This window comes from Limosilactobacillus urinaemulieris (assembly GCF_014838745.1).
Taxonomy (GTDB): Bacteria; Bacillota; Bacilli; order Lactobacillales; family Lactobacillaceae; genus Limosilactobacillus; species Limosilactobacillus urinaemulieris.
The window spans coordinates 1-57671 of the sequence record NZ_JABUXR010000005.1 but is presented as its reverse complement, the minus strand read 5'-3'; the positions used below and the strand labels follow the sequence as shown (position 1 = coordinate 57671).

Below are 57671 nucleotides of genomic sequence, written 5' to 3'. Positions count from 1 at the left end.
TAAGATAATATAATATTTGTTGACGCGCCCTTAGTGTAATGGATCGCACGTGAGATTCCGGTTCTCGAGATCCGAGTTCGACTCTCGGGGGGCGCATTTTTTATAAGGAGACTAACAAAATTTGTTAGTCTCCTTTTTTAGTAATATTTAATATAGAGGGAAACTGGGAATTAACCCATTTAAGAGCCTGATGGGCTAACCTAGAACGACGAGTGATGATAAACTCATCAGAGTCGTTCGTAGCCGAATAGGCTTGCACCGCTGCGTTAGACTCGAAGGCTCGGTTTACGAAACGAAGTGAGCCTATTTGGATTCCCGCAATTAGACTCAGTAGTTTCGAAAATTACTGGTAATAGTAAGAAGCCGAGAAAAAACGTCTTGTTTTTTCTCGGCTTCTTACTATATGTTTAATGATTTCATCAACATTTATCGTCCTATACCAGTCAGTCTTTCCTCTAAGAAAGTTAACTTCCGGTTGATCCCTATTATTAAATAATAGTAAATAAAAAAGTTGACTAAAATAGATTCAGTCAACCATTACAATATTAAATTACTTTTCTTCAGCTGGCTTTTCCTTAGCCCACTTACGAATAGCTTCAATCTTCTTTTCCTTTAATGCTCGCTTGTACTTAGGAGCAATTGGCCGACGACCTTGAACGCCGTATGGGTGTGCTTTACGCATAGCAAATGCCTCCTTATATATTAAACGTAAATTAATTAACGTTCCAATTATACCGGGCATGGATTTAAAAAGCAACCCTTCATAAAATGCTATCTCTTGTCAGGATTATCATAGCAACATTTCCTAGAGTAAAAAATTTCAAAAAATTAAACTAGACCAATTTTAAAATATCTTTAGAAAAATTAATAGATAAAAGGACTTGTAAAGTATACCAATAGGAGGTACTATATAGTCGTAAACAAAGAAGGGCCAATTAAAATGCCCAATATATGAAAACGAGGTAATTTATTATGACTAAAGATACATTCAAAGCATTCGTTAAATTTAACAATACCGACTGGACAACCCTTGATAAGGAATCAGCTGCGACTGAACTTAGTTTGATTGCTAAGGATCTTCACTAAATTAATACCAACTATGCGGCTCATTATTTCCTCTCCCCCTATCATTAATGATGCTTAGCCGTATAAACACCACGAATTGACCATAATAAAATAATGAGACCGTTAAACTCCCGGTCTCATTTTTATTTTTCATGACAAATCATTTGACCTTTTTTGACCAAACGAGTATAGTATTCACATAAGTTAGCAATTGATGCTAACAAGTGCTAAAAATAAGGGAGGCTAATCGACTATGAATTTAGTTCCTACTGTCATTGAGCAATCATCTCGTGGTGAACGTGCTTATGACATTTATTCACGGCTTCTAAAGGATCGGATCATTATGTTGTCTGGTCCAATTGAAGACGATATGGCTAATTCAATCGTTGCGCAACTTCTTTTCCTAGATGCGCAAGATTCAACAAAAGACATTTACCTTTACATTAATTCTCCAGGTGGTGTGGTTACATCTGGAATGGCAATTTACGATACCATGAACTTCATCAAGTCTGATGTTCAAACTATTGTTATCGGGATGGCTGCTTCCATGGCCAGTGTCCTAGTATCCTCAGGTGCTAAGGGTAAGCGTTTTGGTTTGCCACACTCACAAGTTTTGATTCACCAACCATCTGGTGGTGCTCAAGGTCAACAAACCGAAATTGAAATTGCTGCTACTGAAATTTTGAAGACACGAAAGATGATTAACGAAATTCTGGCCAAGAATTCAGGACAGCCAATCGAAAAGATTAACCATGATACCGAACGTGATCACTACTTAACTGCTCAAGAGGCTGTTGATTATGGTTTGCTTGACGGAATTATGGAAAATAATTCAAAGTTGAAGTAACTAATGATCAGAAAATAAGCTGAAGGAAAATTTCCTTCAGCTTATTTTCGTTTAAACTTACTTATTTGGCTAGTGCTCGGTTTCGCAGCTCATCCGCATATGCATTCAACTTTCGCAAGCGATGATTAACACCAGACTTCGAAATTGGGCCACCGGGAACTAGTTCTCCTAATTCTTTTAAACTGACTTCCTGGTGAGCAAGTCGCGTTTCAGCAATCTCGCGTAGCTTATCTGGCAAGCTTTCTAAGCCGACGCTTGCTTCAATGAGCTTAATATTTTCAATTTGTTTAGTTGAAGCGTTAGCGATCTTGTTCATATTTGCATTCTCACAGTTAACGAGACGGTTAACCGAATTACGCATGTCGCGAACTATTCGAATATTTTCAAATTGTAGCATCGAATTAGTCGCGCCAATTAGCGACATAAAATTAGCAATTTTCTCTGCTTCCTTAAGGTAAACAATATACCCGCTTCGTCGAGCAGTTGTTTGAGCATTTAAGCCAAACTTATTCATCATTCGGGCAATCATCTCATTATGTTCTTCATAGAGAGAATAGATTTCCAGATGATAACGGGAAGTCTCAGGGTTATTGACAGAACCACCAGCTAAAAATGCACCACGTAAATATGAACGAACCATCCACTCATCCTTTAACAATTCGACAGGAACCTGTTCTTTGATCTGCATCCCTTGCAAGATCTGTAAATCATCCAAAACACGTTCTGCAGAATAACGCAAACGAACAATGTACTGGTTATTTTTCTTTAGTTTCATCTTCCGCCGGACAACAATCTCGCTTTCGACGTGATAAAAGTCTTTTAATAATGAATAAATTCGCCGAGCAATGGCGGGATTTTCAGTCTGAATATTCAATACTAGGTGATGATTACTAATCCCGATTGATCCATTCATCCTGATTAAGGCCATTAGCTCTGCTTTAGCATTATCACGGTGGACCTTAATTGCTGTTAGCTCTTTTTTTACTTCGCTAGCATAGGACAATGCCAGTCACCTCCTAATCATGAACTTCATGGAGGCGATTCATTAACTCATTAACAACCTTATCTCGGTCATGAAATGCTCCATTATCCTTTAACTGTAAAAAGTTGGAACTAATAACTCGACACCCCTGCTCCCGGAGTCCCTGAAAATCATGTCCTACAGGCTGGGAAATTTCATTCCATTCCTTAAAGTCAATATAGTTATCAGGAACTGGCTGAATATTAACTAATACAGTATCAATAAAGTTTTTACCAAGATGACGGTTAAGCACCCGAACATGATCGGCGTCAGTAAAGTGATCGGTTTCTCCTTTTTGTGTCATAATGTTGCAAATATAGACTACTTCTGCCTTGCTTTTGCATACAGCTTCGGCAACATCGTGAATCATCAAATTTGGCAGAATACTTGTAAACAGGCTACCGGGCCCTAAAACAATTTGATCCGCGTTTTCAATTGCCTTAATAACCTCAGGCACTGCTTTGGCTTTGTGACCATCATCGTCATTTGATGGCGTTACCCAGACACGTTTAATCTGCTTATGAGCCTTAGTAATTTCTGACTCACCACTAAGAATTGAGCCATTCATAAATTCAGCATTCAGCGTTAATGGTTCATCAGAAACAGGAAAAACATGACCCCGGATCTCCATCATCTCTGAAAGCTCCTGGACTGCATCAAAAATATCACCCTGCATTTCCGAAAGCGCGGAAATAATAAGGTTACCAATAGCGTGACCTGCCAAAAATTGGTCAGTCGTTTTGAAACGGTACTGGAAGATCTCCTTCTGTAATTTTGGTAACTCAGAGAGCGCCACCAGAACATTTCGAATATCGCCAGGCGGGACTACATTAATATAATCTCGAAGGATCCCCGACGAACCACCATCATCAGCGACGGTAACCACCGCTGTAATATCAGCATTTTGATCGCGCAACCCGCGAAGGATAACTGGAAGACCAGTTCCGCCCCCGATCACAACAATCTTTGGCTTATGAAACATATAATCCTTCCTCTTCTTTTTTATTTTGCCTTATCAACGTCCCGATGGTGAATATTAACTTGATAACCATCAGTTTTTAAATCAGTTGCAATCTTATTTGCAATGGTAACGGAACGGTGTTGTCCTCCAGTACAGCCAATTGCAATTGTTAGACTACTTTTCCCCTCATGAATATAGCCTGGCATTGCCGTTTCTAATAGTGACTTTAAATGTGCATAAAATTCCTTTGCTAACGGGCTTTTCATCACATATTCCTGAACAGCAGCATCATTTCCTGTTAAATGTTTAAGCTCCGGGACGTAAAAGGGGTTAGGGAGAAAACGAACGTCAAGTACAATATCAGCGTCTAACGGCAATCCATACTTGAAGCCGAATGACATTACTTCAATATAGAAATTGCTCCCCTCGCCATGACCAAAAATCTTATTGAGTCTTAGTTTGAGGTTTCGTGGCGTCAAAGAAGTAGTATCAATCCGAATATCTGCCTCACTCTTAAGATTGTTCAGCAATTTTCGCTCAGCCGTTACGCCATCCAACAACCGACCATGAGGCGATAGCGGGTGTGAACGACGCGTTTCTTTATAACGAGAAATTAATTTATCATCGGCAGCGTCGAGAAAAAGTAAACTAACATCAAGATCCTCACGTTTTTTTAATTGGCGAATACTTGGCAGTACTTGATCATAAAATCTCTGGGAACGAGAATCCATCACCATAGCAACCTTATTAAATTGACTCGCTTTCTCCATCACATCGACAAATTTTTCTGCCAAGTTAGGCAGCATATTATCGAACACGAAGTATCCTAAGTCTTCAAGACTATGAACAGCAACGGTTTTCCCAGCACCGCTCATTCCGGTAATAATTACCACTCGCATCTTTTCTACCATGTTCTCCCCCTCTTTTCTACACTTATACCTAGTTATTGTATCACAACAATCCGGGTGTGTCTTTTAATAACTAAAACTAGGGTTGGGCTTATCATTTTTTACAAAGCGCTAGTTAATGATTAAAACCTACAGAAAAGGTTTCAAAGCTCGACAATCTCGAACTCTGAAACCTTCTTGTGGATTTCCCAAGAAATTGTTATGCGTTAATAATGGGCACCACTGATGCCAGCTTCCTTAGGTTATTTAGAATTTTTAATGTTGTTTTTTTCTTAAAGCGCCTTGTCTCGTTCTAACATCTTCTTCAGATATTGTCCGGTATAACTTTCTTTAACCTTTGCAACTTCTTCAGGAGTCCCGGTAGCAACAATATAGCCACCTGCTTCTCCGCCCTCAGGGCCGAGATCAATGAGCCAATCAGCTGACTTAACAACATCAAGATCATGCTCAATCACTAGGACAGTATTCCCAGCATCTACTAATCGCTGCAAGACCGCCAACAAGCGTTTAATATCATCCATATGTAACCCGGTTGTCGGTTCATCCAAAATATAGAAGCTTTTTCCTCGTGATTGACGATGAAGTTCGGCAGCAAGCTTCATTCTCTGAGCTTCACCACCTGATAGCGTAGTAGCTGGTTGACCAAGAGTTACGTAGCCTAAGCCAACGTCTTCAATCGTCTGCAGCTTTCGCTTAATTTTCGGAATTGCGCTAAAGAATTTCAATGCTTCAGAAACAGTCATGTTCAGAACCTGTGAAATATTTTTTCCCTTATATTCAACTTCAAGAGTTTCTGAATTATAACGTGTTCCATGACAAACTTCACACGGAACGTAAACATCTGGCAAGAAATTCATCTCAATCTTAATAATCCCGTCACCATGACAGGCCTCACAACGACCACCTTTTACGTTAAAACTAAAGCGTCCTTTGTTATAGCCGCGCATCTTTGCCTGATTTGTTTGAGCAAAGAGTTCGCGAATATCGTCAAAGACCCCGGTATATGTAGCAGGATTACTCCGTGGTGTTCGACCGATTGGCGATTGATCGATATTAATTACCTTCTCGATGTTTCTAATTCCACTAATTGATTTATACTTACCTGGCTTAGCAGAATTATTATTTAGTTTCTGTGCCAAAATCCGCTTCAAAATCACGTTAACTAACGTGGATTTTCCAGAACCGGAAACACCAGTTACACAGATAAACTTACCAAGAGGAAAATCGACATTAATGTTCTTTAGGTTGTTCTCGGCAGCTCCCTTAAGAATAATGTGTTTTCCATTACCTTCCCGGCGTTCTTTAGGAACCTCAATCATTTTTTTACCAGAAAGGTACTGACCTGTTAGTGACTTTCTGGAACGCATGATTTGTTTTGGTGTTCCAGCAGCCATTACTTTTCCACCATTAGCTCCAGCTCCCGGACCAATATCCACAATATAGTCCGCAGCTCGCATAGTATCTTCATCGTGTTCAACCACAATTAAAGTATTACCAAGATCACGCATTGCTTTAAGGGAAGAAATTAGTCGATCATTATCCCGCTGGTGTAAACCAATTGAGGGTTCATCAAGAACGTACATTACCCCAGAAAGATTTGAGCCAATTTGAGTTGCCAAACGGATTCGTTGAGCTTCACCACCAGAAAGTGTTCGTGCAGATCGACTCAGTGTCAGGTATTCAACACCGACATTTTTCATAAAAGTCAGCCGATCTAAAATCTCTTTCAAAATTGGCCGGGCGATTTTTTCTTGTTGTTCAGAGAATTGCACACCCTCAAAAAATGTAATTGCCTTACTAATAGGCAATTCAGAAACTTCACCAATATTTTGGCCGTTAATTTTAACTGCTAATACCCGTTGGTTAAGCCGGTAGCCATGACAAGCCGGACAAGGTAGCTCTGTCATGTACTTTCGCATTTGCTCCCTAGTAAAGTCGGAATTGGTTTCTTTGTACCGTCGTTTAATATTATTAATAACGCCCTCAAACGGCACATCGACATCCCGAACTCCGCCAAAGTCATTTTCGTAGTGGAAGTGGAATGTCTGATCACCATTACCATATAGAACCTGTTGCTGTTGTTTTTTTGAAAGTTTATTAAACGGCGTATCCATGTTGATTCCGGCAGCTTCACAGAATTGTTCCAGTAACTGCGGGTAATATTGTGAGGAAATCGGGTTCCACGGAATCATTGCTCCTTCCCGAAGTGTCTTAGTTCGGTCAGGAACTACTAGATCCACGTCAACTTCTAGTTTCGACCCCAAGCCCTCACATTCAGGACAAGCACCAATTGGAGCATTGAAAGAGAACAGTCGTGGTTCAAGCTCACCTACTGTAAATCCACAAATTGTGCAAGCATACTTTTCGGAAAACGGAATTGAGTCCCCACCGATCACATCTGCAATTGCGTAACCGTCACTTAACCTCAAAGCAGCTTCAAATGAATCAAACAAGCGAGAGCGGATCCCATCCTTGATAATAATCCGGTCAATGACAACATTAACCGTATGTTTCTTATTCTTATCAAGTTCTGGGACCTCGTCTAGTTCATAGGTTTCACCATCTACTTGAACCCGAACAAATCCTTCCTTTTTGATCTTTTCAAAGACTTTCTTTTGTATTCCGCGTTTATCACGAACAACTGGAGAAAGAATTTGAAGCCGAGTTCGTTCAGAAAGTTCCAGTACCCGGTCAACCATCTGGTCAGGTGATTGGCTGCTAATCGGAATATGATCATTGGGACATATCGGGGTTCCTACCCGTGCCCACAATAACCGCAGAAAGTCGTTAATCTCCGTAACGGTTCCTACCGTGGAACGGGGGTTATGAGATGTGGTCTTCTGGTCAATCGATATTGCTGGTGAAAGGCCATCAATTGAATCAACATCCGGCTTATCCATTTGCCCTAAGAACTGACGAGCATAAGCAGATAAACTTTCTACATAGCGGCGTTGTCCCTCTGCATATAGGGTGTCAAATGCTAGCGAACTCTTCCCCGAGCCGGATAGGCCAGTAATGACAACTAACTTATTCTTAGGAATTTTTACATCAATGTTCTTTAAGTTATGTGCACGTGCGCCATGAATAATAATTTTATCGTTTGCCACGAATAATTCACTCCCCCTTATTTTTACTATGCTTCATCCTTTTAGTTTTCTTCCCTGTTATCTGGGCCTTTAATTCCATTATCGTGTCACGAAGCGTTGCGGCCTGTTCAAAGTCCAACCGCTTGGCTGCTGTCCGCATTTGTTCAGTTAATTCTTCAACCATCTTTGTCTGATCATCATGGTTTAGCTTAGCAAAGTCTTTAGTAGTAAATTCTGTACTGTCAGCTTCTTTTCCACTATCCTCAGTTTTCGTAGTTGAGGAAATAGCCTCTTGAATTGGCTTAATGATGGTTTTAGGAGTGATCCCATGCTTTTTATTGTATGCCATCTGAATTTCCCGTCGCCGCTTCGTTTCATCAATTGCCTTTTGCATTGAATCAGTAACGGTATCAGCATACATAATTACGGAACCATTTACATTTCGTGCTGCCCGACCAATTGTCTGAATTAAGGAACGCTCATTCCGTAAAAATCCTTCCTTATCAGCATCAAGAATCGCGACTAAAGATACTTCTGGAACATCCAGTCCTTCACGAAGAAGGTTAATTCCCACAAGAACGTCAAACTTGCCTAAGCGAAGATCACGAATAATTTGTGTCCGTTCTAGCGTTTTGATGTCGCTATGGAGGTATTTAACCTTTAATCCAAGATCTTTAAGGTAGTCAGTAAGATCCTCGGACATTTTCTTAGTCAACGTTGTGACAAAGACGCGTTCATGCTTTTCGATCCGCTTATTAATTTCGCCAACCAGATCATCAATTTGTCCCATTACCGGTCGAACCTCAATCGTTGGGTCTAGTAAGCCGGTTGGTCGAATAATTTGTTGAACAACGTGATCTGTTTGTTCCATTTCATACGGACCAGGAGTAGCCGACATATAAACAACTTGGTTAACATGTTTTTCAAATTCTGCTAATTTTAATGGTCGATTATCAAGGGCACTCGGTAGCCGAAAACCATAGTCAATTAGCATTTGCTTTCGGGCCCGATCACCATTGTACATCCCCCGAACTTGAGGCATCGTTTGGTGTGATTCATCAACTACTAGCAAGAAGTCTTTGGGAAAGAAATCCAGTAAAGTGTATGGCGGCTCTCCAGGTTTTCGACCATCCATATACCGTGAGTAATTTTCAATTCCGTTACAATACCCCATTTCACGAAGCATTTCGATATCATAAGTTGTCCGTTGCTGAATTCGTTCTGCCTCAAGGAGTTTTCCTTCATCAGTAAACTTTTTAACCTGCTTTTTCATGTCATTTTCAATCTGCGGAAGTGCCCGATCCATAATCTCTTCACTTGTTAAGAAGTGAGTTGCCGGGAAGATTGAAATATGTTCCCGATCACCAATTACTTCGCCAGTCAGAGCATCAACTTCACGAATCCGGTCAATTTCATCACCAAAGAATTCAATCCGCAATGCTTTATCCTCACGTGATGCGGGAAAGACTTCAACAACATCTCCGTGAACTCTGAATCGTCCCCGTTGAAAATCAATATCGTTACGTTCAAATTGAATATTAACCAGCTCGCGGAGTAACCGATCCCGCTCAATTTCTTGGCCAACCCGTAATGAAACTACGTGATTATGGTACTCACTCGGATCACCAAGACCGAAAATACTGGAAACAGATGCCACAACAATAACATCGTCTCGTTCCATTAATGAACTAGTCGCGGAATGGCGCAATTCGTCAATCTCATCATTAATCGATGCGTCCTTTTCGATATATGTATCGCTAGAAGGAACATAAGCTTCTGGCTGGTAATAATCATAATAGGAAACAAAATATTCAACCGCATTATGCGGGAAGAACTTTTTCATTTCACTATATAATTGTCCAGCTAGCGTTTTGTTATGGGATAGAATTAATGTTGGTTTATTGACTTTCGCAATAACATTTGAAATCGTAAAAGTTTTTCCCGTTCCGGTGGCTCCTAACAGGATCTGGGCCTTTTCGCCCTTCTTGATTCCAGTGGTTAATTCCTTAATTGCTTCTGGCTGATCCCCAGTCGGCTTGTAGTCTGAAACTAACTCAAAATTTTTATGAGGTTGACGATATATCACGATTAATCCTCCTCAGCACTCGAAAATGGAAGGCAACAACTCGTTCTTCGTTACCTTCCGTCTTTCTAATGATAAATTACCTCTTTTAGTTTATCATCAGAACATGCATTCGTCTATCAATATAGAATTTCTAAACTGTCTTACTATAAAACAATCCACATCAGTAAATTAACTTTACCTTAATCATTTTCTCTACTATTGAATCACGACTTTGCTTGTACATATAATAGTAATGTTTAAATTTCATAAAAGGAAAGTTGGAGATCAATGTTTAGTAGTTTAAAGCAAAAGTGTGGGCAACAATTGGGGACTTTGTTTGTTGCCTTAACAATTATTTGCTTTTTAGGAACCGCAAGTCAGCTTCTCACCCACCTCCAAGAAGCAACCTTGCCCTTTATTCTTTGGTGGATTCTAAAAACATTTGTTAGTACAGTTGTCTTATGGGTACCAATCGCCATTGGTGCTAATCAACAGCAACGACAATTTAATCGTCAGGTAGTTGTTCTTAACCTATGGATTATTGGAATAATTACCTTCACCTGGGCGAAGTTTACTACCCAACCAGTAACCACAACTGCTCAACCTTCTCCCGAACTCTACGTTGTTCAGCAAGTATTTATCACCTGGCTCGTCTGCAGCGGGCTATACCTTTTTGCTCACCCATTACAAAAACTATGTCATCGTTGGTCAACAATTACGCGTCGTCACTGGTTGATTGGCTTTTCATTCATTTTCTTCCTTATAAACTTGATCAGCGGTTACGATGCATTTGGATTTCATCGTGGGACAAGCCTAATCTGGTTCAGCTATCTTTTTGCCCTTGGCGACTGGCTAGCAAACGATCAACAATGGCTGAAAAAATGGTCAAGCAAGTGCTATGCCGGATTAACAATCATCAGCTTACTGTTTTCCTCACTAATTACCTGGCTCAATATGAACCATGTTGATTATAGTCCGCATAGTGATCTTACCCCCAACACACACTATTTATTAGGAATTAACGCATACCAACCATTTCTTCTCCTCACTTGTTTACTAATGACCGCATGGTTTTTCCGAACAATCAACAAGAAGTCTAGAGAGTACCTTTTACCTGTTACCGGAATTCTGCTTCTTAACTTGCTCGGGTTACCGATGATCTTTACTCCATTGCTCTTACCACATGTTAATTGGCAGCTTTTGCTTTTGGTTGGTATCATAATTGCTGTCGTTTTCGCCGGAATTTTAGCGCTAATTAATTTCCTGGGAAATAAAATAACTTGGCAGTTAAATTACCATAACCTTCTTAGCCGTTTTAAACGAATCTGCCAAAACTTCTGGCCAGTTTTCTTTACCTTTATTATTCTCTGGCTGATCACTCTTGGTTCGTTTACTATCCTTTGGGGTGGTAAATTTACGATGGTTCAGTGGATGTTAACCGAACGACCAAAGATTATTACGGTAAATGTTCTTATTATTTTTGCAATTGCTTTGATCCTAATGGCAATTACTAATCGTTGGTGGTTAAGCTCAGGGATAACCATCCTTTTCTACTTAGGCTGGTTAGGAGTTTCTATCCTTAAAATTGCGACCAGAAATGAACCAATTATTCCTACTGATGTCTCAACATTAACTGCCCCTGGTGAAATGCTGGGGATGGTTAATAAGTGGATGATTGTTTTCACTTTAATTGTCGCCATCATTATTATTACTATCTGTTGGCAACTAGAAAAACGTGTCGGTAGTTCTTGCCGCTTTAACCCAATTATCCGGATTGCAATTGCGGCGCTTTCCTGTGCCTACCTCTTTAGCTTCAATTTCGCAAACCATAGTAATTCGATCGTCTATAAGCAATTGCAGAATATCGACGATACTCCATACTTTTATTCCCAATTACGGGGGGCTAAAATGAATGGTACTCTTCTCCAATTTGCCAATAACATTGACGTCCACGTAATGAATAAGCCTAAGGGATATTCAGCCGCCACAATGAAAGCTTTAGCTAACCGTTACTCTAAGTTAGGAGCAAAAATTAATCAAAATCGTACCCATAATAGTGTTGGCGACCAAAATCTGGTGTTTGTCCTCAGCGAAAGCTACTCAGATCCATCCCGGATTCCGGGAATGAAAGTCAGCGGAAACCCAATTGCCTACCTTCACCAGTTAAAAAAGCGTTCAACTAGTGGATTAATGCTTAGCTCAGGCTATGGTGGCGGAACAGCTAATATGGAATACCAGGCCCTAACTGGTCTTTCAATTGCAAACTTCTCGCCAACATTACCAACACCGTATTCACAACTAGTTCCTTACCAAGGGCGGACCTTTACCATTAACAACCTGTTTAATTACAGTATTGGAATCCACCCATTTTCCGCAAATCTTTATAGTAGAAAAACGGTTTACAAAAAGTTTGGCTTTAATAAGTTCTATCACTTCGATGGTGGCGACCAAATTACCTATACTCAAAAAATCCAACGAAGTCCCCGCGTTAGTGATGATTCTGCCTATAAAGAAGTAACGTTAAACCTTAAACATCAACCTCACGGTAAGTTCGTTCAATTAGCAACTATGCAAAATCACATGCCATATGAACCAACCTACTACACAAAAAAGAATTACCATGTTTCCGGAAAAGGATTTAAAACTCCTGATCAAAAAGCACAAATTGAAACTTATATTCAGGGAATTCACTATACTGATCAAGCATTAAAGGAGTGGATTAATCAGCTGGATAAGCTTAAGCAGCCAACTACTGTTGTTTGGTATGGTGATCACCTCCCCGGAATTTATCATGGCTTACCAATGGGAAAGTATGGTACCCAGCTCCACGAAACTGATTACTTCATTTATAATAACGCAGCCGCACGAAAGACTAACCAAAATCGTCTTACTTGGCAGCACCAACTTGTTGGGCCAAACAATTTTGCTGCAATGGCGCTTGCTCAAATGGATGTTAAAGTTTCACCCTACTATGCCCTACTAACGAAGGTTGCTGAAGATATCCCGGCAACATCATTACCGACTAACGGTACCGCAAAAAACAATTCAGCCCATCAAGGAGGAACCGACTTTGTTAACGCTCGTGGAAAACACGTTAAGCTCACTGCAAAACAAAAGAAACTTTTTCATGACTATCAATTAGTTCAGTATGACCTTACTGCTGGTCGCCATTACTTACTAAAGAATTCATTCTTAAAACAAATCGCAAAATAGATAGAAAAAGGGCGAGAAAAAACGTTAAGTTTTTTCCCGCCCTCTATATACTTATTAATCCCCGAACTTAGAGAGTCTAATCGCGGGAATTAACTGAGGGACTCGAGTCTAACGCAGCGAAGCAAGCCTATTCGGCTACGAACGACTCTGATGATTTCATCATCATTCATCGTTCTAGGTTAGTCAACCGTCCCTCCCAGAAAGTTAATTCCCAGCTTCTAATAATCTACACTACTAAATCTATTCTTCTGCAAATTCCTTCAATGCCTTTTCAAAATCAGCTAGCTTAGAATTAGCTTCATCAAGGGATGGTGCACTAGTACCGATATAGAACTTCAATTTTGGTTCAGTACCGGATGGCCGGATAGCAATCCAGGTTTCATCATCAAGGACATAGCGGAGAACGTTTGATTCGGGAATTCCAAGTTCACTAACTTGACCATCAGCGGTTGTCTTTGTCCCCTTTGAAAAGTCTTCAGTTACCATTACCTTATGACCAGCAAAGTTAGTTGGTGCTTCTTCACGGAACTTCTTCATCAAGCCTTGAATCTTAGCTGGACCATCAACACCTGGGTACATGTTGGCAACAGTCTTTTCACGGAAGTAACCATACTTCTTGAATAATTCTTGAAGGCCATCATACAATGTCATCTTCCGGCTTCTGTAATAAGCAGCAACTTCAGCCAGTAAGGTTAATGATTGAATTGCATCCTTATCACGGACAAATGGCTTAATGAGGTAACCGTAGCTTTCTTCAAAACCGAACATGAACGTGTGATCAGCCTTACCAGTTTCATACTGATGAATTTGATCCGCAATCCACTTAAAGCCGGTTAAAACATTAATCATCTCAACACCGTAGCTTTCGGCAATTTTAGCTGCAAAGTTAGTCGAAACAATTGATTTTACAGCAGCAGCATTCTCTGGCAAAGTACCTGCTTGTTTGTGAGCTTCAAGGATGTAGGCCAACATGATTGAAGCAATTTGGTTACCAGTTAACAATTGGTATTCACCATTTGGTTGACGAACTGCACAGCCAAGACGATCCGCATCAGGATCAGTAGCAATCAAAACATCTGCACCAATTTCTTTTCCTAACTTAATGGAACGAACAAATGCCTCTGGAAATTCTGGATTAGGGTGTTCCAAGCCAGGGAAATCACCGTTTGGTTGTGCTTCGGTTGGTTCGATTGTAAAGTTAGTGAAGCCAGCTTGACGTAATGCCCGTTCACCAAGCATCCGGCCAGTACCACATAATGGAGTAAAGACAAACTTCATGTCCTTACCATATTCTTTTGCCAAATCTGGATTAACGGTAACACTCTTTGCATTGGCCAAGTATGCAGCATCCACATCTTCGCCAATAATTGTTTCCGTCCCGTTATCCAACAGTTCTTGTTCATCAGCTAATTTGATGTCAAAGATATCGGTAATCTTTCGGATATAACCAGTCATCATGTCTGATTCCTTTGGTGGCATTTGACCACCATCTTCACCATAAATTTTGTAACCATTATATTCTTTAGGGTTGTGACTAGCCGTAATCATAATCCCAGCATAAGTATGTAAGTAACGAACAGCAAATGACAATTCTGGTGTTGGCCGTAAATTATCGTAAATGTAAACTTTAATTCCGTGAGCACCTAGTACTCGTGCTGAATCGTGAGCAAATTGGCGTGAATTATGACGAGAATCATAACTAATTGCAACCCCACGCTTCTTAATTTCATCCCCTAAAGAATCCATTAACGTTGCCAAACCTTCAGTTGCTTGACGAACGGTATAAACATTCATCCGGTTAATTCCAGGACCCATTAGTCCTCGCATCCCGGCAGTACCGAAAGACATTGGTGCGTAAAATGCATCTTCAATTTCCTTATCATCATGCATTGCAGCTAATTCTTTCTTTAATTTTGGTTCAAGATCAGTCCGGTCTTTCCAAACTTGGTAAGTATCTTTCCAGCTCATCAAAATTGCTCCTTTGTTTCTCATAATCTGCTATCAGTATAACTCATTATCAAGTAGCTGTGTTCGTTTACTTCATTGTTTTACTAAAGTTTTACTCCGACTAATCGATCGTTCGAATCCAGTCGATCATCTTTTCTACTTGATCATTCTCGAAGACTAAGTACTGGTCATTTCCGGCCATACTCATCGTATTATTAAATGCCAGAACTGGTTTCCCGCTTTTAAGAAACTGCCTAATTACTTCAATGTCTTTCATCCCCCGATTAACATCAAGATAGGCTTTCGCACAGTTAAGCCGGTCTGTCATTACTTGCGGAAGGATTCCCTGATATAACCGAACATTGGGGTACTTTAGGAGTGACACTAGCTTTGGTCCCATTGAAGTTCGCGCGGCAATTTCAAATTGGTAATCTGATAGGGTCGTCACAAGTTCGGTCAAATGGCTAAAGTCTTGGCTGTTCGTTAAACAAAATAGTGGACCACGAAGTTTTGACCATCGCGGCTTATTTGTTCCTAAAGTGACGTGATCAATAATATCCCGGATACTCATTCTGTTATAGTACCACCACAATTCACGGTAGCGAACTGTTGAAAGTAAATTCCAGGGCTTATCGTCAGAGTCAAAGTGAATAATTACCGGATCACTGATTCGTGCTAGTTCACTAATTATGCGGTCAATATGGTGATAGACCGCATAACCTTCTATGCCAACCTCATAATTATAGGTACGGGGCAAAAATTTGGCCTGTTGGTAAAAGAACTTACTTAAAACCGATTGATCAGCATTCTTTAATCCAGGTCGTTTACTAGCAGACAATAACTGATCAGCAATCCCCTGTTGGTGGTTAATTACTGGATTATTAAAATACACTACTCCAGCATTAATTTCACTGTCCGGAGAATTGAGATCCTTAACTGCAGCTACTGGTTCAGAAAAATCAAGGTTAAGTAGGGCAGTTATTGAATGATTAATAATCACATCACTGTCTAAATACAGTACCTTTTCTCCCGGCAAAAGCTTTGGTAACAATAATTTATTAAACGTCATCGTATTTAAGCGATTGCTAAACGAGACCTGGCTATCAGCAAAGACCGACTGATCCACTTTCAAGTCAATTACACTATCGCCAATTGAATTCAACTGCTGATTTACATTTTTAAACCACTCTTGAGGAATATCAGGATTTAAAATATAAACCTTCAAGCCACTATTATGATAAAGAAGTGATTTTAAACTAGTAAATAATTTATCAAGGTACGCATAGTTACATTGCATTGCGATTACTGGTACTGACATTTTAGTGCTCCTCCTCATTTATCATAACTATACCCTTTTAAAATTAAAAAGAAAACAAGAAAAGAGAGCGATGACATCAGCCTTAAACAGCTTCTGCCATGCTCTCCCCGTGATTAAACTATTTACTTTTCTAATGATTGAATATATTGGTAAACCTGTTGCCCTGCAATTGAGCCATCACCAACAGCTGTTGCAATCTGCCGTAATGGTGTTTCACGAACATCACCAACAGCGAAGATCCCAGGAACTACTGTCTTCATCGTGTTATCAGTCTTAACCCAGCCTGCATCGTCAAGGATGCCTAATGAGGTAAACTGCTTTGTCATTGGGACGTTACCAACATAAATAAAGATCCCATCTGCATCCATAGTTCCATCCTCACCAGTTTGATTGTTGTGAGTCTTGACACCAGTAACCTTTGTATCATTACCAGTAATCTCAGTTACGCTAGTATTAAAGATAAAGTTCATTTTATCGTTTTTCATTGCTTCATCTTGGAGCATTGGTTGTGCGCGAAGCTTATTGCCACGAACTAAAACTGTTACTTGAGATGCTAAATTAGCGAGGTACATCCCCTCCTCAACAGCGGAATCACCACCACCAACAACAATCAGGGGTTTATCCTTAAAGAAGGCACCATCACAGACAGCACAATACGAAACACCACGACCACTAAATTCTTCTTCACCAGGAACCCCTAAGTGACGTTGCTCAGAACCCGTTGCAATTACAATTGCCTTGGCAACAAATTGTTCATCCATGTCAGTGGAAACCGTTTTGGTCCCATCAGCATTTACTTCAACGTTAGTCACAGTTCCGTAGGCATATTCAGCGCCAAATTGAATTGAACCATCATACATCTGTTGTGCAAGCTCTGGTCCCTTAATGCTCTTAAAACCGGTATAGTTTTCGATCGTTGCCGTATTGTTCAAATTACCACCGTAAATTCCACGATCGAGCATTAAGACGGATAGGTTAGCCCGTGAGGCATACATTGCAGCAGTCATTCCACCGGGACCAGCACCAATTACTACTACATCATAACGGTCCTTGTTAGCCATATTATAAGCTCCTCCTTAGTACACAATTTAATTATTATTCATAATAACTTGTTTCAGTAATATTGTCTATCACTATGCTTACTTTTTATAAGTATTAAGGTGCGCTTTAAAGAAAAAAGATTCTTAAATCCAATTACCGGAATTTAAGAATCTTTTTTCTATATTACTACTGTGCCTAAAGACATTCACCGCGACCGCCACCTCCGTCTAAATAGTCCAGACTCGATTGTACCAATCATCATCTGGACTTCCTTAGTACTCGGTGGCTAATCCGTCGCGGTTCACGTTCTACTTTTTCTTATCCTCAGCTTCGAACTTGGTGCCGAGTTCTTTAATGTATTGACGGAGTTCGTCCTTAACTTGTGGATGCTTCAAACCGTATTCAATGTTAGTCTTGACCCAACCAAACTTATTACCAACATCATAACGGTCACCCATGTATTCACGAGCGAAGACCCGTTGAGTTTGGTTAAGGGTATCAATTGCATCGGTTAATTGGATTTCGCCACCCTTACCAGGCTTAGTCTTTGCTAAAACATCAAAGATCTCTGGGGTAAAGACATACCGACCAATAATTGCTAGGTCACTTGGCGCCTTCTTTGGATCTGGCTTTTCAACAAAGCTAGTAACGTTAAAGAGACCTGGTGTAACTTCCTTACTTGGGTTAATAACACCATACTTAGCAGTATCTTCATGTGGTACTCGCATAACAGCAAGGGTTGATGCGCCAGTTTGTTCGTAACTTTCGATCAATTGCTTAGTTAATGGTTCACCATCATTGTTAATGTTGTTCAAATCATCGCCTAACATTACAACAAATGGTTCATCACCAATAAAGTCACGAGCTGTTAAGACAGCATCCCCAAGACCACGTGGGTGTGATTGACGAATGAAGTAAATGTTAATATCAGTTGTTTCTTCAACTAACTTCAACATTTCATTCTTATGCTTAGCCCGTAAATTATCTTCAAGTTCTGGGTTAGAATCGAAGTGATCCTCAATTGAGCGCTTGTTCTTGCCATCAACAACAACAATATCTTCAATCCCCGACTTCCGAGCTTCTTCAACAATAAATTGAATCGTTGGTTTATCAACGATTGGTAACATTTCCTTTGCTAAAGCTTTTGTTGCTGGAAGAAAACGAGTCCCCAAACCAGCAGCAGGAATAATTGCTTTACGTACGCGTTTCATAATAATAAACCCTTTCCATGAGATTTTTTAATTCCCAATCTCTACTGTATGCATTTTACCATACTTATTCAATTTCTGAAGTAAGATCTCGACCCATCAGCTGGGAAATTGCATTTTTAATGTCCTCACCCTCATACAGAACCCGGTATAGGGCATCAGTAATTGGCATCTTAACTTGACGCTTGAGACTTAACTCATGGGCTGCTTTGGTAGTGTATACTCCTTCAATCACCATTCCCATATGTTCAATTACATCGTCAAGTTTTCTCCCTTGCCCCAATTGATAACCTGCACGCCAATTCCGTGAGTTCTTACTGGTTGCGGTAACAACAAGGTCACCAACACCAGAAAGGCCAATAAAGGTCATCGGATTAGCACCAAACGCCACACCAAGACGCCGAATTTCAGCAAGCCCCCGAGTAATTAATGCTGCACGAGCATTATCATGGTAACCGAGTCCCTGAAGTGCCCCTGCACCAATCGCAATGATGTTTTTCAGAGCAGCACCAAATTCCGCACCAATGACGTCATTATTCGTGTAAACCCGGAAGTAGTTGTTGCTAAAAAGCTTCTGAATCTTATCTGCGTCATTGATATTAGCACATGCAGCAGTTACGGCAGTCATATCCTTAATTGCAACATCTTCGGCATGACTAGGGCCAGATAATACGACAATGTCCCGCCGATTTTCTTCATTTATTTCTTCCATCAACATTTCAGAGGGCCGCTTATATGTATTTTGTTCCAATCCCTTAGTGGCATGAACAATTAATGGCCGTTGATTGTTCTGTTCCAGAATCTTATTGAGTTGGCCCGCTACTTGGCGAAGTCCCTTAGTCGGAATAACAATTAAAATAACCTGGGCACCCTTAACGGCATCTGCCATGTCAGCAGTTGCCACTAGTTTGTCTGAATAAACAAAATCCTTCATGTAATGAGGATTTACATGCTCATTATTTAATTGGTCAACCTGTTCTTGATTGCGTGACCACAGCTTAACGTCATGACCGTTTTCAACCAACATATTTGCCAATGTACTTCCCCACGAACCTGCTCCTAAAACTGCAATTTGTTCAGCCATAATTATTCTCCTTTAACAAATTAAACTTATTGATTTACATACCACGGAAGATTTGCCCGTCGTCTTCGAACGATTAAGGTAATTAATGCCACAATGAAAAAGATTAATGATAACATTTGCGACACTCGAAGCGTATTGCCAATCATTAAACTATCTGTTCGCATCCCTTCAATGAAGAATCGTCCCGCGGAATACCACATAACATAGGTTAAGAAAACTTCTCCCCGCTTAAATAAGTGGTGCCGGTGACGCAACAGCATTAATAGGACAAAACCACTAAGATCCCATAACGACTCATATAAGAAAGTCGGTACGCGATAGTGATTGCCAATATCCATTTGGTTAATAATCCACATTGGTATATGCTGACTAATCAATGCTGCACGACTAGTAATTGCCCCGAATGCTTCTTGATTCATGAAGTTTCCCCAGCGACCAATCCCTTGCGCCATAATCAAAGCTGGTGAAATAACATCCATCATTGTCCACATTGAAATTCGGCGAGCTCGACAGAAAAAGTATAGTGTAAGGATTCCACCAAGGATCGCCCCGTAGATCGCAATTCCACCATCCCAAATTGCAATAATTTCTGCAGGATGCTGCGAATAATAACCCCACTGAAAAATAACGTAATAGAAACGAGCACAAATAACTGCAATGGGTAACGCCCATAAAAGGTAATCATAGAAGTAATCCTCATTAATACCTCGTCGTTGTCCCTCATGTACCGATAGAATTAACGCGAGAACAACTCCAGTCGCAATAATAATTCCGTACCAATGAACTTGAATTGGTCCAAGATTGAAGGCAATTGGATTAAGTGCCAGAAGCGGTAAGCTTAAATTAATCATTACTTTGCTTTTCCTTTGTATCTCGTGCAGAATTCTGCTTAATTAACCGGTTCAAATTATCATCGAACGTCTTGGTAGCATCATATCCCATTGTTTCCGCCCGGTAGTTCATTGCAGCGGATTCGATGATAATTGCCAAATTCCGTCCAGTCTTAACGGGGACAGAAACCTTAGGAACAATTACTCCTTGGATTGTCTGCTTATCACCCCGATCGCCCAACCGGTCAAACTGAACATCTGGGGTCCACGTTTCCAAGTGAACAATTAGGTTAATAACATCGCTCGGCATAATTGCCCCAGTTCCGTAAAGAGTAGAAACATCAATAATTCCGATACCTCGAATTTCCATGAGGTGCTTTAAAATTGCTGGTGCTTTACCGACAAGGGTCTGTTCATCTCGAGCATAAACTTCAACCCGGTCATCAGCCACTAAACGGTGCCCCCGGCGAACTAATTCAAGCGCGGTTTCACTCTTCCCAACTCCCGAATCACCAGTAATTAAGACCCCAACACCATTAATATCAACAAGGACTCCATGCAAAGACTGTCGCGGTGCTAATCGGCCAAGAAGATAGGAAGTCATGTTACTTAAAATTTGTGATGACGTTAAGTGAGTTCCTAAAATGGGAATCTTGGCATTTTTTGCAGCAACTTGTAGTTCAGCAGGAATCGGTAAGTTAGTCGAAATAACAAAGCACGGTGTCTGGGGAGCACACATCTTTGTTAAGTACTTCTCTCGCTTTTCGTGAGTCAAATCCTTGGCAAAAGACGTTTCGGTAATCCCTAATAATTGAATCCGCATTGCAGGATAGTGTTTAAAATAACCAGCGAATTCAAGGGCCGGCCGTGAAATATCACTAGTAGTAATTGGTCGTTGAAGATATTCTTCACCCTGTAAAACTTTTAACCGAACATTATCAACAAGTTCTTTAACAGTAATATGATCTGCCACTATTTCCACTCCTTCACTAATTATTAATGTGATCGGAAATAATCACATTGCAAATCGACATAACAATTGCAATCAACATTGCTGAGCCAAAGGATGAGAAGTGAAAATAATATGATCCGACAAAGGATGATGTTAACTGTAACATCAGGGCGTTAATCACAATACTAAACAATCCTAAGGTAAGCACATTAATGGGCAACGATAGTATTAACAAAATTGGTTTTACTAACACATTCAACACTGCTAAAACAGCACTTGCTAGCAAGGCAGTTCCCACACTGTTGACATAGAACATTCCAGTCCGCGAAAAAAGACCGGCTAATGCAATAAAGAGAATTGTATCTATTATTACACGTTTGATAAATTCCATCTACGACCGTCCATTCTTCTTTATATCTTTCTCTTCAACATCAGTTAATTGCCGTCTTCCTTGTGAATCCCGTGTTTTTTGCGGGGTTGACGTTAAATCAGCAAACGTCTTAAAGAGACCAGCAATTCCGGGATGGGCTGGATCGGGTGGGATAATTGCCAGTAAAACAATGTAAACAATAACTCCAGGAATGATCCCGGTAATTGCGGTAAAGAGAATATAGGCAATCCGCAAGTAAAGTGGTTTGGTATTGAAATACTTAGCAAATCCACTAAGGACTCCAGCTAGCCACCGATCATCATAGGATCGAGTTAGTTTTTTTGACATAGTTCATCCCTTCTAATAGCTTAATCTTACTGTGTTTTTCTGGTAACTGCAATTAGATTTACTGAGGATTCTTCTGGCTTAATTTCCATTGGAGATAGGCATTAATAAATGGATCTAAATCACCATCCATGACCGCTTGTCCATTATGCGTCTCATGTCCGCTCCGGTTATCCTTAACTAAAGTATAAGGGTGGAATACATAGGAGCGAATCTGGGAACCCCAGCCAATTTCAAGCTGTTCACCCTCAATTTCAGCCCGTTTTTTTGCCTTCTTTTCTTCCTCTAATTCATACAGTTTTGACTTCAACATGTTCATTGCGGTTACCCGGTTTTGCAGCTGGGAACGTTCTGCTTGGGAAGAAGTAACAATCCCCGTAGGAATGTGAGTAATGCGGACTGCTGATTCCGTCTTATTAATGTGCTGACCACCAGCCCCGCTTGAACGAAAAGTGTCAACCCGAAGATCGGAAGGATCAATATCAATGTTTACACTCTCATCAAGTTCAGGCATTACATCAACCGAGGCAAATGAAGTGTGTCGTCGACCTGCAGCATCAAATGGTGAAATTCGGACAAGGCGGTGGACACCCTTCTCACTTCTTAAGTAACCAAATGCATTATGTCCTTTAATTAACAGGGTAACACTCTTAATTCCGGCTTCTTCACCTGCTTCATAGCTTGCAGTCTCAACATTAAAGCCATGTTGTTCACCCCAACGAACATACATCCGTAACAACATTGCTCCCCAGTCCTGAGCTTCTGTTCCTCCAGCTCCAGGATGAATTTCCAAAATCGCGTTTTTAGCATCATACTCGCCATCAAGCAACTGATTTAACCGGTATTGCTCTAGTTCCTTCTGCGTTTCACTAAACGATTTTTCAAATTCACTCTGTAACTCATCATCAGGTTCTAGTTCCAGCAGCTCAATTGACGTTTGCAAATTACCGATATTATCCCGTAATTTCACAAAGGTATCGCGCTTATCTTTTAATTCATTATTCGCATTAATTACTTTTTGTGCTGCAACATTATCGTCCCAAAAACCAGGTTCAGCCATTTTTTGGTCATTTTCTGCAATACTTTCATCTAAAGCATCGAGGTCAAAGAGACCTCCCGAAGCGGGCAACCTCTTGTTGCATTGCTTCTACTTTTTTCTTTGCTTCATTAAGTTCCAAAATAGTTCCTCCAATATTTAATTTAAACCAAAACGGTAACAGGTACCGCTTTGGGGCCACCTGCTACCGTACCTTGATAGTTAACAATATTTAATTATTGATTAACGGGTAACATTTTGCCGAATTTGTGACTTCATAAAGAGGCGAGTTGTTTCGTATTCAATATCCGCAATCATTTGTTCAAACATGTGGTAACCAGCAGTTTGATATTCAACTAATGGATTTAATTGACCATAACCACGGAGACCAACAGATTGACGGAACTGATCCATCACATCGATATGATCTGTCCAATGTGAGTCAACAACCCGCAAGAGAACAACTTTTTCGAATTCAAGCATTTGTGCCGGATCGTAAAGTTGCTTCTGCTTGTCCTTGTAGATCTGCTTAGCATACCCCATTAAGAAATCAACCATTTGTCGTGGCGACTTATCTGCCAAGTCGGCAACGGTAATCGTATCCGGCTTAACAATGACTTCTTCTGCGAAATCAATAATTCCTTTAAGATCCCAATCCTTGCGATCACCTAAAGTATGTTGTTCAACTTCTCGTTGGATCGTCCGCTTAAAGATTGGCATCAGAACCCATTTCAATGACTTATCTTCTGTGATAATTTCCTGACGTTCTTTATAGATGATTTCCCGTTGTTCACGCATTACATCATCATATTGAAGAACGTTCTTCCGGGAATCGTAGTTATTCCCTTCAACCCGCTTTTGAGCTGACTCAACTTGGTGGGTTAAGAACCGACTCTTAATTACCGCATCATCATCGTCAACCTTCATCCGTTCCAAGAAGGCCTTGATCCGGTCACCACCGAACCGTTTCATCAAGTCATCCTCAAGGGAAAGATAAAATTGGGAAAGACCTGGATCACCTTGACGACCAGAACGTCCCCGCAGCTGGTTATCAATCCGTCGTGATTCATGTCGTTCGGTACCAATAACTGCAAGTCCGCCTAATTCACGGACTCCTGGGCCAAGCTTAATATCGGTTCCCCGTCCAGCCATGTTCGTTGCGATTGTAACCGCACCTCGCTGACCAGCATTCTTAATGATATTAGCTTCCTTTGCGTGGTTCTTCGCATTCAAAACAACATGCGGAATGTGTTCTTGATCCAGTAAGTGGGAAAGGTATTCTGAAGTTTCAACGGCCACGGTACCAACCAGAATTGGCTGTCCTTTTTCGTGAAGGCTCTTGATCCGCTTAACTACCGCGGCAAACTTACTTTGCAATGTCGGATAAAGCAAGTCGGGTTCGTCTTTCCGTTGAACTGGCTTGTTAGTTGGGATGGTGATTGTTTCCATGTTATAAATCTCACGGAATTCTTCCTGCTCAGTCTTAGCAGTACCGGTCATCCCCGCAAGCTTGTTGTACATCCGGAACAAGTTCTGGTAGGTAATATTAGCCATTGTCTTGTTCTCTTCTTGAATTTGAACGCCTTCCTTAGCTTCAATCGCTTGGTGAAGGCCATCAGAGAATCGCCGCCCTTGCATTACCCGTCCGGTAAATGAATCAACGATCAGGACTTCACCATCAGAAACCACGTAATCCTTATCCAGAAGCATAATGTAGTTAGCACGTAATGCTTGATCCAAGTGGTGGGTCAATGCTGTATTCTCTGGATCATACAGGTTCTTTAAGTTAAAGTACTTTTCAGCTTTTTGAATTCCTTCATCAGTCAAGGCAACCGTTTTTGATTCGAGATCGACCTTATAATCAACCTCATTCTTTAACGTCTTAACAAAGCGATCGGTTTGCTTATAAAGCTTTGACGTTCCTGTTCCCGGACCAGAAATAATCAATGGCGTCCGCGCTTCATCAATTAAAATTGAATCCACCTCATCAACAAGAGCATAGTTTAACCCTCGCTGGACCTGGTCTTCTTTATAAACAGCCATGTTATCACGAAGATAGTCGAACCCAATCTCACTGTTAGTGGAATACATAATATCAGCCTTATATGCTTCACGCTTTTGATCAGGAGACATTTCGGAATTATTTACACCAACACTGCAGCCTAACCAATTGTAAAGCTGCCCCATTTCAGTAGCATCACGTTTTGATAAGTATTCGTTAACTGTAATAACGTGAACACCCTTGCCACTGATTGCGTTTAAGTAAACAGGCATCGTCGCAGTCAGCGTTTTACCTTCACCAGTCTTCATTTCGGCAATGTTCCCCTCATGAAGAACAATTCCCCCCATAATTTGAACATGGAATGGGTAAAGCCCCAAGACTCGTTTTGCCCCTTCACGCGCTACCGCAAAAGCTTCCGGTAACATGTGGTCCAAATCTTCGCCCTTTTTATAGCGCGCACGGAATTCATCAGTCTTAGCTTTTAATTCATCATCTGATAGCGCTGCCATTGGCTTAGCATATTTTTCAACTTTATTAGCGATCTTATTAATTCGTCGCAGTTCACGACGATCGCTTTCAATCCATTTTTTTAGAATGTTAGCCATAAAAGCGTCCTTCCTAATTAACGTTTTTAAATTTTAACTTGAGATTTAGCAGCTACTCAAGCCAATTTTAATTTATATTCTAACCTTAATATTCTAACACGTTTCGGATTAGAGTGCGAGTCAGCAAAATATGAAGCCTTAAAAAGCTTCCGGATGATAACGAGGTCTCTCGACAAAGGCAAGTTGCGGGGGTGTTATCTTGAGGAAGCTTAAATTTTAGCTCTGTCACTTAAAATGTTAGTCAAAATAAAAAAGACTGGTTTTTTTACCAGTCCATTTATTACTTGATTATTCAGCTTCAATCAAACCGTAACGACCATCTTTACGACGGTAAACAATACTGGTTCCGTCAGTTTCGGCATCTTGGAAAACAAAGAAGTCATGTCCAAGCATGTCCATTTGGAGGACTGCTTCTTCTGGATCCATTGGTTTGAGTGAGATTTGCTTTGTCCGCACAATCTTCAAGTCCTCTTGACTTTCAGTATCGTCATCAGTTGGGACAAATTCTAAGTTCTTGAAGCCCTTTTCACGCGACTTCCGGTTAACCTTAGTCTTGTACTTCCGAATTTGCCGTTCAAGCTTATCGGTAACGAGGTCAACACTACCGTACATGTCATTAGAAGTTTCTTCGGCCCGTAATGTAAGGTATGGTAATGGAATAGTAACTTCTACCTTGTAAGTACGGTTAGGATAAACTTTTAAGTTCACATGGGCTGTTGCTTCTACGTTGTCTTCGAAGAACTTTTGTAACTTATTAATCCGCTTTACCACATAATCACGAATTGAGTCAGTTACTTCGATATTTTCACCACGAATATTGAACTTTAACATAGTAATTTCTCCTTTCAGATCAAGCAATTTGCTTGATCTGGTATCAGAAGGACCACTCTTCTCATATCCTTAACTATATTATAGTGTAGTTAATACTATTTAACAAATGAATCAGGGGAATATTTAGATTTTTTTAACGGGCAAGCGAAAGGCTTTGGACACGTTTACAACCATTCTGATAGCAAAGTTCTGCAGCATGATATAAGGTCCGTCCAGTGGTGTAAATATCATCAACCAGGACAATCCTTAATCCTTGCAAGGTGATATTCCTATCGAGAAAAAATTGCTGTTTAGTTTTGAGGCGTGATTGGCGATCTTTCTTTGATTGAGCTACCTTCTGCTTTTCCCGATGTTTGATCAATTCGGTATACTGAATATTTTCTAACAATCCCGTTACCTGATTAAAGCCTCGCGTTTTCATAGTATGATTGGTGACCGGGATCGGGACTAAAAGGTCATAATCCATCTGGCTAATCACCACTTGCAGAGATTGCTGAAAAACTGCCCGCAAATGATATTGTCCCTGAAATTTATACTGTTGCATAAATTCCCTCATTGCCTGGTTATAATGAAAAATTGGCCGATGGCTTAAATGCCACCCATATTGTTGCTGCCATCTTTGGCAATCAGTACATAGCTTATTCTTATCCTCACGACCACACCCTTGACAAGCGTTCGTGCCAGAATAACGAATAAATTTTTGAAAGCAGGCATTACAAACTACCTGTTTCCTAATTGGTCCAGGAAAAATAATCTCGCTAACCGTTAATCTTTTTGTTAATGAACGGTTACAAAGCAGGCAATTAACCACGAAGCAAACGCCGCCCTTTCCTATTCATATAAGCAATTTGCCGCTGAGCTTCCCGGACTTGACGACTATATGATTGAACCCAAAACATTACTTTACCGGTAGGACGACTAGCCGAACGCCCTGCCCGTCCTGCAATCTGAACTAGTGCTGATGATGAAAAGACCTGATCATCAGCGCCAAGAACAAAAACGTCAATGCCCGGAAAAGTAACTCCCCGTTCTAAGATTGAAGTAGTAATTAAGAATTCATACTTTCCGTCCCGCATTTGCTGAACTTTTTCTAGTCGTTTGGGATCCGTAGCATGAACGGTAGTAAATTTCTTATCAGTTAAAGCTTCTTGCAAACATAAAAAAGTTGGTTGGAGATCTGAAACATGAGGAACAAACAAAAGACACCGGTAATTAGCCAGTGTTTTCTTTAACTCATTCAGGAGTTTGTTAGGGAGTCGTTTTCTTTGCAGCTGTTTTCGCCAATCAGATGTTAAGAAAATCTTGATTTGAGGAAGCAGGTTCCCGTGATAACGAAGTGGAAGATAACTAACCATTAATTTTTTCTTGCTAATTTGGCGAATCAACTTTTTTCCAGGGGTCGCTGTCATAAACAATATCCCGCCATTCTTTTTAACCGCCTGCTTAGTAGCAAAAAGCAATGCCGAATTAGCAGCATACGGAAAAGAATCAACCTCGTCGATAATTAAATTATCAAAGGCATGGTAAAAGCGTAACAACTGGTGAGTTGTGCAAATTGTCAGCTGACGATACTTACATTTCTGTGGCTCTCTCCCGTGAAGAAGAGCAATTGAGAAATCAGCAAAAGCCACCTGGAGCCTAGGATATAGTTCCAGACAAACATCGACCCGTGGTGACGCAATTGCAACCCGTTCACCCCGTTTCAGTGCAGCGGTAATTCCGGCAAACATCATTTCCGTTTTTCCCGCACCCGTAACTGCCCATAGCAACTGGCGGCGATGCTGATCCATCCGTTCTTTCACCATTGTTGACACCTTAGTTTGTAGTGGCGATAGTTGTCCCCTCCACGTTAAAATCCGCTGAGGAACTTCAAATTGATTTGGTTCTGGAACATGGTAAAATTTATCAAGAGTTGATACCCGTCCTAATGTAACGCATTGTGGGCAATAGTATTGCTGACTAGGCATTGCGGTAATCCACTTATTCGTTACCGTTCCACAACGTACACAGGTTATCGTCTTTTCTCCTACTTTCAACGTTGGTAAAATCTGGATTTGCGAACCATCAATTGGTAATTGTTCTACTTGAGGGCATAGTACCCGTCGTCCATATAATTCACTAATATCCATTTTGATCCCTCCCATTAAGTTAATACGGAAAAAGGCCAAAATTTCACCAAAGGAGTAATAATCAATGTCAGAACCATTTCTCACTATCGCTAAAAACACTAGCAACGAGATGGTCATCAAAAAATCTCGTTTCATATGTTCAGTTGCCCGAGTAACCTCCGATGAAGCAGCCCAACAATTTATTGACCAGGTTAGTACCGAAAACAGAAAGGCCACTCATAACTGCTATGCCTACATGGTCGGTGACCGTGACCAAATTCAACGAGAAAGTGATAACGGTGAGCCTAGTGGGACAGCCGGTGTCCCAATTTTAGAATCACTTCAATTAGCTAACCTCCATAACGTGGTTGCCGTTGTTACCCGTTATTTTGGCGGAATCAAGTTAGGCGCTGGAGGCCTTATTCGTGCCTATAGCAACTCAGCTACCAACGCTATTCATAAGGCAGGACTAGTCCAATTGGTTACTCAAGCCATCCTTGAAATTACCGTTAGCTATGCACAACATGACTCCCTCCTCCACTATTTAAAAGAGCATCAGATCGAGGTTGCTGATGAGCAATTTGGTGCTACAGTTCAAACAAGCATTTACGTTGATGAGGATAAAGTCGCCGCTTTCACTAAGCTGTTAATCAACCGTTTTAACGACCAATTAACAATCAAAAAAGGAACCTCGCGCGAACACGAAATTCCTTACTTTGCTAACTAGCTTAATACTGTTTCAATTACGTTAAGGATAACAATAAGTAGTAATAGAATAATAACCCATGTGGTGACCACCCTTGTTTTGTGATCACCGCTTTTTAATTTCGACCAATTAAAGCCAATATAGGAACCAATTAGAAGAACGGTCCCGAAAATTCCAATCAAATTAGAATGAAAGCCCAATTGGTCAAGGCTAAAGCCACCCATTAAAAATAAACCAACAGCAAACAACAAGCCCAAGACGATATTTCTTTTTCTCACGTTATCCACCCCGTAAATAATTTCCCGGGAAATTTCAAGCTAACTTTTTATAACATTGAAAACTGTCCCTGAACTTATTAGTATTCACCAGTAAAGCTATTCAATTTACGCCTACTCATGTAAATGATAATTGTAGCTTGCAACAACAATATTCTGCCGAGAATTAAGAACCGTCCGTAGCCGAACACTAGTCTGGTTATGAAGGGCAAGTTGCCATGGATGCTTAGGGATAAACTGCGGAACTAGGACAGTGGTTGAATAGTTACGGGCAGCCGCTCTTTTAGCAATCACATCTACAAACCGCAAAGTTGGCTTAGCAATTGAACGATACGATGAATGAATATCAACAAAACGAACATCTGGAAATTCAGCCTTAAATTCATTAGCAGTCTTATGCTCTTTACCCGGATTTTCATCAAACGAAACGTGCATTGCGATCACGTAATCACCAATGGAGCGGGCATAGTTAATCGCTCCTCGAGTAACCCGCGTAACATTCCCGACTAGGACAATAACGGTTGCTCCGTCATAATCATGTAATTGTACCTTCGTCTTTTCGGCAACCCGTAATTGTTTGGCAACCTTAATATAGTGACGATGAATTGCATGAAACATGTAAAGCAATAGCGGCATGATAATTAAGTACGGCCAAACGTTGCCAAAGTGCTGCCAGAATAATGCAAGAACTAATGCCAGCGAGATTAACGCCCCGACAAGGTTAATAAATGCCTTTCCCAGCCAAAGACCTTCCCGTTCACGGAACCAGTGAATAATCATCCCAGATTGAGATAATGTGAACGGAACAAAGACCCCGACGGCATAAAGCGGAATTAACATATTCGTTTGTCCATGGAAGATCAAGATTAGGATAATTGCGCCCACCGCTAACGAGATAATCCCGTTAGAATAACCGAGGCGATCCCCACGATCCATAAATGCATGGGGCATGTACTTATCCTTTGCCATATTAAAGGCAAGAATTGGGAAGGCGGAAAAACCAGTATTAGCAGCAACTGCAAGAATCATTGCAGTCGATAGCTGAAGAAGATAAAAGCCAATTCCATGACCACCAAATACGGCGAGACCAATTTGCGAAAGCACAGTGGTTCGTTTATCGGGAACAATTCCAAAATAAAAGCCGTAGAAAATAATCGCAATGAAGAAGATTGCCAAGATCGTACTCATAATTGCAAGAGTAATTGAAGCGTTCTTTTCCTTTGGCTTATTGAAGTTCGGCACGGCATTACTTACCGCTTCAACCCCAGTTAATGAGGATGAACCAGCAGAGAATGCCCGAACAAACAGAACAAATGTCATTCCGGTAACTGGAGTTCCATAATCAGCAGGTGCTTGGTAATGAACCTGACCCGTGACTATATTGTAAGCACCCCACAGAATCATTACAGAAATCATAATTACGAAAAAGTAAACCGGAATTGTCAGAAAATTGGCACTTTCACTCATTCCCCGCAAGTTCATGAACATAATTAACAGAACAATAACAATTGCAATTGGAACAGAGAACCGGTAAAGTGCCGGGATTGCAGAAGTAATTGCTTCCACTCCTGATGTCGTAGAAACCGCTACGGTCAACATATAGTCAACCAAAAGCGATCCCCCGGCAAATAATCCACCATTGCTTCCCCAATTCCGGGTGGCAACAACATAGGCACCACCACCGCTTGGGTACGCACGAATAATCTGTTGATACGAAAGAGTAATTGCCAATAACAGCAATAATACGATTGCGGCAATCGGAATCGAGTACCACATTGCCATTGCAGATAAGGTTACTAAAACCGTCGTGATCTGCTCTGGCCCATAAGCAACTGACGAAATTGCATCGGATGACAGCATCGCTAATGCTTTAAATTTAGTTAAGTGAGTTTGACCCTCATCCAAAGTTTTCAAAGGTTTCCCAATTAAAACTCGTTTAATATAACGCCACATACTATCCTCCCAATATTCATGGAATGTAATCGTTTAATCGATTTCGGATAACTGAACAATAATACAATTATTTTAACTACTTTGCAATCGCTAAAACAAGACGTAATTACTACTGACTGTCTATTTTTCTTTAAGTCGCTCATTAACTTTCTTTGCTGCTGGATCAATTTTAGTCATTCGACTATTAACTGCCCAGACATAAAAGAATAAGGAAACAAGGATAATCACAATGAAATCAAACGGGTACGGAATCCAATCTTGACCACCAAAGCCCTCACTTCCAGCGTAAGAAATTAAGGAAATAAAGACCATATAACAAATTAACCAAGCGGCACTTCTCAGCTGCTGACGCCAGTTTGTCTTTTGATAGCGCCATTCATAGTAGAGATAAATCGGTAAACCAAGCGCAATCACAAAGATTACCTGAACTGTTGTTGGCCACATTGTCCAATAAATTGCCAATCCCGTTACCACGAATGCAAATGGTGCTAACCACTTCATATAGTTAGGCGCAAATGGTCGCTTTAAGTCCGGTGCCATTTTTCGTAAAGAAATAACTGTTACTGGCCCAGTTAAGTAAGCGATCAGAGTTGAACCAGTGATGACCGTTGCCAATAAACTCCAGTTTCTAAAGACATTTACCAAAATCGTGGCTAAAATCAAGTCCGCTACCATGGCAAACCGTGGAATCATATAGCGCCGCTCCAACCGGCCAAGCCATTTTGGTAGGTGTCCAGTATGAGTCATTGCTGCTAATGCTCGGGATGCTGTTGCTACAAACGCAACTCCTGTCCCAAATGGTGAGACAAACGCATCCATGTATAAGAGAATTGCTAACCAATTTAAGCTCAGCAAAATTGCAATATCAGCAAATGGTGACGCAAAGTTAATTCCATGCCAGCCGCTCTTTGCTAGTGATGCAGGACTAACTGCACCGATAAATGCAACTTGAAGCAGAATGTAAATTGCAGCGGTTATCAGCATTGAAGCGAGGACGCCCCGGACGATATTTTTATGCGGGTTAACCATTTCACCACCCATATTAATGACTGTTTGGAAAGCATCATAGGACATAATAATCCCTGATATTGCTGCCGCTTCAAAAATTGAACGACTTCCATACGGCATAAACGTCTGAATATTATGACCAAAGTTCTCAGCATGAAAGCCACTAATAATCAGCATAACAATCGTTAAAGTTGGCAACAGGATTTTAAAAACCGAAATCAGATTTGTGAAACGGGTCATTAATTTAACAGACCAAAAGTTAATCAAGGTAAAGATCAGCATAAAGATGAATACAACAAACATCCCCATTGAAGTAACATTTCCCCCGCTAACAAAATGGTGCGTCCAATTAGCCCACGACCACGGCCACGAACTCATATATTGAACTGATGCAACTGCTTCCATTGGAACAAGAGTAATCAATGAAATCCAGTTAGCCCAAGCGGCAACAAACCCCAGAAGCGAGCCATGACTATACTGTGCATAGCGACTCATCCCCCCGCTTTCTGGGAACATTGCTCCTAATTCAACATAGGTCAATGCAATGCTGATTATAATTACCGCGCCAATAATCCATGAAATAATGGCCGCTGGTCCGGCAACTTTAGCAGCGGTCCCGGCACCAAATAACCATCCAGAACCAATTAACGAATTTAGGGCTAACATCACAGCAGAAAATAACGTTATTTTATGCCCTCTCATCTTATCCATATCTTTCTCCCCTATTAATTACTTTTTTGAATAGATAATTAATCATACCACTAACTCTAACACTTTATTATTAAAATCGAAAAAGTGCTGGATTCTTTGATAAACGCATAACTATTATTTATTTTTTGCAAGGTATAACACTATTTCGTTTTAATTGATTTATTTCGCACATTGTTTGATAATATAAGTGATATTTGTTGTAGATTAAGATGATGGGAGAAGAAAAAATGATTGATCATGCTACCAAACGATCTGATGAGATCGTTGTTAGCAAAAAGTATAAATATTTTATGGTTTTTCTTTGTATGTTAACTCAAGCCATTCCGTATGAAGTAGCGCAAACAATTCAACCATTGTTTGTACACCCAATCGTTAATACTTTTCATTTTACGTTAGCTTCATATACGTTAATTTTTACCTTTGGAGCGGTTGCTGCTTCATTTACCTCGCCATTTATTGGTAAAGGCCTAGAAAAATTCAATTTTAAGCTGATGTATCTTATCGGGATTATTTTATCAGCATTGGCTTATGTTGTTTTTGGAATCAGCACTAAGCTTCCCGAATTTTATGCTGCCGGAATTCTTTGTATGATCGGTTCAACGTTCTATTCTGGCCAAGGTGTGCCATGGGTTATTAACTACTGGTTCCCATTCGAAGGTCGTGGTGCTGCGTTAGGAGTAGCCTTTTGTGGTGGTTCAATCGGTAATATCTTCATGCAGCCAATTACCCAAAATCTTCTTAGTCACTACATGACTGGTAATGCAAAGACTGGTCACCTGATTTCCATGGCTCCATTTTTCTACTTTGCTGGAATGTTATTAATTGTTGGTTTAATTATTACTTTCTTTATTCGAACACCAAAGAAAGATGAGACAGTTGTTTCGGAAGCCGAAATTAAAGCTGGTAAAGAAGCCGCAGCAAAGAAAAAGGCCAGTGAATTTCAAGGCTGGACAAGTAAGGAAGTTATTCGGATGAAGGAATTCTGGATCTTCAGTATTGGTTTCCTGATTATCGGCCTTGGCTTAGCCTCGCTTAACGAAGACTACGCTGCCTTTCTTGATACTAAGTTGACTCTTACAAAGGTTGGTCTAATTGGATCAATGTACGGTGTCGGGGGATTAATCGGTAATATTACCGGTGGGATTCTCTTTGATAAATTCGGTACCGCTAAATCAATGTCTTACGCCGGAGTAATGTATGTCTTAGCTATTTTAATGATGATTATTATTAGTTTTCTCTCCTTCGGTAATAAGATGAATATGATTGCTGGATGCGGTTATGCCATCTTCACTGGATTAGCAGTCTTTAGCTATATGTCGGGACCTGCCTTTATGGCCAAGGATCTCTTCGGTGCCAAAGAGCAAGGGGTTATGCTTGGATATATTGGTTTAGCCTATGCAATTGGCTTTGCAGTCGGTGCACCCCTTTTCGGAATGATCCGAGATAGTGCTAATTTTACAGTTGCATGGTGTGTAATGATGATCTTTGTTGTTGTTGGTTTCCTGCTACTTGTTTCTGCTGCTGTCAAAATAAAACATCGTCAGAAAGAACTTATTAACAATAACCATTAGTTCTAACGCATAAAGGAGAAATTAAATTGCCTAGTTCATCATCAACAGCTAACCATCCTACACGGACAGTTAGTAACGCTTATAAATATTTCATGGTCTTCCTATGTATGCTAACTCAGGCCATTCCTTATGGGATTGCCCAAAATATTCAGCCACTGTTTATTCACCCATTGGTTAACACATTTCACTTTACACTTGCTTCTTATACCCTAATTTTCACTTTTGGGGCGGTTGCTGCTTCAATTACCTCACCATTTATTGGTAAAGGACTGCAAAAGTTTAACTTTCGGTTAATGTATATTATTGGGATTGGCTTATCTGCATTAGCCTACGTTATCTTTGGCTTTAGTACCAAGCTTTCCGGGTTTTATACGGCAGCGATCGTTTGTATGATTGGTTCAACATTCTTCTCCGGCCAAGGGGTTCCGTGGGTTATTAATCACTGGTTCCCACTAAAGGGCCGGGGCGCCGCATTAGGAATTGCCTTTTGAGGTGGTTCAATCGGTAACATTTTCTTATAACCAGTTACTCAGGGAATTTTAAAGCATTATATGACAGGAAATACTAAAACTGGTCATTTGCTTTCGATGGCGCCATTCTTTTACTTTGCTATTGCCCTTTTAATTACTGGTATAATCATCGCTTGCTTTATTCGGACACCAAAGAAAGACGAAGAAGTTGTTTCAGAAGCTGAAATCAAAGCGGGGAAAGCTGCCGCTTCCGAAAAGAAAGCCAAGGAATTTCAAGGTTAGACTGGTAAAGAAGTCCTTAAAATGAAGGAATTCTGGGTATTCAGTCTCGGCTTCTTAATTATCGGTCTCGGTTTGGCCTCATTAAATGAAGATTACGCTGCATTTCTTGATACTAAGCTTTCTCTAACTGAAGTCGGCCTAATTGGTTCAATGTACGGAATTGGTTGTCTAATCGGTAACGTTTCTGGCGGAATTCTTTTCGATAAATTCGGAACAGCAAAGTCAATGGCATACGCTGGTTGTATGTATGTTCTTTCTATTGCCATGATGATTTTCGTTAGTCATCAACCATTCGGTGCCCACAGTAGTAAAGTTGCCGGGATTGCATATGCGATATTCTGTGGATTGGCTGTTTTCAGCTATATGTCAGGACCAGCATTCATGGCGAAGGATCTTTTTGGTTCTCGTGAACAAGGGGTCATGCTCGGATACATTGGTTTAGCTTATGCTATCGGATATGCCATCGGTGCTCCACTCTTCGGTATCATCAAAGGAAAAGCTAGCTTTACTGTTGCTTGGTACTTTATGATGGCATTCGTTATTATCGGCTTCGTCCTCTTAGTCTTCGCCGTTGTTCGAATTAAGCGTTACCAGAAGCAATATATAGCTAGTCATAAAGAAACTAATTAATGGAGGTCTTTAATATGTGTACAGGTTTAAGATTTACTGATCCAGAAGGAAATTTATATTTTGGACGAAACTTAGATGTTGGAATTGATTATGGTAAAAAATTAATCATCACTCCTCGTAACTATCCGCTTCCTTATAAGTTCTTAGATGATAGCAAAACCGTTAAGGCTACGATCGGAATGGGAATTGTCATGGACGATTACCCACTATACTTTGACTGCTGTAACGAAGATGGGCTGTGCATTGCTGGTCTGAATTTCCCTCACTATGCTCAATTTAGTGACGGTCCGGTTGATGGTAAAACTAACCTCGCTCCTTATGAACTAATGATGTGGGTCACCCAAGAATTTTCGTCAGTTGCAGAAGTCAAGCAAGCACTTAAGAACGTTAACTTGGTTAATAAAGCTCTGATTGACTCTCTTCCGGTTGCTCCACTTCACTGGCTTATCAGTGATCAGCACGAAGCCATCGTTCTTGAACAATCACGACAATATGGTTTACGCGTATTTGAAAACCATTTAGGAGTCCTCACTAACAGTCCTGACTTCGCATGGCAAATGACTAATCTTTGTAATTACACTGGCTTAACTCCTCACGATGCTAAGCCGCAGACCTGGACAAAGCAAAATATTATTCCGCTAGGTGTTGGGACTGGAAGCATCGGTCTCCCCGGTGACAGCGTTCCAGCATCACGGTTTGTTAAGGCTTCATATTTAAATGCTAACTATCCTACAGTTGAAGGTGAAACTGCAAACGTAGCAAAATTCTTCAACATTCTTAAAGCTGTTGCCATGGTCAAAGGAAGCGTCGTTAACGTTAAGGGAAAGTATGAGTATACCGTTTATACTGCTTGTTACTCTGCCAAGACTAAGACTTACTACTATAACCTTTACAACGACTTTAACCTTCATTCTTGCCAGCTCACTGATGAGCAGATTAATAGTAATAAGCTGATTGTGATGGACGCCTAGCTGAATACTGGAAGTTAACTTTATTATTCGGGATGTCTATTCTGAATTTAAGAGTTAACTTCCAGTTTTTTGTTAAAATAGTCTAAAACGAAAGGCATCATTATGAATTACTTCATTACTAGCCGTGAAGACATCAAAACTTCAGCAATTGAACTGGCTCAAGTTAAACGACTACAGATTTTTGATTACCTTCATCAACCAGCCAAAATTGTAACCATGTATTATAATTTTGCTCACCTCGATGCTGAGAATAAATTAGGCACTAGCGGACGGGTAATTAATCTTTTTCAGTTTTATCAACGACTTCCTTATCATATGGATCCGAACTTCGATCAACCCCTTATTAAGCAAATTTTAAATGTTCCAGGCTATCAGGTAAAAGGCAACCAGGCTGAACGCAATGGGAAAGTCAGAATTAGAGTAAATCAAGATAATAATCGTCTTTACTATGTCGATTATTTAGATCAGTATGGGTTTACTGATCGACGTGACTACTATGATTGTGGCTGTAAAACTTATACCGAATTTTTTGAAGATCGCGCCCGACTAGTTTGTCGGCAATATTATGATCAATCAGGAGCGGTCAAAATAACTTATCATTATCGTGGTGGTCAGGGAAACGTCCCCGTCCTTACTTTGATCCAATTGGTTAATCAGAATCGAGAACTACAATTTGATAACCAAGACGAATTCCGCGCATACTTTCTTGATCAGTTAGTTGCTAACGATCCCGATGCACTGCTAATTAACGATCGTTCTGACGTTACACTAACCGCTTTTCGGTTAATGAATACTTCTCCTCGACGCTACCAGGTTTTTCACTCCGCATTTACCGTGGACGGACAAAGTAACAGTGAGATCTCACCTGTTTACCAGCCCCCATTAGTGATATGCTAACTCAAGGACAACTAACCGGATTAATCTCATCAACGAAACGCGAAGCAATGGATGCCAGTCACCGTTTCAATACCAATATGAGTTTCAATATTCCAGTAACCTTCCTTAATCAAGGGCAACTTGAAAAAAGGATTCCAGATGCACAACGACAGGTCGGTCATTTCATTGCCGTTGCCCGCCTTACAAAGGTTAAACAACTTGATCAGCTAATTAATGTTATTATCCGTCTCCATAAAGATTTTCCCAAAGTACAATTAGATATCTACGGCTATTCCGATGGTTGGAACAATTATCAAACAGCGAACGATCTTAAAAAGATTGTTAATAATCAAGGTGCTGACCATTATATTCATTTCCGTGGTTATCAACATGATCTTACTCGCGTCTATGAAACCGCCCAAGCTGAAATTTTAACAAGTCAGTATGAAGGATTTGCCATGGCACTATTAGAAGCGCAGGGGCATGGTTGTCCAGTAATTAGTTACGATATTAATTACGGCCCTGCTGAGATCATTGATAATAACATTAGTGGTAAACTGCTTCCAGCTAATGATTGCGACGCCCTTTATCAAAGTTTGCGTCAACTACTAGTTAATCCTAAATTATTTCACCGGTACACGCAAAATGCTCAACATGCCGCTGCTAAATTTTCCCTCAATGAAGTGGCTAAAAAGTGGCAGGATTTTCTTAAAAAAGCGTAATCAAATAACCTTTCTCGTAAAAAAGGCCTCCAGAGCTAAACTCTGAAGGTCTTTTATAGTCTAAAAGAAATAATTATTAGTTTCTCACTATTAAATTAATCACGCCGTTTCCGACTAATTTTGCCAAGTTCAAACGCAGAGAGTAAGCCCATGATGCCTAATGCTAATGCGCCATGACTATTTTCATTACCAGTTTGTGGTAACTGAGTACTCTTTTGCTTATTAGCCATTACCGGTGAGCCAGAAGCTTGTCCTTGATTAACTACTTTTGGTTGGTCACCTGTTGTTTGTGTAACTTGCGTTGGCTGCGTTACCTGCGTTGGCTGAGTGACCTGCGTTGGTTGCGTCACCTGCGTCGGTTGAGTAGCTTGCGTTGGCTGCGTCACTTGCGTTGGTTGTGTTACCTGCGTCGGCTGAGTGACTTGCGTTGGCTGCGTCACTTGCGTTGGTTGTGTTACCTGCGTCGGCTGCGTCACTTGCGTCGGTTGGGTAACTTGCGTTGGTTGCGTCACCTGCGTTGGCTGCGTCGGTTGTGTTGGCTGACCACTTGGCTGTTGCATATAAACAACGTAACCGTCTGGAAGCTTATCTTGCCAGTCAGCACTACTTGGATCAACAACAATAATACCAGTATCTTGATCTAAACTAGCTTTATGTTGCCATTGCTCTTTCCCTTCACCAATAGTATCAGGTGAATCTACCTTAGCAAACTCATATTTACCATTATCTTCGGTAATACCAGAATGCTCGCCATTAATCGTCCATGTTTCCTTAGCCGGATTATTAGTAGTTGGTTCAACCACAACATTATATGGCTGGCCATTGATAGTAACAGTCTTTACATTAACCCGCTTGCCATCATGATCAGTGTAGTAAGTACCAGTTAAAATTACCTTTTGTGTTGTTGGGTCTTGTAGAACTTGACCTTGAGTTACATCGTCATTATCCTTCTCAACACCAACATAATGGATCGTCCGTTCAGCTTGCTTAGTTTCGGTCTGCTTATTAGCAATTCTCATTAAGTAAACGTATTGGTCCTGTACATCCTTGGTCAATTTTTGTTTACCTAATTGATCACCAGCTGGATTTTCAACTAAAACATAACCTTCATCAGCGTAGTTCTTCCATAAATTGGCAGTTCTATCGGGTGTTTCACCCACAATACCATTAATATCGGTAACTCCATGACCTAAATCATTACCATCAGTTGACTTAAAGTCAGTTATTTGACCTTTAGCTACTAAATCAGTCACATCACGGTAATAGATATTGTAACTACCCTTTTGTTTATAAATTAAGTAGCCATCTTTAACCTTAAATTGACCGTCTTTACCAGTAATTGTTCCATTCTTCAGGGCAGCTTGCCAATCAGAATCTAGGGCTTGTTCACCGTTATCCTTTTGTGATGCTAAATGCCAAGCTTCCTTACCTTCACCGATTGTTTTCGGAGTATCAATTTTATCTAAGGAAATATTGCCATTATTAACAGTTACCTGATCGTCCTTTGCTGGAGCTACTGGAGTCCATTTAATAGCGACACTATCGCCTTCATCACCCTTAGCAGCTTCAACTTGGTGACCATCTTTATCTGTAATTGTTTCGTGATCAGCAACTTTCTTCCCAGTAACGGCATCTACCCAAACTTTTCCAGTAAACTTAGCTGTTTGGGTTGTCTTGCCTTGTAAGTCCTTGCCGTCTTTGGAATTAGCCTTGTAATATACGTCACGAGTAACAGTAACTGTTAACGTTGACGGATCAACAACTGGTTTACCATCCTTACCTTTTGGTACATCGGTTGTTTTTGGAGTTACCTCAACTGCCTTATGTTTCAAGTAAACATAAACATCTTCAGTAGGTTTAGAAATTACTCCACTCGTGGCAGCATCAGGAGCAGCTTCAGCTAAAACGTAATTATCTTTAGCATAATCCCAAAGCTTATTCTTGTATTTATCACCATAATTCTTTTTAGTAATATTTTGCTGAGTACCTGAAATTTCTGTACCATCATTAGGCGTGAAGTGTCCATTAGCTTCCTTGCCATTAACATCAATGTAGTGGATATTTACGTTACCCTGCTTGTGAGTAACATAAATAGTAAATAGTTTAGGCTCAGTTTCACTAAAGTTACCGTTGATCTTATCAGTCGCCATTAACTTACTATCATCTGCTTTGTTCAAAACAACATCATAGTTTGGAAATTCTGTAGCTAAATTCTTGATAATACTTTGATATTTTTGCTCTAAGGTTTCTGAACTCTTACCTGATGGATCAGACAAACTAGTAGCAATATCTTCATCTTAACCACCAATACCTAGTTTTGTCGTCTTGACTAACGGTTCTTTTTCTACCGTACCATTTTCATCTTCTACAAGGACTTGATAGTTTGCTGGATATTGGGCTTGCTTCTTAAGGAATACATAGTAATTCAATGTTGCATATAAATATCCAGCATATCTCATCCCCGCATCATTTCCGTCGTATGATCCATTACCTTGATCACTATCTAAAACATCAAATTGATGCTTACCACGAGTTTGCTTATCGCGTTGAACAACAACATATCCCTCTTTAGCTAATTTAGAGATAATGTCATTATCTTTATTTGTATTGTCAAAGGTTTGATCAACATTAGCTAAGTTAAAGACCGATGGCGGATTTCCTTGGGCGTCAGTTTCTAATTCCTGACCCATATAAAAGCCATACTTACTTGTTGCAGGATCAAGCTTGTAACTAATATTTGCATCTTCTGGATTAAGGTGGTCTACTCCAGTTACATCCACATAGTGAATTTGTACCTTCGCACCACTACCATCCTCTGGCAATGGAAGAGGAGCGTAGTGTAAGTTCAATATTTGAGGACTAGGATCCTGCATCTTTTTAGCATCATATTCAGTATTATCAAAAACCCAAGTTTGATCAGCTGGAATACTGATATACTGACGTCCCGATTCATCAGTCGATACTTTCCAATTTTCATCACCAGTAATTTTTACTTTGTATGGTGTCGTTTCTGCTGTATACCCTTCTGGAGTTAAATAAAGTTTATTATCCCCACCATATTGTGAAGGGCCACTGACTAAATAATTAAGAATCGGCAGTAAAATACTATCACTAGAATAATAAAAGCCTGATAATCCTTGACTCGAATCATAATTCTTCGTCAATTCTGCAATAAATGTAAGTTCATGCTTCTTCCCTTGAGAATCGGTGTACGCATAACTTGCTTTATCAATACGATAACCTGTACGTTGGTACACCGGCAATTGACTTAGGTAAGAGTTAGAATCATCTTGTGGTACAGACGGCGTGTGTTTAATTGGGTTACCGTTTTCATCATAGTCATATTGACCAACTGAATAGTTAACTGTACTTCCATTATTGTACAAAGCATTATATGTGCCTGAACCATTCGTTTTAGTCGGTAAAACAGCATTCCCTGTCTCACCTTGTATCTTAAAGTAATCGGTGCCTGATTTATCAGCATCCTCTGTCGTTTCAGGCAAAGCAAACTTCTTTGTTACGGGATCTCTTCTATATGGGTCGTTATCACTCAAGATATAGAATTCTTGTTTTCTTTCTTGAATTGGCGTATAAACTACAAAGAAATTCTGAGAATACTCTGCTGGAATATTTCCATCAGTAACTGAATCATATTTTCCGTTAGCCCTTAAGGCATCGGCTAAAGTATCATAAGCTGAAAGAGTTCCATCATTTACATGACTCAATAAAGAGGATTGTGACAATGAATGAACAACTTCACCTTCTGTACTTTCATAGGATTGAGAAAGGGCCATTAAATTTTGCTGATTTGAATAGTAAATCTTGTAGTTATAACCATCACGCTTCAAATCAGCATCAGTTAACTTAAACTTGATATCTGTATCACTATTCTTACCAGACGATGAATCTAATATCTGATTTGGTTTACCTAATCCTTGACCTATCAAAACCAAATTAGCATGGTTAAGTCCATACTTAATGACGATAGTTTGAACAAATTCAAAGGTGTTTTCGGCAACTTTACCATCAGCTACTTTTTTAACATCATTATTGCCAACAATATCATACAGTTCACCGGGGGTATCTGAACTAATGTTATTACTATTCAAAGTATTTTTAACATAAGCGGCTAATATTAAGCCTGGAACTTCAAGTGTTGCCCAATTATTTTGATCTAGTTGGCCAGTTCCGATATTAGCGTTCTGATATATTAAATCATCTAATACATTCGGAAATTTATATTTCATTAGAGTTAACTTATCGCTACTATTTGAAAGATCATTAACGGTTAATACTTTCCCTGTTAATGGGTTATATGTTCCTGAAATCTCAACTGGATCTAATTCTTTATTATCATCCGGTTCAAGTGGTACGCCAGGATTATCAATATCTTCAAATTTAACAATTCTTTTAACTATTATTTTCTTAGTAAAAGTCTCTGCTTTAACCAAATTATAAACAACCGTATCACCATCAAAATCATACATTACCGTTTTGCCAAATTCGGCCGGATTATTTGCACGATTGTCTGGATACTTAGTATTTGAATTTTCAATGTTAGCACCAGATTCAACATCTAATACATATCCATCCGGAATTGCATCGATCACTGCTTTAGGGATTAAAGCATAATTCTTATTCTTAACGGAATCATCAAAGTCACTATTCTTAGTTGCTTTAATAAAGTCAGTCTTTTGCATTGTATCTTTACCATCTTGGTAAGTATGACTTAATTCCGGAATAGCGATATCTGCCTGACTATTATCATTAAAGTGCAGCTTAAAGTTCACGGTTGATTGACCTGTAATTGTAACTGAAGCAGAATCCTTACTTCCAGTAGCTATTACAATTGGCTTTAGCAAATCTGTCCATACAACAGAAGAAGCATATACCGTCTTATTGTTATCATGAACAAAATTAGGGTCATAGCCATCAAGATTAAGGCCATAAACTGTATCCCCTGGAATTTCATCAATCGTGGCCATAACGGTCTTAACATTTGACCAGTCGTCTATTTGATCAGCACTAACAAAGTGGGCCATCAGGTCAGAGTCATCTGAATTAAGCTGAGTTAAGTCTAGATTTTCTGTCGAATAATAAATTCGTACTCCCTGAGATACGGTTTGGTTAGTAGTAATATTTTTTACTTTAGCTGAATTCCCGTCTTTCAACTTAAAATCAAATTCAGACTTCTTATCATCCGTTCCAGGAACATGAGCAATAATCACTGCATCATGTTCTGCCTTGGATTCAGAATTAACTAAAACGTTAGAGATTACCATTTCTGATGAACCCTTATCATCAGATTGGCCTTGCATAGTTAAATCTTTATTTTGGTTACCTTGGGCCTGAGTTTTTGGATAAACACCTGTTGCGGCAATAACACTCCAATCACCCCAAGCAAGCTGGTAGGCATTAGTAGAGTTTTCTACAAAAGGCAACTTATCAGGATTTGTTAGTGCAGAATAGCCATTGTTTCTTTCACCATCAGGCAATACTACATAGACCTGATAATTACTACTCAAGTTATTATGAGTAATTAAATTAGAATTATCTAGGTTGATTCTCCATTGTGTACTTGGATCCTTCCGACTAAAATCACCCACAATCTTAACAACATTCCGCCCATTAATTCTCAGTTCAGATACCTTTGCATTCTTAGGTAAGTCTGCACTATTAAAGACTGCATTAGTTGGCAGTACCACATAATAGGTCAATTTTTCTGGATCATTTAAGAAATCGCTCGCATAGGAATATATAGATCCAGCATTCTTGGTTCCAGGTTGCTTATTGGTCTGGGATCCCGATGCACTAATTTGATTGTTGTGAATTTCAGGCTTTACCGGAATTTTTTCAACAATTTTCTGATTTTGGGTAAAAGTGGCTGGCTCACCTGGTGATGCAATTCCACTGGCAGTTAAATGGAGTTCAGTGTGTAAGTTATTACCTGCTTTTACTTCAGAGTCATCTTGGTAGTTCTTAGCCCAAACCCCGTTTAAGCCAAAATTATTTACTGAATCAAAGGCAATTAGTTTATCAAATACTAATTGAACGTTTTTGATCTTCTTTCCAGCCGTTGCACTAAGTAACGTTGATGAACTACCTGCATTAAATGTCCCCGTCTGCTTACTACCATCATCTAAAGTAAAGGTATAAGAGAAACTGTGTTTTGTATCATTCACAGATAAGCCACTAATGTCCATCCCATCAGGAACATCGATCGTTGCTTGAACATCAGTTAAATCATAAGGACTATTATTAGTAATATTGATGTATTTATTTAGATCGTGGTTAGTCTTATTTTCAATTGCCGTTACTGGCTTTTGGGTATCAAGATCACCATTTTGATCATATTCATAAGCATCCGGTCCGATGTTGCCTGAAAAAATATCGCCCGCTGGAACCTTATCTAGTCCATGGTCTTGCCCCAAAATTATCACTGACACAGGATTAACCGTATCGCTTACACTATCATTGTTTTCTGTTTCTTGGGTTACTTTAGGATTAACATTACTTGCTAGCGGAGTATCTCCCTTGGGGACATCCATCTTAAACTGACCAATGATTTCAAAATCTAAAGAAGATGAATATCTAATCTTTAGATTTTTTAGCTGTTCGTTAGACAATTGTGGCAAATTAATCTTTACGACATTACCATCCTGAGTTACAGAAGCATTATATGATTTTCTCAAGTTAGTAATCGCATTATTAGTAGCATCTGTATTTAACACAAAATGATCGGGCATCGGAATTTCTAACGTTGTCCCGTGATTAAATTGCGGATAAAAAGTTCTTTTACTAATTTCAGCATACTCAACAATCTCATTAACATTGCATTTCGTAAATTCTCTAACTTTAAGAAGATTGAATAATCCTTCTTGAATTCTTCTCTTTGTCGTTATTGTTCTAATATCCATGTCTCCCAACCCTTTCATTACAAAAAAGTATTATATCTCATGTCGTAAGGGAGCTTAATTTTTTTACACTAATTGTGCATTTACTAAACCCAACGGATATTTACACTTAATTTTCTATTGTCTAATTCAGTCACTTGATATATTTAAGACAAATCAATTATCAAGTGGTGAAAATCAATGAATAAGAATAAGATTATTAAGCGATTTGAAATACTATTAATAATACTGACCTTTTTGGGAAATTTCAGTACCGTTATTTATGATGGAATCATCGACAGTCATCAGACTTCTAATAATTCGCAAAAGGTATTATTTCAGACACACCACTATTACAATCTGGATGCTAGGTTACGTAATCTAGGATATGCATTGCTAATTGTTTCATTAACCGAAGCTGGTCAACTAATCTTAGAGAATAAGAAGTAATCACCTATGAAAAAGATTCTATATCTTATCCTGATAATAATCAGTATATTTTTGACTGTCTTCTCGATTCCGCTGTTATTTCCACAATTATCACTGTTGTTTCAATCAGCAATCATCAATTACCATAATCCTAAAATTGTTAGGGAAAGTCCACTTCCTAAGGCAACGAAAAAATGTAATTGGGAATCCGTAAAGTTACTTAGTTTAAATTCAATAATTGTAAGTTCAATTAGAGATTCTCCCGAATACGTTGGTGCTATCTTAATTCCTTCACTTAATATGAATGTTCCACTCGCTAATTATACAGATAACGGGACTTATACATTTGGTGCGGGAATGCTTGAACCGCATTATATAAACAGTAATAGTCATTTAGTTATTGGCGCCCATAATCTCGGTAGCAAAAGCTGCTCAGCATTATTTACTCCCTTAGCTTTCCATTCTTTAACGGGACGAAAAGTTATAATTACAGACTTCAAAATTGCTAAAGAATATAAAATTGAAAGCAACCAGGTTATTTCACCATCAGATGTGGAAAAACCATTTAAAGGCTCTAGCGATTCAATATCATTAATAACTTGTACCTCCAATAATAAAAAGAGGATCCTCATTAATGCTAAACTTATTAAAAAATTACCAGTAAGTAAATTAGATCATTATGTCCAAAACGCTATTCAACAAAAATATCAAATTAACGCTGTTGATAATTAAATCCTCCTTTCTGCTTGCTTAGAGCAGAAAGGAGGATTGATTTTTCTATAGTGGGTGGCGTGAATTAAATCCTTGGTAGATTAACAGACTCGCCGCCACACTTGCATTAAGACTTTGAACGTGACCAATCATTGGAATAGTAAGCATCTCATCACAGTTCTTCTTCAATAATGAGGAAATTCCCTTTCCTTCATTACCGATAACTAACGCTACCGCTCCCTTTGCATTCCAGCGCCGGTAATCGGTTCCCTTCATATCGGTTCCAAATAACCAAACTCCCCGGTCCTTCAATTCTTGAGCTGTTTGAACCAGGTTAGTAACTCGGGCAACCGGAACGTGTTCAATTGCTCCAGTAGATGTTTTAGCAACAACCGAGGTTAACCCAACAGCGCGGCGCCGGGGAATAATAATTCCATGAACTCCAGCTGCATCGGCTGTCCGAATTATTGAGCCAAGGTTATGCGGATCCTCTAATTCATCAAGGATCAGGAAAAATGGATCTTCATCATGTTTAGCAGCATTTTCAAACAGGTCATCAATCGTTGCATATTGGTATGCAGCAACCGCCAAGGCTACTCCCTGGTGATTTTGGTGATCACTCATCTGATCAAGTTTGGTCTTTGGGACATTTGAAATTACTAACCGCTTTTCCTTTGCTAATTTAATAATTTGTGAAATTGCATCAGACTTTAAGCCTGATTGGATAAAAACCTTATTAATTTCTTGATCGGACTTCAATGCCATCACTGCTGGATGACGGCCAATAATAAAATCATTGCTTTCAGTTTTCATGCTTCGTTCTCCCTGCTTCAACTTGCTGAATACACCACTCTGCTAACTCTTCGATGCGATCTTGTTTCCCTGCTAATTGCAGGTAGCCCATCATTGCTTCAAAGCCAGTCGATATCCGATAAGTTAACACAGAGGTATGTTTTGCGTGCGTATGACTGTTAGCGTTTCGTCCACGTTTAAAGTAACTCCACTCATCCTCAGTTAGAATATCATCCTGCTTCATCAGATCAATCAATGCTGCTTGCGCTTTTGCAGAGACATAATGGGTTGCGATGTGCTGAAGTTTAGTCGGCTTTGCTAGTCCCTGACTCAAAAGATGCTGACGGATAAATACTTCGTAAACGGCATCCCCCAAGTAAGCAAGGGCAATTCCGTTTAATTGTCGATAATCTGCTTGTTCCATTAATTCCCTTCCTGTCTACTTCTTTACTCGTTTGAACCGTGTTCCTTGCGGCGTATCTTCAAGAATAATTCCCTGGGCCTTTAATTCGTCACGAATTTGATCGCTCCGGGCAAAGTCCTTATTCTTCCGCGCTTCATTTCGTTCATCAATCAACGCTTGGATGTGTTCATCATTAAGTTCATTATCATTTGACGCTAACTTCACACCAAAAATACTAACTAATTCAGAAATTAGATCCTTCATTTCGGTTAGTGCAGCCGCTTTAACCTCTTTTTGTTGAGCATACACATTGGCAAACTTAACTAGTTCATAAACAACAGTAATCCCATTTTGGACATTAATATCGTCATCCATTGCTTCCGTAAATGATTGCTTAAAATCAGCTAATTTTTGGGTAACTACTGGATCAGCTCCATCTTGGGCATCCTTTTGGCGATAAGTTAAATTATCAAATGCTGTTTGGATGTGTTCCAGATTATTCTTAGCGTCAATTAGGTTATCCTCGCTGTATTGAATTGGTCGCCGATATTGAGTAGTTGCCATAAAGAACCGCAATACTTGAGGATCAACCTGCTTAATGATGTCATGGACAGTAATGAAGTTATGCAATGACTTGCTCATCTTCTCATTGTCTTTGCCGATAGTAACAAAGCCATTATGCATCCAGTAACGGACAAATTTCTGCCCAGTTTCTGCTTCACTTTGAGCAATTTCGTTTTCATGGTGGGGGAATTCTAGATCCTGACCACCGCCATGAATATCAATCGTCTTTCCCAAGTACTTAGTCGACATCACTGAGCATTCAATATGCCAGCCTGGTCGGCCCTTTCCCCATGGCGAATCCCAGTTAATTTCTCCCGGCTTAGCAGCTTTCCAAAGGGCAAAATCCATTGGATCCTCTTTTTTATTAACTTCATCGGCACTAACATGTTCACTTGCACCAACTTCAAGATCATCAATTGATTGGCCTGATAGCTGACCATAGTTCTTGAATTTTCGGGCACGATAATAAACATCCCCGTCTTTTTTGTATGCATAGCTCTTATCAATCAACCCCTGAATAAATTTGATGATTTCAGGAATATTTTCGGTTGCTCGCGGGTGCATTGTCGCTGGTTCGATATTAATCGCCTTAGTATCTTCCATAAATGCTTGAATGTATTTATCTGCTAATTGGGGAACCGTGATTCCTTGCTCATGAGCGGCCTTGATCATCTTATCATCAACGTCGGTAAAGTTAGAAACATAGTTCACCTTGTACCCCTTAAATTCAAGGTAGCGCCGCACCGTATCAAAGGCAATTGCTGAACGCGCGTTACCAATATGGATATAGTTATACACCGTTGGGCCACAGACATACATGTTAACAACTCCTGGGGTTTGCGGTTTAAATTCTTCTTGTTTACGAGTCAATGTATTATAAATTGTTAGCATGACTGTCTGCTCCTTTCATATCTATACCCATAATACTAACATATCTAGTTAAATGACTGATACCTGTCCTAATAAAAAAGCTAACTGCTCAATAATCCTGGTTAGTTAGCTTAATTTCCCTTTACGTACAGTAACTTACTATTCTTTTTACCTAAAGTTTAACCCCTTGAATTCCATTATCATAGGTCCACTGCTTTAACTCTTCCATATCACCACTAAAATAGAATTCTGAAATTAATTGATTCCACTTTGGCCACTGATCAAGTGGAACATTAATCAATCCCGCACCACTATTAATCATTATTTTATTAGCAGCTAAAGTTGCCGTTCGTTTATTTCCATCCCAAAAAATCTGATTCCGCATTAAGTGGTACATTAACGTTAATGCTTTATCAGTATTTGTTCTGGTTTTATCTGAAATTAATTGATTCAAAAACAATTCTTCTTGCTCTTGATTAACCAGCGGAGGGAGATACTCACCCTTCATCGTGCTAACCGCACCATTTCCAGTCCGTAGCTCTCCTGGAGCCAACGATTCGTTCAGGGCAACAATTTTATTAGCCTCTTTAAGGAAATCAAGATTGAGCTCCTCATCAGAATTAATAGTATATTGCCATCCCCTCTTCAATTGAACAATGATATTAATATCGTCAATTGAGACACCATCAACTCCTAGGCCATCAATAATTGTTTGTGTCTGCGGCAGGGTTGTTGTTAAACCCTCAAATCGGGAATTAACATAAACCAATCGCGTCAAATTGCTCCTAGCTAAACGCTTATTTTGCTCAACAGTTAAATGATATTTATCTTTTAGCATGAAAATATCCTCTTCAATATTCTTCAAATTATGCAAAATTATCAAACTATAATTAAAAATTGGTGAACTACTCAATCATATATAATTCTTTTACACCAACGATTATACTATAATTTACTCAATAAAATAGGGTCGAGCCATCATGTCTTAAAATTTTTCAATAACTTACCTCAAAAGTTTTTTTACTTAATAGTCACAATTTCTTCACATTCTCCTGGTAGTATATAAAGCGTAGTAAAGATATAACCTTTACTACTAATGAAACCTATTATTTTTCAATTACTCCTCCCAATAGTAACCGAAAAAATAATTAATACGAGGATACCCCAAGTCCTCGTATTACTCCTCAAGAGATAGCTTTTTTCTAGGCTATCTCTTTTTGGATCATAAAAAGCGGGAACGGCTAAGCTTTAGCTGTTCTCGCTTTTAGTTTTTAAGATGGTTAACAACTCCTACTGCGACTGAGTCTAAACGCGTTCAGCCTAAGCTCCCTCAAGATAACGACCTCTCTCCGCAGTAGCTGACTGAACTTTATATTCATAAAGTTCTAGTCATCCTTGCTAGGGTTCACAAACGAAAACAAGTTTTCTGGTTCACCGCTTAGGCGCTTAGGCGCTAGTCGCCTTCGTCGAGAGAAATCGTTATCATCCAGGAGCTCTTTACGGCTTCACGCTCTGTTAAACGTGCTCGCCGTGACCGCAACTTCCGCCTAGCTATAGTTCTACTGCCACAGAGTCAAGATCTGTTCGCCCTAACCTTCCTCAAGCTAACGACCTCCGACTTCGACGACAAGACGTCGTTCGTCGGAGAAATCGTTAGCCACCGGAAGGTTTTAACGGGCTCGCACTCTATTTACTAAAACAATCCCTTAATCTTCCCGTTAGCGTCGATGGACATGTTGACGGCAGCAGGAGTTTTGGAAAGGCCAGGCATGGTCATCATGTTACCTGAAAGGGCAACGATAAAGCCGGCACCGAGCTTAGGAACGAATTCCCGAATATGGAAAGTAAAGTCTGTTGGTGCTCCAAGCTGAGTTTGATCATCAGTAAAGGAGTATTGGGTCTTAGCAATGCAGACGGGAAGATCATTCCAACCTAACTTGGCAAACTGCTTCAATTGTTTCTTTGCCTTTTTGCTAAACGAAACCTCCTTAGCTCCGTAAATCGTTTTGGCAATCGTATTAACCTTTTCCTCAATCGAGTCACTAGAATCGTAAAGGGGCTTGAAGTCACTCTTTTGGTCAGCCAAGCGAACAACTTCCTTGGCAAGATCTTGGGTTCCCTTACCGCCCTTAGCCCAACTATCAGCGACTACAACGTTAACCCCGAGGCGCTTACAATTGTCTTCAATAAACTTGACTTCAGCATCAGTATCATTGATGAAATGGTTAATGGCAACTACTACTGGTAAGCCATAACGTTGCATGTTCTTAATATGACGGTTCAGGTTCACAATTCCCTTTTCTAGTGCTGGTAATTGTTCTTCCTTAATTTCGTCTAAACTAGCGCCACCATTGTATTCAAGTGCCCGAACCGTAGCAACGATGACAATTGCATCTGGGTTCTTTCCTAAGACCGGTCGTTTAATGTCAAGGAACTTTTCGGCCCCCAGGTCAGCGCCAAATCCAGCTTCTGTAACAGTGTAATCTGCTAATTTCAATGCCGTTTGGGTAGCTAAAATACTGTTGCATCCATGGGCAATATTGGCAAACGGGCCACCATGAATAATCGCTGGAGTGTGGTCAAGGGTTTGCACAAGGTTAGGCTTAATAGCGTCCTTTAGAAGAATTGTAATCGCATCTTCAAAGCCAAGTTGGCCTACAGTTACTGGTTCCCGATCATAAGTATAACCAACAACAATTCGGCTGATCCGCTTCTTGAGGTCCATTAAGTCAGTAGAAAGGCACAAAATCGCCATTAATTCTGAAGCAGCAGTAATATCAAAGCCGGTTTGCCGCGGAACTCCCTGCATAATTCCACCAAGACCAGTAATAACATTCCGTAGCGCCCGATCATTAACGTCTTCTACCCGTTTCCAAATAATCCGGCGTGGGTCGAGGTTTAATTCATTTCCCCGCATTACATAGTTATCAATTAAAGCTGCTAATGTGTTGTTAGCGCTAGTTAGTGCATGAAGGTCACCAGTGAAGTGCAGGTTAATGTCTTCCATTGGGATTACTTGGCTGTAACCCCCACCGGTTGCTCCACCTTTGATTCCGAACACGGGCCCCATCGAAGGTTCACGCATTGCAATAATTGTTTGGTGATTCAATTGGTTTAAGGCATCCCCTAAGCCAACCAAGACAGTTGATTTTCCCTCACCGGCTGGAGTCGGATTGATTGAAGTCACAAGAACTAGCTTATGCTTCTTTCCTGGTTTTTTGGCAACTGGCAATGAAATTTTAGCCTTGTACTTCCCGTATTGTTCAATCTGGTCATCATCAAGACCAATTGATTCAGCAATCTTATTAATCGGTTCGAGTGTGGCTTGGTCAGCAATTTCTATATCTGTCATTTCAATCCGCTCCAATCTTAAATACGAACTTTAGCTAAAAAAGCACCGTTAAAGTTAGGAATTAACTTCTACGGTGTCTAGGATAAAAGATTCTCAGTCATTTGTAAACAACTATTTAGACTCTTTATCAGATTTTGCTGATTTTTTGTCGTCTTTTGCGGATTCACTATTCTTTTCGTTGATCCCCCGACGTGAATGGAGTGGCCGAGCAAAGATCATCCGTCCTGCATCGGTTTGCAATGCACTAGTGACCTCTACCTCAATCCGCTCATTCATAAAGTAACGGCCATCTTCAACGACAACCATGGTTCCATCATCAAGGTACGCAACCCCTTGTTGACGTTCAGTCCCGTTCTTAACAACAACAACCTTGAGCGTTTCACCAGGAATTACTCGTGGTCGCAATGATTTAGCAAGATTATTAATGTTCAGAACTTGGACGTTTTGGAATTGGATAACCTTATTCAAATTATAGTCGTTAGTAACGATGACCCCGTTAACCTTTTTAGCTAACGCAATCAATTTACTATCAACTTCTGGAATATCTTCAAAGTCGCCATCATACATTTCAATTGGCACAACCTTTTCTTTCCGTAATTTGTTTAGGATATCTAATCCTCGTCGTCCCCGCACTCGCTTAATACTTTCACCAGAATCGGCAATGTATTGAAGTTCGTAAAGGACGAAATTAGGAACAAGCAATGTTCCTTCCAGAAAACCAGTCTTTACCAGATCATAAATTCGGCCATCAATTAAAATGTTCGTATCTAAGATCTTGTAATGGTGGTAATTTTCATCCTTTTGATCAATTACTTCGGTATTCGGATTTTTCGGCCGAATTCGGTGACCAGAAAGTAAGTTCTTCCAGTCGTCAAGACGGGTTGTTCCAATCCGGTAACCAAAATAACTAAAGATAATCATTAACAAGATCGGTAAAACATTATTAACAACTGGAATTCCTGTTCGCCAAAGCGGAATCGAAATTAACACCGCAAGAACTAGCCCAACAATTGTCAGTAACGTGCCAAAAAACAAGTAGACTGGGCTTAAGCTTGTCAGACTCTTTTCAATCCGTGCAACTAACTGTTCAGTTGGTTTGGCAAGTGGTAATGAAAGGAGAAAGAAAATCAAAGCACCAATAACGATATCCATAAAGACCAATAAGGCGCTATTTAAATGAAAATTAACTAAGTCCCAAAATAATGGCAAATAATAAAAACCAATTGCGGCACCAACAATAACGTATATCAACCGAATAATTCGTTTTCGCATATTACATTCCTCCTTTATAAATTAACCTAATGCAAGACGCAATGCCTGACGGAGGGTGGTTACCCCAACAACCTCGATTCCGGTTGGTGCTTGCCACCCTTTCAAATTATTCTTTGGAACAAAGATCCGTTTAAAGCCTAGTTTTTGTGCCTCAGCAACACGCTGTTCAATCCGGTTAACCCGCCGAATTTCGCCAGTTAAGCCGACTTCCCCGACAAATGCATCTGTTGCTTGCGTTCCCCTATCCCGGTAACTTGAGGCAATACTAATCGCAATTGCCAGATCAATTGCCGGCTCATCTAATTTTACACCACCAGCAGCCTTCAGGTAGGCATCCTGATTTTGGAGCATCAAGTTAGCGCGCTTTTCAAGAACCGCCATTATTAATGATACCCGATTTCTGTTCAAACCAGTAGCAGTTCGCTGAGCATTTCCATAAACAGTTGGCGTCACCAGTGCCTGAATTTCAACTAGAATTGGTCGCGTCCCCTCTAATGATACAACGACAGCCGAACCAGTGGCATCTTTTAACCGTTCTTCAAGGAAGATTTCTGAAGGATTTTTTACCTCTGATAAACCATTCGTATGCATTTCAAAGATCCCCAGTTCATTGGTTGACCCAAAACGGTTTTTAACTGATCGCAAAATCCGGTATGTGTGATGAAGATCCCCTTCAAAGTAAAGGACAGTATCAACCATGTGTTCCAAAATCTTTGGTCCGGCAATTGCCCCGCCTTTAGTAACGTGACCAACAACAAAGATCGTAATATTATTACTCTTCGCAATTTGCATTAACTGGGCGGTTACTTCACGAATCTGTGAGACACTCCCGATCGCTGAAGTAACATCCGTTGCCTGCATCGTCTGAACAGAATCAATTACCACGTATTCTGGTTTTAATTCACGAATCGTATCTTTGATGCTGTCCATATTAGTTTCTGGGTAAATATAAAAATCATCTGCTGCCACGTCAAGCCGCTCTGCCCGCATTTTGATTTGAGTAGCACTTTCTTCTCCAGAAACGTAAAGAACCCGGTGATGTTCACTTGATAATTGTCCAGAAACCTGCAGGAGCAACGTTGATTTCCCAATACCGGGATCCCCACCAATTAAGATTAACGAGCCCGGAACAATTCCGCCACCAAGGACCCGGTTTAATTCGTTCAGTTTGGTTTTTACCCGTGGCGTTTCGTGACTATTAATTTCACCGATTTTCTGTGGCTTAGCAACCAAACCAGTTAAAGTCGTGGTTGGTCGTTTCGTTGCTGCACTAGAACCTGAAGATTGGATTTGCTCTTCAACTAAGGTATTCCATTCACCACAGTTAGGACACCTTCCTAGATACCGTGGTGAATTATATCCACAATTCTGACAAACATATTGGGTTTTAACTCTGGCCATTCATGCCATCCTTTCATTACCTAAACTTACTTACTAACAACGATCCTGAAATAAAAGTGCGCCCTACCAATTACTTTTAAAAGAACTATTGGACCGTTCCACCAGCGAAAATATGGGCGTTTTGAGAGAAATTTACCCAAAATTATTCCGATTTTATTCAAGATTTGCTATATTACTTTTTGGTTGAACCGAAGCCACCAGTCCGCTGTGCGATTGGTTGTTTCTCGTCATCAGCGACAAGGAATGGCATAAAGATTCCTTGGCCAATTCGTTCACCCTTTTTAATATGATAATCCGTTAATCCATAGTTAATGAGTTGGAAGAAAATCTCGCCTTCATTACTATCATTATCATAATAATCAGCATCCACAATCCCAACACCATTCGGAAGGATTAATCGACGCTTTAGCGGACCACTAGACCGGTTAGCTAATAGCAAGAATTCATCATCCTGCATGTAAGCCTTAATCCCGGTTGGAACTAGATATGGTTTAAGACATTGATCAGCGTGTTTAAGTTCATCGGAGGTTAGCTTTGATTGCTGATGAACTTTCCACAGGGTCTTTAAGAAGTTCCCTTTCCAAATTGAAGGAAGAACAAAATCTTCCGCAGCTTCAAAGTCATATCCAGCTGCATTGGCAGTTTGCCGACTTGGTAAATGAAGCCCCTGATCCTGCTTGCTTGAAACAATCTTAAATCCGCGTTTCATTTATATCACCTAATCCTTTTTATAAACTATCTACTTATTATAAAATAGATATAGGATTTATGGTATTGCTTTACACTGAATAGATTTGGAATGGATGTGATCAAATGGATTACAAGGTTGAAGAAAACCGAATTATCGCTAGTGATGACCAACAACCGTTCGTCGGCGAAATAAGCTTTCCAAAAGTAACGGGGGTACCTGACCGCGTTGTTGTTGAGCGGGTCTTTGTTCACCCCGATTATCGTGGCCAAGGGATTGCGGCAGAATTGGTTCGTCAATTCGTTAAGTACGCCACTACCCATCAACTAACAGTAAAATTAATGTGTCCTTATGCTGTAAAGCAGTTTCAGATACATCCCGAATACCAACAATTACTATTACCTGAAGATCGTTTCTAAGGAGGAAACTCATGAATCAAGATGAGCTAAAACAACAAGTTGGCCGTGAAGCAGTTAAGTACATCCGTCCAGGGATGGTTGTCGGTCTAGGAACAGGGACAACCGTTCACTGCCTGGTGGAAGCGCTCGGTGAGCATGTTAAGAATGGTGATTTAACTGACGTTGTTTGTGTTACAACCTCAAACAGAACTACTCGCCAAGCTCAAAGTCTTGGAATTAAGGTTGAAGAAATTGACGATGTTGATCATATTGACCTTACCATTGATGGGGCTGATGAGATCAGTGACGATTTCCAAGGAATTAAGGGCGGCGGTGGCGCTCTTTTATGGGAAAAGATTGTCTCCAACTATTCTGACCACGTAATGTGGATTGTTGATGAATCAAAATTAGTTCACCATTTAGGGGCATTCCCGCTGCCAGTTGAAGTTACCCCATATGGTAGTCAACACCTCTTTACTAAGTTAGCTCGGCGTGGCTACAACCCAACATGGCGGATGCTTCCTGATAACAGTGACAAGTTCCGGACACACCAACGAAACTTCATTATTGATCTCCACCTTGAAGATATTAATGACCCGTTTGCCCTTCATGAAGAATTGATCGGGATGGTTGGTTTAATTGAAGACGGATTATTCTTAAACCAAGTTAATGACATTCTTGTTGGTACCCAAGACGGACCAAAATTTCTTCATGCCCGTCCATAATGTAAGAACGTAAAATTTAATAAATGATCTTAATGAAGGGGCTGTGACATAAGTCCCTAATAATAAGCGGAGTTAGATGAAATCTTCGGATTTCATTTAACTCCGTTTTCCTTTAAAATATATGTTAGTAAAAGAAAAAGACACCGACCAGCCCG

Annotated in this window: 44 protein-coding genes and 1 pseudogene; 12 read left to right on the top strand and 33 right to left on the bottom strand. The window is 40.0% G+C overall.

What is annotated here, in order from left to right:
• Positions 1-550: 550 nt before the first annotated feature.
• Positions 551-682, bottom strand: a complete 132-nt coding sequence (locus tag HUK45_RS09685; RefSeq protein WP_255372237.1) for a hypothetical protein — start codon at positions 680-682, stop codon at positions 551-553.
• Between the two features lie 636 nt (positions 683-1318).
• Here HUK45_RS09685 and clpP point away from each other — a divergent pair.
• Positions 1319-1912, top strand: a complete 594-nt coding sequence (gene clpP / locus HUK45_RS03715; protein ID WP_191911148.1) for an ATP-dependent Clp endopeptidase proteolytic subunit ClpP — start codon at positions 1319-1321, stop codon at positions 1910-1912.
• A 61-nt stretch (positions 1913-1973) separates the two neighbouring features.
• Here clpP and whiA read toward each other — a convergent pair whose 3' ends face one another.
• The 5 genes from whiA to uvrB form a co-directional block, all read right to left on the bottom strand.
• On the bottom strand, positions 1974-2915 hold the full coding sequence (whiA, locus tag HUK45_RS03710) for a DNA-binding protein WhiA (protein ID WP_003717597.1): 942 nt from the start codon (positions 2913-2915) through the stop codon (positions 1974-1976).
• 13 nt (positions 2916-2928) lie between these two features.
• Entirely contained in the window at positions 2929-3915 is a 987-nt protein-coding gene (locus tag HUK45_RS03705; RefSeq protein WP_191911147.1) for a gluconeogenesis factor YvcK family protein, read from the bottom strand.
• A gap of 20 nt (positions 3916-3935) precedes the next feature.
• Positions 3936-4805, bottom strand: a complete 870-nt coding sequence (gene rapZ, locus HUK45_RS03700) for an RNase adapter RapZ (RefSeq protein WP_191911146.1) — start codon at positions 4803-4805, stop codon at positions 3936-3938.
• A 269-nt stretch (positions 4806-5074) separates the two neighbouring features.
• Complete coding sequence (uvrA, locus tag HUK45_RS03695; RefSeq protein ID WP_191911145.1) at positions 5075-7909, bottom strand: excinuclease ABC subunit UvrA; 2835 nt, start codon at positions 7907-7909, stop codon at positions 5075-5077.
• 7 nt (positions 7910-7916) lie between these two features.
• Positions 7917-9974 carry an excinuclease ABC subunit UvrB gene (gene uvrB / locus HUK45_RS03690; RefSeq protein ID WP_191911144.1) on the bottom strand — a complete coding sequence of 686 codons (2058 nt, stop codon included), beginning with the start codon at positions 9972-9974 and terminating at the stop codon, positions 7917-7919.
• A 267-nt stretch (positions 9975-10241) separates the two neighbouring features.
• Here uvrB and HUK45_RS03685 point away from each other — a divergent pair, with 267 nt between their 5' ends.
• The gene (locus HUK45_RS03685; protein WP_191911143.1) at positions 10242-13166 is read left to right on the top strand and encodes an LTA synthase family protein; all 2925 of its coding nucleotides are present in this window, start codon (positions 10242-10244) and stop codon (positions 13164-13166) included.
• 240 nt (positions 13167-13406) lie between these two features.
• Here HUK45_RS03685 and HUK45_RS03680 read toward each other — a convergent pair whose 3' ends face one another.
• From HUK45_RS03680 to HUK45_RS03615, 14 genes are all read right to left on the bottom strand, one after another.
• Positions 13407-15134 (bottom strand): phospho-sugar mutase, encoded by a 1728-nt coding sequence (locus HUK45_RS03680; protein WP_191911142.1) that lies wholly within the window; start codon positions 15132-15134, stop codon positions 13407-13409.
• 100 nt (positions 15135-15234) lie between these two features.
• Positions 15235-16431: a glycosyltransferase gene (locus HUK45_RS03675; protein WP_191911141.1), complete on the bottom strand. Its 1197-nt coding sequence runs from the start codon at positions 16429-16431 to the stop codon at positions 15235-15237.
• A 122-nt stretch (positions 16432-16553) separates the two neighbouring features.
• A complete protein-coding gene (trxB, locus tag HUK45_RS03670; protein WP_191911140.1) occupies positions 16554-17492 on the bottom strand; it encodes a thioredoxin-disulfide reductase in 939 nt (312 codons plus the stop codon).
• A gap of 288 nt (positions 17493-17780) precedes the next feature.
• Positions 17781-18683 carry a UTP--glucose-1-phosphate uridylyltransferase GalU gene (gene galU, locus HUK45_RS03665; RefSeq protein WP_003717587.1) on the bottom strand — a complete coding sequence of 301 codons (903 nt, stop codon included), beginning with the start codon at positions 18681-18683 and terminating at the stop codon, positions 17781-17783.
• A gap of 64 nt (positions 18684-18747) precedes the next feature.
• The gene (locus HUK45_RS03660; protein ID WP_191911139.1) at positions 18748-19764 is read right to left on the bottom strand and encodes an NAD(P)H-dependent glycerol-3-phosphate dehydrogenase; all 1017 of its coding nucleotides are present in this window, start codon (positions 19762-19764) and stop codon (positions 18748-18750) included.
• A gap of 26 nt (positions 19765-19790) precedes the next feature.
• On the bottom strand, positions 19791-20615 hold the full coding sequence (gene lgt / locus HUK45_RS03655) for a prolipoprotein diacylglyceryl transferase (RefSeq protein WP_191911138.1): 825 nt from the start codon (positions 20613-20615) through the stop codon (positions 19791-19793).
• Positions 20608-21567 carry an HPr(Ser) kinase/phosphatase gene (gene hprK, locus HUK45_RS03650; RefSeq protein WP_040531592.1) on the bottom strand — a complete coding sequence of 320 codons (960 nt, stop codon included), beginning with the start codon at positions 21565-21567 and terminating at the stop codon, positions 20608-20610. The genes lgt and hprK overlap by 8 nt, the downstream gene beginning before the upstream one ends.
• A 16-nt stretch (positions 21568-21583) precedes the next feature.
• On the bottom strand, positions 21584-21937 hold the full coding sequence (locus tag HUK45_RS03645) for a phage holin family protein (RefSeq protein WP_102169205.1): 354 nt from the start codon (positions 21935-21937) through the stop codon (positions 21584-21586).
• The gene (locus tag HUK45_RS03640; RefSeq protein WP_191911137.1) at positions 21938-22264 is read right to left on the bottom strand and encodes a PspC domain-containing protein; all 327 of its coding nucleotides are present in this window, start codon (positions 22262-22264) and stop codon (positions 21938-21940) included.
• A 58-nt stretch (positions 22265-22322) separates the two neighbouring features.
• Positions 22323-23439 (bottom strand): peptide chain release factor 2 gene (prfB, locus tag HUK45_RS03635; RefSeq protein WP_413230819.1). Its coding sequence is split into 2 segments (ribosomal slippage): positions 22323-23366 and positions 23368-23439, totalling 1116 coding nucleotides; the frame shifts between segments, so codons are not numbered across the junction.
• Between the two features lie 101 nt (positions 23440-23540).
• Positions 23541-25904: a preprotein translocase subunit SecA gene (gene secA, locus HUK45_RS03630; protein ID WP_191911135.1), complete on the bottom strand. Its 2364-nt coding sequence runs from the start codon at positions 25902-25904 to the stop codon at positions 23541-23543.
• Positions 25905-26192: 288 nt separating this feature from the next.
• Positions 26193-26735 carry a ribosome hibernation-promoting factor, HPF/YfiA family gene (gene hpf / locus HUK45_RS03625; protein ID WP_191911134.1) on the bottom strand — a complete coding sequence of 181 codons (543 nt, stop codon included), beginning with the start codon at positions 26733-26735 and terminating at the stop codon, positions 26193-26195.
• 133 nt (positions 26736-26868) lie between these two features.
• Complete coding sequence (locus HUK45_RS03620; RefSeq protein WP_191911133.1) at positions 26869-27546, bottom strand: ComF family protein; 678 nt, start codon at positions 27544-27546, stop codon at positions 26869-26871.
• On the bottom strand, positions 27539-28864 hold the full coding sequence (locus HUK45_RS03615; RefSeq protein WP_191911132.1) for a DEAD/DEAH box helicase: 1326 nt from the start codon (positions 28862-28864) through the stop codon (positions 27539-27541). The genes HUK45_RS03620 and HUK45_RS03615 overlap by 8 nt, the downstream gene beginning before the upstream one ends.
• A gap of 64 nt (positions 28865-28928) precedes the next feature.
• Here HUK45_RS03615 and HUK45_RS03610 point away from each other — a divergent pair, with 64 nt between their 5' ends.
• Positions 28929-29570, top strand: a complete 642-nt coding sequence (locus HUK45_RS03610) for a YigZ family protein (protein WP_191911131.1) — start codon at positions 28929-28931, stop codon at positions 29568-29570.
• Here the strand turns inward: HUK45_RS03610 and HUK45_RS03605 are convergent.
• From HUK45_RS03605 to HUK45_RS03595, 3 genes are all read right to left on the bottom strand, one after another.
• Positions 29567-29827, bottom strand: a complete 261-nt coding sequence (locus HUK45_RS03605) for a hypothetical protein (protein WP_242333818.1) — start codon at positions 29825-29827, stop codon at positions 29567-29569. The two genes, HUK45_RS03610 and HUK45_RS03605, sit on opposite strands and share 4 nt — an antisense overlap.
• A 111-nt stretch (positions 29828-29938) precedes the next feature.
• Positions 29939-31777 carry an APC family permease gene (locus HUK45_RS03600; protein ID WP_191911129.1) on the bottom strand — a complete coding sequence of 613 codons (1839 nt, stop codon included), beginning with the start codon at positions 31775-31777 and terminating at the stop codon, positions 29939-29941.
• A gap of 120 nt (positions 31778-31897) precedes the next feature.
• A complete protein-coding gene (locus HUK45_RS03595) occupies positions 31898-33496 on the bottom strand; it encodes an APC family permease (protein ID WP_191911128.1) in 1599 nt (532 codons plus the stop codon).
• Between the two features lie 227 nt (positions 33497-33723).
• Here HUK45_RS03595 and HUK45_RS03590 point away from each other — a divergent pair, with 227 nt between their 5' ends.
• The 5 genes and pseudogenes from HUK45_RS03590 to HUK45_RS09510 all read left to right on the top strand — a co-directional run bounded on the left by HUK45_RS03590 (position 33724) and on the right by HUK45_RS09510 (position 39018).
• A complete protein-coding gene (locus tag HUK45_RS03590) occupies positions 33724-35067 on the top strand; it encodes a conjugated bile salt MFS transporter (RefSeq protein ID WP_191911127.1) in 1344 nt (447 codons plus the stop codon).
• 92 nt (positions 35068-35159) lie between these two features.
• Positions 35160-36449: pseudogene (locus HUK45_RS03585) on the top strand (conjugated bile salt MFS transporter).
• A gap of 14 nt (positions 36450-36463) precedes the next feature.
• On the top strand, positions 36464-37420 hold the full coding sequence (bsh, locus tag HUK45_RS03580; protein WP_191911126.1) for a choloylglycine hydrolase: 957 nt from the start codon (positions 36464-36466) through the stop codon (positions 37418-37420).
• Between the two features lie 102 nt (positions 37421-37522).
• A complete protein-coding gene (locus HUK45_RS09515; RefSeq protein WP_235971974.1) occupies positions 37523-38317 on the top strand; it encodes a hypothetical protein in 795 nt (264 codons plus the stop codon).
• On the top strand, positions 38311-39018 hold the full coding sequence (locus HUK45_RS09510; RefSeq protein WP_235971972.1) for a glycosyltransferase: 708 nt from the start codon (positions 38311-38313) through the stop codon (positions 39016-39018). The genes HUK45_RS09515 and HUK45_RS09510 overlap by 7 nt, the downstream gene beginning before the upstream one ends.
• A gap of 95 nt (positions 39019-39113) precedes the next feature.
• On the opposite strand, the gene HUK45_RS03570 is transcribed toward HUK45_RS09510, so the two are convergent.
• Together HUK45_RS03570 and HUK45_RS03565 are read right to left on the bottom strand one after the other, a co-directional pair.
• Positions 39114-41294 carry an LPXTG cell wall anchor domain-containing protein gene (locus HUK45_RS03570; RefSeq protein WP_191911125.1) on the bottom strand — a complete coding sequence of 727 codons (2181 nt, stop codon included), beginning with the start codon at positions 41292-41294 and terminating at the stop codon, positions 39114-39116.
• Between the two features lie 21 nt (positions 41295-41315).
• On the bottom strand, positions 41316-45935 hold the full coding sequence (locus HUK45_RS03565) for a hypothetical protein (protein ID WP_191911124.1): 4620 nt from the start codon (positions 45933-45935) through the stop codon (positions 41316-41318).
• Positions 45936-46112: 177 nt separating this feature from the next.
• Between HUK45_RS03565 and HUK45_RS03560 the strand changes: the two genes are divergently transcribed.
• Together HUK45_RS03560 and HUK45_RS03555 are read left to right on the top strand one after the other, a co-directional pair.
• Entirely contained in the window at positions 46113-46361 is a 249-nt protein-coding gene (locus HUK45_RS03560) for a hypothetical protein (RefSeq protein WP_191911123.1), read from the top strand.
• 6 nt (positions 46362-46367) lie between these two features.
• Positions 46368-47072, top strand: a complete 705-nt coding sequence (locus tag HUK45_RS03555; RefSeq protein ID WP_191911122.1) for a sortase — start codon at positions 46368-46370, stop codon at positions 47070-47072.
• A 45-nt stretch (positions 47073-47117) separates the two neighbouring features.
• On the opposite strand, the gene rlmB is transcribed toward HUK45_RS03555, so the two are convergent.
• The 8 genes from rlmB to HUK45_RS03515 all read right to left on the bottom strand — a co-directional run bounded on the left by rlmB (position 47118) and on the right by HUK45_RS03515 (position 56414).
• Positions 47118-47864 (bottom strand): 23S rRNA (guanosine(2251)-2'-O)-methyltransferase RlmB, encoded by a 747-nt coding sequence (gene rlmB, locus HUK45_RS03550; protein ID WP_191911121.1) that lies wholly within the window; start codon positions 47862-47864, stop codon positions 47118-47120.
• Positions 47854-48267, bottom strand: coding sequence for a Mini-ribonuclease 3 (locus HUK45_RS03545; RefSeq protein ID WP_191911120.1), 414 nt, complete (start codon positions 48265-48267; stop codon positions 47854-47856). Before HUK45_RS03545 ends, rlmB begins: the two co-directional genes overlap by 11 nt.
• A 15-nt stretch (positions 48268-48282) precedes the next feature.
• Positions 48283-49701, bottom strand: a complete 1419-nt coding sequence (gene cysS / locus HUK45_RS03540; RefSeq protein WP_191911119.1) for a cysteine--tRNA ligase — start codon at positions 49699-49701, stop codon at positions 48283-48285.
• Positions 49702-49852: 151 nt separating this feature from the next.
• On the bottom strand, positions 49853-50518 hold the full coding sequence (locus tag HUK45_RS03535; RefSeq protein WP_191911118.1) for a Fic family protein: 666 nt from the start codon (positions 50516-50518) through the stop codon (positions 49853-49855).
• An 855-nt stretch (positions 50519-51373) separates the two neighbouring features.
• Positions 51374-53032, bottom strand: coding sequence for a formate--tetrahydrofolate ligase (locus HUK45_RS03530; RefSeq protein WP_191911117.1), 1659 nt, complete (start codon positions 53030-53032; stop codon positions 51374-51376).
• A gap of 111 nt (positions 53033-53143) precedes the next feature.
• Positions 53144-54304, bottom strand: a complete 1161-nt coding sequence (locus HUK45_RS03525) for a PIN/TRAM domain-containing protein (RefSeq protein ID WP_191911116.1) — start codon at positions 54302-54304, stop codon at positions 53144-53146.
• A gap of 21 nt (positions 54305-54325) precedes the next feature.
• The gene (gene radA, locus HUK45_RS03520; protein ID WP_191911115.1) at positions 54326-55705 is read right to left on the bottom strand and encodes a DNA repair protein RadA; all 1380 of its coding nucleotides are present in this window, start codon (positions 55703-55705) and stop codon (positions 54326-54328) included.
• A gap of 172 nt (positions 55706-55877) precedes the next feature.
• The gene (locus HUK45_RS03515) at positions 55878-56414 is read right to left on the bottom strand and encodes a dCTP deaminase/dUTPase family protein (protein WP_191911114.1); all 537 of its coding nucleotides are present in this window, start codon (positions 56412-56414) and stop codon (positions 55878-55880) included.
• A 104-nt stretch (positions 56415-56518) separates the two neighbouring features.
• Here HUK45_RS03515 and HUK45_RS03510 point away from each other — a divergent pair, with 104 nt between their 5' ends.
• Together HUK45_RS03510 and rpiA are read left to right on the top strand one after the other, a co-directional pair.
• The gene (locus HUK45_RS03510) at positions 56519-56812 is read left to right on the top strand and encodes a GNAT family N-acetyltransferase (protein WP_124031488.1); all 294 of its coding nucleotides are present in this window, start codon (positions 56519-56521) and stop codon (positions 56810-56812) included.
• Between the two features lie 11 nt (positions 56813-56823).
• Entirely contained in the window at positions 56824-57516 is a 693-nt protein-coding gene (rpiA, locus tag HUK45_RS03505) for a ribose-5-phosphate isomerase RpiA (RefSeq protein ID WP_191911113.1), read from the top strand.
• The last annotated feature ends 155 nt before the right edge of the window (positions 57517-57671 follow it).

What these genes read in the sequence shown, in the direction of transcription:
- HUK45_RS09685 (WP_255372237.1), bottom strand. Translation starts at nt 682, where the DNA reads ATGCGTAAAGCACACCCATACGGCGTTCAAGGTCGTCGGCCAATTGCT.
- clpP (WP_191911148.1), top strand. Translation starts at nt 1,319, where the DNA reads ATGAATTTAGTTCCTACTGTCATTGAGCAATCATCTCGTGGTGAACGT.
- HUK45_RS03705 (WP_191911147.1), bottom strand. Translation starts at nt 3,915, where the DNA reads ATGTTTCATAAGCCAAAGATTGTTGTGATCGGGGGCGGAACTGGTCTT.
- rapZ (WP_191911146.1), bottom strand. Translation starts at nt 4,805, where the DNA reads ATGGTAGAAAAGATGCGAGTGGTAATTATTACCGGAATGAGCGGTGCT.
- HUK45_RS03685 (WP_191911143.1), top strand. Translation starts at nt 10,242, where the DNA reads ATGTTTAGTAGTTTAAAGCAAAAGTGTGGGCAACAATTGGGGACTTTG.
- HUK45_RS03680 (WP_191911142.1), bottom strand. Translation starts at nt 15,134, where the DNA reads ATGAGCTGGAAAGATACTTACCAAGTTTGGAAAGACCGGACTGATCTT.
- HUK45_RS03675 (WP_191911141.1), bottom strand. Translation starts at nt 16,431, where the DNA reads ATGTCAGTACCAGTAATCGCAATGCAATGTAACTATGCGTACCTTGAT.
- trxB (WP_191911140.1), bottom strand. Translation starts at nt 17,492, where the DNA reads ATGGCTAACAAGGACCGTTATGATGTAGTAGTAATTGGTGCTGGTCCC.
- galU (WP_003717587.1), bottom strand. Translation starts at nt 18,683, where the DNA reads ATGAAACGCGTACGTAAAGCAATTATTCCTGCTGCTGGTTTGGGGACT.
- HUK45_RS03660 (WP_191911139.1), bottom strand. Translation starts at nt 19,764, where the DNA reads ATGGCTGAACAAATTGCAGTTTTAGGAGCAGGTTCGTGGGGAAGTACA.
- lgt (WP_191911138.1), bottom strand. Translation starts at nt 20,615, where the DNA reads ATGATTAATTTAAGCTTACCGCTTCTGGCACTTAATCCAATTGCCTTC.
- HUK45_RS03645 (WP_102169205.1), bottom strand. Translation starts at nt 21,937, where the DNA reads ATGGAATTTATCAAACGTGTAATAATAGATACAATTCTCTTTATTGCA.
- HUK45_RS03640 (WP_191911137.1), bottom strand. Translation starts at nt 22,264, where the DNA reads ATGTCAAAAAAACTAACTCGATCCTATGATGATCGGTGGCTAGCTGGA.
- secA (WP_191911135.1), bottom strand. Translation starts at nt 25,904, where the DNA reads ATGGCTAACATTCTAAAAAAATGGATTGAAAGCGATCGTCGTGAACTG.
- hpf (WP_191911134.1), bottom strand. Translation starts at nt 26,735, where the DNA reads ATGTTAAAGTTCAATATTCGTGGTGAAAATATCGAAGTAACTGACTCA.
- HUK45_RS03615 (WP_191911132.1), bottom strand. Translation starts at nt 28,864, where the DNA reads ATGGATATTAGTGAATTATATGGACGACGGGTACTATGCCCTCAAGTA.
- HUK45_RS03610 (WP_191911131.1), top strand. Translation starts at nt 28,929, where the DNA reads ATGTCAGAACCATTTCTCACTATCGCTAAAAACACTAGCAACGAGATG.
- HUK45_RS03600 (WP_191911129.1), bottom strand. Translation starts at nt 31,777, where the DNA reads ATGTGGCGTTATATTAAACGAGTTTTAATTGGGAAACCTTTGAAAACT.
- HUK45_RS03595 (WP_191911128.1), bottom strand. Translation starts at nt 33,496, where the DNA reads ATGGATAAGATGAGAGGGCATAAAATAACGTTATTTTCTGCTGTGATG.
- HUK45_RS03590 (WP_191911127.1), top strand. Translation starts at nt 33,724, where the DNA reads ATGATTGATCATGCTACCAAACGATCTGATGAGATCGTTGTTAGCAAA.
- bsh (WP_191911126.1), top strand. Translation starts at nt 36,464, where the DNA reads ATGTGTACAGGTTTAAGATTTACTGATCCAGAAGGAAATTTATATTTT.
- HUK45_RS09515 (WP_235971974.1), top strand. Translation starts at nt 37,523, where the DNA reads ATGAATTACTTCATTACTAGCCGTGAAGACATCAAAACTTCAGCAATT.
- HUK45_RS09510 (WP_235971972.1), top strand. Translation starts at nt 38,311, where the DNA reads ATGCTAACTCAAGGACAACTAACCGGATTAATCTCATCAACGAAACGC.
- HUK45_RS03565 (WP_191911124.1), bottom strand. Translation starts at nt 45,935, where the DNA reads ATGGATATTAGAACAATAACGACAAAGAGAAGAATTCAAGAAGGATTA.
- HUK45_RS03560 (WP_191911123.1), top strand. Translation starts at nt 46,113, where the DNA reads ATGAATAAGAATAAGATTATTAAGCGATTTGAAATACTATTAATAATA.
- HUK45_RS03555 (WP_191911122.1), top strand. Translation starts at nt 46,368, where the DNA reads ATGAAAAAGATTCTATATCTTATCCTGATAATAATCAGTATATTTTTG.
- rlmB (WP_191911121.1), bottom strand. Translation starts at nt 47,864, where the DNA reads ATGAAAACTGAAAGCAATGATTTTATTATTGGCCGTCATCCAGCAGTG.
- HUK45_RS03545 (WP_191911120.1), bottom strand. Translation starts at nt 48,267, where the DNA reads ATGGAACAAGCAGATTATCGACAATTAAACGGAATTGCCCTTGCTTAC.
- cysS (WP_191911119.1), bottom strand. Translation starts at nt 49,701, where the DNA reads ATGCTAACAATTTATAATACATTGACTCGTAAACAAGAAGAATTTAAA.
- HUK45_RS03535 (WP_191911118.1), bottom strand. Translation starts at nt 50,518, where the DNA reads ATGCTAAAAGATAAATATCATTTAACTGTTGAGCAAAATAAGCGTTTA.
- HUK45_RS03530 (WP_191911117.1), bottom strand. Translation starts at nt 53,032, where the DNA reads ATGACAGATATAGAAATTGCTGACCAAGCCACACTCGAACCGATTAAT.
- HUK45_RS03525 (WP_191911116.1), bottom strand. Translation starts at nt 54,304, where the DNA reads ATGCGAAAACGAATTATTCGGTTGATATACGTTATTGTTGGTGCCGCA.
- radA (WP_191911115.1), bottom strand. Translation starts at nt 55,705, where the DNA reads ATGGCCAGAGTTAAAACCCAATATGTTTGTCAGAATTGTGGATATAAT.
- HUK45_RS03515 (WP_191911114.1), bottom strand. Translation starts at nt 56,414, where the DNA reads ATGAAACGCGGATTTAAGATTGTTTCAAGCAAGCAGGATCAGGGGCTT.
- HUK45_RS03510 (WP_124031488.1), top strand. Translation starts at nt 56,519, where the DNA reads ATGGATTACAAGGTTGAAGAAAACCGAATTATCGCTAGTGATGACCAA.
- rpiA (WP_191911113.1), top strand. Translation starts at nt 56,824, where the DNA reads ATGAATCAAGATGAGCTAAAACAACAAGTTGGCCGTGAAGCAGTTAAG.